This window comes from Candidatus Polarisedimenticolaceae bacterium (assembly GCA_036275915.1).
GTDB lineage: Bacteria > Acidobacteriota > Polarisedimenticolia > Polarisedimenticolales > DASRJG01 > DASRJG01.
This window is the reverse complement of sequence record DASUCV010000017.1, coordinates 56,817-114,487: the sequence shown is the minus strand read 5'-3', so window position 1 is coordinate 114,487 and position 57,671 is coordinate 56,817. Positions and strand designations below refer to the sequence as shown.

Annotated in this window: 46 protein-coding genes, 1 tRNA gene and 1 pseudogene (2 of these 48 cut by a window edge); 24 read left to right on the top strand and 24 right to left on the bottom strand. The window is 67.2% G+C overall.

Translation table 11 applies throughout. The features are described from left to right. On the top strand, positions 1-452 hold the 3' portion of the coding sequence (locus tag VFV19_13325) for a hypothetical protein (protein ID HEX4825281.1). Its footprint begins 34 nt before the window's first position; the window shows 452 of its 486 coding nt (coding positions 35-486); its start codon lies beyond the left edge, outside the window; it ends in the stop codon at positions 450-452. Here VFV19_13325 and VFV19_13320 read toward each other — a convergent pair. After that, a complete protein-coding gene (locus VFV19_13320) occupies positions 430-3,048 on the bottom strand; it encodes an amidohydrolase family protein (GenBank protein HEX4825280.1) in 2,619 nt (872 codons plus the stop codon). The genes VFV19_13325 and VFV19_13320 overlap by 23 nt on opposite strands. After that, positions 3,045-4,724: an amidohydrolase family protein gene (locus VFV19_13315; protein HEX4825279.1), complete on the bottom strand. Its 1,680-nt coding sequence runs from the start codon at positions 4,722-4,724 to the stop codon at positions 3,045-3,047. Before VFV19_13315 ends, VFV19_13320 begins: the two co-directional genes overlap by 4 nt. Before the next feature lie 55 nt (positions 4,725-4,779). Between VFV19_13315 and VFV19_13310 the strand changes: the two genes are divergently transcribed. Beyond that, positions 4,780-5,274, top strand: coding sequence for a hypothetical protein (locus tag VFV19_13310; GenBank protein HEX4825278.1), 495 nt, complete (start codon positions 4,780-4,782; stop codon positions 5,272-5,274). Here the strand turns inward: VFV19_13310 and VFV19_13305 are convergent. Genes VFV19_13305 through VFV19_13265 form a run of 9 tightly spaced genes read right to left on the bottom strand, consistent with a single transcriptional unit; the run spans position 5,271 to position 13,044 of the window. Then, a complete protein-coding gene (locus VFV19_13305) occupies positions 5,271-6,044 on the bottom strand; it encodes a 3'(2'),5'-bisphosphate nucleotidase CysQ (protein ID HEX4825277.1) in 774 nt (257 codons plus the stop codon). The genes VFV19_13310 and VFV19_13305 overlap by 4 nt on opposite strands. Continuing rightward, positions 6,041-7,150, bottom strand: coding sequence for a PP2C family protein-serine/threonine phosphatase (locus tag VFV19_13300; protein ID HEX4825276.1), 1,110 nt, complete (start codon positions 7,148-7,150; stop codon positions 6,041-6,043). The genes VFV19_13305 and VFV19_13300 overlap by 4 nt, the downstream gene beginning before the upstream one ends. Before the next feature lie 23 nt (positions 7,151-7,173). Further along, positions 7,174-7,491 (bottom strand): iron-sulfur cluster assembly protein, encoded by a 318-nt coding sequence (locus VFV19_13295; protein ID HEX4825275.1) that lies wholly within the window; start codon positions 7,489-7,491, stop codon positions 7,174-7,176. Between the two features lie 2 nt (positions 7,492-7,493). Then, positions 7,494-7,946, bottom strand: coding sequence for an SUF system NifU family Fe-S cluster assembly protein (locus VFV19_13290; GenBank protein ID HEX4825274.1), 453 nt, complete (start codon positions 7,944-7,946; stop codon positions 7,494-7,496). Then, positions 7,943-9,184 (bottom strand): cysteine desulfurase, encoded by a 1,242-nt coding sequence (locus tag VFV19_13285; GenBank protein ID HEX4825273.1) that lies wholly within the window; start codon positions 9,182-9,184, stop codon positions 7,943-7,945. The genes VFV19_13290 and VFV19_13285 overlap by 4 nt, the downstream gene beginning before the upstream one ends. After that, entirely contained in the window at positions 9,181-10,386 is a 1,206-nt protein-coding gene (gene sufD, locus VFV19_13280; GenBank protein HEX4825272.1) for a Fe-S cluster assembly protein SufD, read from the bottom strand. The genes VFV19_13285 and sufD overlap by 4 nt, the downstream gene beginning before the upstream one ends. Beyond that, complete coding sequence (gene sufC, locus VFV19_13275; protein ID HEX4825271.1) at positions 10,383-11,135, bottom strand: Fe-S cluster assembly ATPase SufC; 753 nt, start codon at positions 11,133-11,135, stop codon at positions 10,383-10,385. Before sufC ends, sufD begins: the two co-directional genes overlap by 4 nt. Before the next feature lie 2 nt (positions 11,136-11,137). Beyond that, positions 11,138-12,583 (bottom strand): Fe-S cluster assembly protein SufB, encoded by a 1,446-nt coding sequence (sufB, locus tag VFV19_13270; GenBank protein HEX4825270.1) that lies wholly within the window; start codon positions 12,581-12,583, stop codon positions 11,138-11,140. Next, positions 12,580-13,044 (bottom strand): SUF system Fe-S cluster assembly regulator, encoded by a 465-nt coding sequence (locus VFV19_13265; protein HEX4825269.1) that lies wholly within the window; start codon positions 13,042-13,044, stop codon positions 12,580-12,582. The genes sufB and VFV19_13265 overlap by 4 nt, the downstream gene beginning before the upstream one ends. A gap of 86 nt (positions 13,045-13,130) precedes the next feature. On the opposite strand from VFV19_13265, the gene VFV19_13260 reads away from it, so the two are divergent. Further along, entirely contained in the window at positions 13,131-16,367 is a 3,237-nt protein-coding gene (locus VFV19_13260) for a hypothetical protein (GenBank protein ID HEX4825268.1), read from the top strand. On the opposite strand, the gene VFV19_13255 is transcribed toward VFV19_13260, so the two are convergent. Continuing rightward, a complete protein-coding gene (locus VFV19_13255; GenBank protein HEX4825267.1) occupies positions 16,351-16,971 on the bottom strand; it encodes a DUF2238 domain-containing protein in 621 nt (206 codons plus the stop codon). The genes VFV19_13260 and VFV19_13255 overlap by 17 nt on opposite strands. Before the next feature lie 46 nt (positions 16,972-17,017). Between VFV19_13255 and VFV19_13250 the strand changes: the two genes are divergently transcribed. Beyond that, a complete protein-coding gene (locus tag VFV19_13250) occupies positions 17,018-17,506 on the top strand; it encodes a peptidylprolyl isomerase (GenBank protein HEX4825266.1) in 489 nt (162 codons plus the stop codon). Further along, the gene (locus tag VFV19_13245) at positions 17,503-18,108 is read left to right on the top strand and encodes a hypothetical protein (protein ID HEX4825265.1); all 606 of its coding nucleotides are present in this window, start codon (positions 17,503-17,505) and stop codon (positions 18,106-18,108) included. Before VFV19_13250 ends, VFV19_13245 begins: the two co-directional genes overlap by 4 nt. Before the next feature lies 1 nt (position 18,109). Here the strand turns inward: VFV19_13245 and VFV19_13240 are convergent, their stop codons facing one another. The 3 genes from VFV19_13240 to VFV19_13230 form a co-directional block, all read right to left on the bottom strand. Next, a complete protein-coding gene (locus VFV19_13240) occupies positions 18,110-19,375 on the bottom strand; it encodes an arginine deiminase family protein (protein HEX4825264.1) in 1,266 nt (421 codons plus the stop codon). A 198-nt stretch (positions 19,376-19,573) separates the two neighbouring features. Further along, positions 19,574-20,605, bottom strand: coding sequence for an ABC transporter permease (locus tag VFV19_13235; GenBank protein HEX4825263.1), 1,032 nt, complete (start codon positions 20,603-20,605; stop codon positions 19,574-19,576). 1 nt (position 20,606) lies between these two features. Further along, complete coding sequence (locus VFV19_13230) at positions 20,607-21,530, bottom strand: ABC transporter ATP-binding protein (GenBank protein HEX4825262.1); 924 nt, start codon at positions 21,528-21,530, stop codon at positions 20,607-20,609. A gap of 21 nt (positions 21,531-21,551) precedes the next feature. Here VFV19_13230 and VFV19_13225 point away from each other — a divergent pair, with 21 nt between their 5' ends. The 3 genes from VFV19_13225 (at position 21,552) to arfB (ending at position 25,488) form a co-directional block, all read left to right on the top strand. After that, on the top strand, positions 21,552-22,898 hold the full coding sequence (locus VFV19_13225; protein ID HEX4825261.1) for a hypothetical protein: 1,347 nt from the start codon (positions 21,552-21,554) through the stop codon (positions 22,896-22,898). A 72-nt stretch (positions 22,899-22,970) separates the two neighbouring features. Further along, positions 22,971-24,998: a M13 family metallopeptidase gene (locus VFV19_13220; protein HEX4825260.1), complete on the top strand. Its 2,028-nt coding sequence runs from the start codon at positions 22,971-22,973 to the stop codon at positions 24,996-24,998. A gap of 67 nt (positions 24,999-25,065) precedes the next feature. Then, positions 25,066-25,488: an alternative ribosome rescue aminoacyl-tRNA hydrolase ArfB gene (gene arfB, locus VFV19_13215; GenBank protein HEX4825259.1), complete on the top strand. Its 423-nt coding sequence runs from the start codon at positions 25,066-25,068 to the stop codon at positions 25,486-25,488. On the opposite strand, the gene pxpA is transcribed toward arfB, so the two are convergent. Genes pxpA through pxpB form a run of 3 tightly spaced genes read right to left on the bottom strand, consistent with a single transcriptional unit; the run spans position 25,475 to position 27,698 of the window. Further along, positions 25,475-26,176: a 5-oxoprolinase subunit PxpA gene (pxpA, locus tag VFV19_13210; protein ID HEX4825258.1), complete on the bottom strand. Its 702-nt coding sequence runs from the start codon at positions 26,174-26,176 to the stop codon at positions 25,475-25,477. The two genes, arfB and pxpA, sit on opposite strands and share 14 nt — an antisense overlap. Next, positions 26,173-27,084 (bottom strand): biotin-dependent carboxyltransferase family protein, encoded by a 912-nt coding sequence (locus tag VFV19_13205; GenBank protein ID HEX4825257.1) that lies wholly within the window; start codon positions 27,082-27,084, stop codon positions 26,173-26,175. Before VFV19_13205 ends, pxpA begins: the two co-directional genes overlap by 4 nt. Next, complete coding sequence (gene pxpB, locus VFV19_13200; protein HEX4825256.1) at positions 27,081-27,698, bottom strand: 5-oxoprolinase subunit PxpB; 618 nt, start codon at positions 27,696-27,698, stop codon at positions 27,081-27,083. The genes VFV19_13205 and pxpB overlap by 4 nt, the downstream gene beginning before the upstream one ends. Before the next feature lie 79 nt (positions 27,699-27,777). On the opposite strand from pxpB, the gene VFV19_13195 reads away from it, so the two are divergent. The 4 genes from VFV19_13195 to VFV19_13180 are packed head-to-tail and all read left to right on the top strand — an operon-like array spanning position 27,778 to position 34,351. Continuing rightward, complete coding sequence (locus VFV19_13195; protein ID HEX4825255.1) at positions 27,778-29,067, top strand: hypothetical protein; 1,290 nt, start codon at positions 27,778-27,780, stop codon at positions 29,065-29,067. Positions 29,068-29,116: 49 nt separating this feature from the next. Next, positions 29,117-29,956, top strand: coding sequence for a cyanophycinase (locus VFV19_13190; GenBank protein HEX4825254.1), 840 nt, complete (start codon positions 29,117-29,119; stop codon positions 29,954-29,956). Between the two features lie 4 nt (positions 29,957-29,960). Beyond that, positions 29,961-32,744 carry a cyanophycin synthetase gene (gene cphA, locus VFV19_13185; protein ID HEX4825253.1) on the top strand — a complete coding sequence of 928 codons (2,784 nt, stop codon included), beginning with the start codon at positions 29,961-29,963 and terminating at the stop codon, positions 32,742-32,744. A gap of 8 nt (positions 32,745-32,752) precedes the next feature. Next, on the top strand, positions 32,753-34,351 hold the full coding sequence (locus VFV19_13180; GenBank protein HEX4825252.1) for a Mur ligase family protein: 1,599 nt from the start codon (positions 32,753-32,755) through the stop codon (positions 34,349-34,351). Here VFV19_13180 and VFV19_13175 read toward each other — a convergent pair. From VFV19_13175 to VFV19_13165, 3 genes are read right to left on the bottom strand one after another with little or no spacing between them, the layout of a single operon-like run. Next, positions 34,340-36,829 (bottom strand): lantibiotic dehydratase, encoded by a 2,490-nt coding sequence (locus VFV19_13175; GenBank protein HEX4825251.1) that lies wholly within the window; start codon positions 36,827-36,829, stop codon positions 34,340-34,342. The genes VFV19_13180 and VFV19_13175 overlap by 12 nt on opposite strands. Next, on the bottom strand, positions 36,826-37,704 hold the full coding sequence (locus VFV19_13170; protein ID HEX4825250.1) for a thiopeptide-type bacteriocin biosynthesis protein: 879 nt from the start codon (positions 37,702-37,704) through the stop codon (positions 36,826-36,828). The genes VFV19_13175 and VFV19_13170 overlap by 4 nt, the downstream gene beginning before the upstream one ends. An 18-nt stretch (positions 37,705-37,722) precedes the next feature. Continuing rightward, a complete protein-coding gene (locus VFV19_13165) occupies positions 37,723-37,878 on the bottom strand; it encodes a hypothetical protein (GenBank protein HEX4825249.1) in 156 nt (51 codons plus the stop codon). Positions 37,879-38,352: 474 nt separating this feature from the next. Here VFV19_13165 and VFV19_13160 point away from each other — a divergent pair, with 474 nt between their 5' ends. The 9 genes and pseudogenes from VFV19_13160 to VFV19_13120 all read left to right on the top strand — a co-directional run bounded on the left by VFV19_13160 (position 38,353) and on the right by VFV19_13120 (position 52,180). Beyond that, complete coding sequence (locus tag VFV19_13160; protein ID HEX4825248.1) at positions 38,353-39,696, top strand: tyrosine-type recombinase/integrase; 1,344 nt, start codon at positions 38,353-38,355, stop codon at positions 39,694-39,696. 68 nt (positions 39,697-39,764) lie between these two features. After that, on the top strand, positions 39,765-40,436 hold the full coding sequence (locus VFV19_13155) for a hypothetical protein (GenBank protein ID HEX4825247.1): 672 nt from the start codon (positions 39,765-39,767) through the stop codon (positions 40,434-40,436). Positions 40,437-40,750: 314 nt separating this feature from the next. Next, a complete protein-coding gene (locus VFV19_13150) occupies positions 40,751-40,933 on the top strand; it encodes a hypothetical protein (protein ID HEX4825246.1) in 183 nt (60 codons plus the stop codon). 2,044 nt (positions 40,934-42,977) lie between these two features. Next, positions 42,978-43,817, top strand: a complete 840-nt coding sequence (locus VFV19_13145) for a vWA domain-containing protein (GenBank protein HEX4825245.1) — start codon at positions 42,978-42,980, stop codon at positions 43,815-43,817. Between the two features lie 1,136 nt (positions 43,818-44,953). After that, positions 44,954-46,786 (top strand): hypothetical protein, encoded by a 1,833-nt coding sequence (locus VFV19_13140; GenBank protein HEX4825244.1) that lies wholly within the window; start codon positions 44,954-44,956, stop codon positions 46,784-46,786. A gap of 131 nt (positions 46,787-46,917) precedes the next feature. Beyond that, positions 46,918-47,022 (top strand): annotated as a pseudogene (locus VFV19_13135) (integrase core domain-containing protein). A gap of 319 nt (positions 47,023-47,341) precedes the next feature. Beyond that, a complete protein-coding gene (locus tag VFV19_13130; GenBank protein ID HEX4825243.1) occupies positions 47,342-48,274 on the top strand; it encodes a hypothetical protein in 933 nt (310 codons plus the stop codon). A gap of 213 nt (positions 48,275-48,487) precedes the next feature. Next, complete coding sequence (locus tag VFV19_13125; protein ID HEX4825242.1) at positions 48,488-50,326, top strand: AAA family ATPase; 1,839 nt, start codon at positions 48,488-48,490, stop codon at positions 50,324-50,326. A gap of 3 nt (positions 50,327-50,329) precedes the next feature. Further along, positions 50,330-52,180 (top strand): ATP-dependent helicase, encoded by a 1,851-nt coding sequence (locus VFV19_13120; protein ID HEX4825241.1) that lies wholly within the window; start codon positions 50,330-50,332, stop codon positions 52,178-52,180. A 234-nt stretch (positions 52,181-52,414) separates the two neighbouring features. Here the strand turns inward: VFV19_13120 and VFV19_13115 are convergent. Beyond that, positions 52,415-52,490: transfer RNA gene (locus VFV19_13115), tRNA-Thr, on the bottom strand. Between the two features lie 99 nt (positions 52,491-52,589). Here VFV19_13115 and VFV19_13110 point away from each other — a divergent pair. The 3 genes from VFV19_13110 to VFV19_13100 all read left to right on the top strand — a co-directional run bounded on the left by VFV19_13110 (position 52,590) and on the right by VFV19_13100 (position 55,407). Further along, a complete protein-coding gene (locus tag VFV19_13110; GenBank protein ID HEX4825240.1) occupies positions 52,590-53,567 on the top strand; it encodes an aldo/keto reductase in 978 nt (325 codons plus the stop codon). A 69-nt stretch (positions 53,568-53,636) separates the two neighbouring features. Beyond that, positions 53,637-54,296, top strand: a complete 660-nt coding sequence (locus tag VFV19_13105) for a DUF1579 domain-containing protein (GenBank protein ID HEX4825239.1) — start codon at positions 53,637-53,639, stop codon at positions 54,294-54,296. Between the two features lie 4 nt (positions 54,297-54,300). Next, complete coding sequence (locus VFV19_13100; GenBank protein HEX4825238.1) at positions 54,301-55,407, top strand: PA0069 family radical SAM protein; 1,107 nt, start codon at positions 54,301-54,303, stop codon at positions 55,405-55,407. On the opposite strand, the gene VFV19_13095 is transcribed toward VFV19_13100, so the two are convergent. Both VFV19_13095 and mprF read right to left on the bottom strand, forming a co-directional pair. Then, the gene (locus VFV19_13095) at positions 55,350-56,861 is read right to left on the bottom strand and encodes an AcvB/VirJ family lysyl-phosphatidylglycerol hydrolase (protein ID HEX4825237.1); all 1,512 of its coding nucleotides are present in this window, start codon (positions 56,859-56,861) and stop codon (positions 55,350-55,352) included. The genes VFV19_13100 and VFV19_13095 overlap by 58 nt on opposite strands. After that, a protein-coding gene (gene mprF / locus VFV19_13090) for a bifunctional lysylphosphatidylglycerol flippase/synthetase MprF (GenBank protein ID HEX4825236.1) crosses the window boundary here: on the bottom strand, positions 56,858-57,671 show its 3' portion. It continues 1,742 nt past the right edge of the window; 814 of the gene's 2,556 nt are visible here — the last part of the coding sequence; its start codon lies beyond the right edge, outside the window; the stop codon is at positions 56,858-56,860. The genes VFV19_13095 and mprF overlap by 4 nt, the downstream gene beginning before the upstream one ends.

Sequence of the window (57,671 nt, the reverse complement as noted above, 5' to 3'; positions counted from 1 at the left end):
CCGAAGAAGTCCTCGAGTCGGAGATCCGGGAGCTCGAGAAGCGCACGCTGAACTCCGGCTGGCTGTGGGGGGCGGCGGCGCTCTCCCTCGTCCTCCTCGCGGCGGCGGCGTTCCTGATCACGTTCTGGGACTCGCGCCAGGCGATCGCCCACCGCGGGCCCGGCGCTCCGGAGGCGATGACGCTGAGCGGCCCGCGGGGCGCCGTCGATCGCAACGTCGTTTTCCGTTGGGCGCGGGTGGAGGGTGCGGACTCCTACATCGTGTGGGTCAAGGGCGACGGCGACGAGGACGAGTTCATCCGCCCCGTCCACGACACCTTTCTCCAACCGTCGGACACGGAGGTGTCGAACCTGAACCCCGGCACCTACACGTGGTCGGTCGAGGCGCGGTCGCCCCAGGGCCAGCCGATCGGTTACGGCGAGGCGAAGTTCACGATCCCGCCCGGGCAGTGACCGCGGGCCGCGAGCGGTACTTCTCGTACAGCCGGACGTGCTTGGTGTCCTTCACGTCGACCGGCTGTCCGTCGATCCACTCCTGCAGCACGTGCGTCGCGATCTCGAGCGGATCTCCGTCGGTGACGACGAGGGACGCCGACTTGCCGGTCTCGATCGATCCGAGCGCGTGGTCCACGCCGAGGATCTTTGCCGGTGAGAGCGTGATCGCCTTCAGCGCGTCGTCCTTCGCGAGGCCGAACGCCGCCGCCATCGCGGCGTGGTACGGCAGGTTGCGCGTGTTCCAGGCGCCGAAGCCGCCTCCGCCGCCGGTGATGCAGAACTCGACGCCCGCGGCCGCGAGCCGCGCCGGAACGGTGTAGGCGGCGTCGTAGGGCTCATCCTCTCGTCGCGGCAGCGCGAGCACGCCGTCGACGATGACCGGCACGTGCTTGTCGTGCAGGAGCGTCGCGACGCGCGCGACGTCGCCGGCTCCGAGGAGAATCATGCGGACGCCCTCGGACTCGGCCCACGCGATCGCGCTCTTGATCTGACGGATCTCGCTCGCCTGCACGATGACCGGCGCCCGCCCGTCGAGGACCGGAAGCACCGCCTCGAGGGCGGGATCGGGCTCGAGCGCGCGGCCGCCGGCCCCCTTCGCGTCCTTCGCCTTCGCGTAAGCGCGCGCGTCGTCGAACAGCCCGTGGATCTTCTTGATCGCCTCGTCGCGCTCCTTCTTCTGGTCTTCCTCCGAGGGCGGCGGCGTGCCGCCGAACCGCTCGCGCCGGGGCGTGAACGAGGGCCACTGAATGTGGAGCGCGACGGGGGACGCGGCCTGGAGGTCTTCCCAGGTCCAGCCGGAGAGGCGGATGAGGGCGGAGGTGCCTGAGACGAGCCCTCCGTCGGGAGCGGCGAGGACGTGAGTGACGCCGTTCACGCGCGTGACCGGGATCAGCTCGGAATCGGGATTGACGGCGATCGCCGTGTTCGCCTGCGGATTCAAGCTTCCGGTCTCCGCGATGTCGACGCTGCCGGCGACCGAGCCGATCTCGGTGAGACCGAGGGCGGTGTTCGCGTCGATGAAGCCGGGGTAGACGTGGCGTCCGGTCGCATCGACGACCCTGGCACCGGCGAGCGGCGCAAGCTTGGCGCCGACCTCGACGATCTTGCCCGCGCGGAACGAGACGGTGCCGTCCTCGATCGTCGGGCCGGAGACGGTGTGGATCGTCGCGTGGACGATCGACACCGTGGACGTCGTGGGCCCGAGGCGGTCCTTCCACGCCGGCGGCACAGCGGCCGGGACTTGCTTCGGCGGTTCGGCCGCCGTCTCCTTCGCGGCGGCCGGCGACGCGTTCCCGCGGATCGTCGCGATCGCGTCGGCGCGCCGCTTCTCGCGCGCCTCGCGATCGACGAGGTCCTGCGCGCGATCGAACTCCTTGACGCCGTCGACCCACGTCTGCTCGGCGACCGAATAGACCGAGAGGGGAGGGCCCGACCAGACGACGAAGTCGCCGTCCTTCCCCGGTTCGAGCGACCCCGTCCGGTCGTCGATGCCGAGCTGCTTCGCGGGGTTCAGGGTCACGAAGTCGAGCGCGTCGATCTCGGGAACGCCGCCGTACTTCATCGCCTTCGCGGCCTCGAGGTTGAGGCGCCGCGCCAGCTCGTCGGAGTCCGAGTTGAACGAGACGACGATGCCGTGCTCCCGCATGAGCGCGCCGTTGTACGGGATGGCGTCCCACGCCTCGAGCTTGTACGCCCACCAGTCCGAGAACGTCGACCCGCCGGCGCCGTGCGCCGCGATCTCGTCGGCCACCTTGTACCCTTCGAGGACGTGCTGGAAGGTGCCGACCTTCACCCCGAACGCCTCGCAGGTCCTGATCAGGGCGAGGATCTCGTCCTGGCGATAGCAGTGGCTGTGGATCTTCCGCTTGCCGTCCAGGATCTCCGCGATCGCCTCGAGCTGGAGGTCGCGGCGCGGCGGCTCGCGGCGCTCCTTGTCCTTGGCTGCGAGCTTGTCGTAGGCCTGCCATTCCTCGCGGTAGTGGCGCGCGGCGGTGAACGCCGCCGCGATCGAGTCCATGACGCCCATGCGCGTCTGGGGGTAGCGCACGGGACGCGCGCTGTCGCGGAAGTTCGACTGCTTGGGGTTCTCGCCGAGGGCGAACTTGATCCCCTTCGGGGCGCCGGGCACGAGGAGGCGATCGCGGCTCGAGTTGTAGTGGAGCTTGATGATCGCGTCCTGGCCGCCGATCGAGTTCGCCGAGCCGTGGAGGCTGTGCGCCGCCGTGAGCCCGCCGGCCAGCTCGCGGTAGAGCGCGACGTCGCGCGGATCGAGGACGTCGTCGATGCGGACCTCCGCGGTCACGTTGTTCGACCCTTCGTTGACCCCGCCGCGGATCGCCGTGTGGCTGTGGCAGTCGATGAGGCCCGGCGTGACGTGCTTGCCCTTGCCGTCGACGACGACGGCCCCGGAGGGTGCGGTGAGTCCCGCCCCGACCTTCACGACCTTCCCGTCCTGGACGAGAAGGTCGGCGTGCTCGAGCTTGCCCTGAGGACCTTGCGTCCAGATCGTCGCGTCGCGGACGAGGACAGCGGCGGCGAGAAGAGCCGGAATCATGACGCACCTCCCTCGGGCCCGTGCGTTCGTGTCCCCTTGAGCTGCGCCGATCGTGGACCCATCTCCATCGTGCCCTCGAAGGCGTCGCCGTTCACGATCACCGTGACCTCGTTGGCCCCGCGGCCTTCCGACGCCGGGAACGTGACGGTGAGCGCATTGCCCGCGAGCTCGACCTTGTCGAACGTCACGACCCCCGCGCGCGTCTCGGCGGTCCCCGTGTAATGCCCCTTCTCGCCGGCGATCGTCCAGGTCCTCTGCAACGGGTTGCTTCCGATCTCGATGACGACCGACCACGTGCCCCGGGGATCGACGACGGCGTTCGGATCTCCCTTGGGCTTCGCCTTCTCGTCGATCGCGTAGTCGTACCCGTCGACGAAGACCCGGCGCACCTTCGAGTCCTTCTTGAAGACCGGACCGTCGGTCAGAATGAGATCGGCCACCTTGCCCGCCTCGATCGTGCCCATCGTCCGATCGACGCCGAGGAGCTTCGCCGGCGTCACGGTCAGCGCCGCGAGCGCGGCGTCCTCCGGGAATCCCGCGTCGAGCACCTTCCGCAAGTTCGCAGCGAAGTCGGCATTGTTCTTCAAGCCGTGCGCCGAGAAGGCGAGCTTGATGCCGGCGTCCGCGAGCGTCTTCGGCGCCGCTCCTGCCTTCACGTAGCGCTCGAGCTGCTTGAGCGTGACGTCGAGCGCGTCGTCGGGATCGTCGACCTTCGGCTTGTCGGGAAACCGCAGGGGATAGACCAGCACCCGCCCCGTCTTCGCCACCTGATCCGCGATCTCCGCCTCGGTCCCGGATGCGACGGCGACGAGGTCGAGATCGAACTCGCGCGCGATACGATCGGCGAGCAGGATGTCGTCGGCCGAGGCCGCCTCGAAGAAGACCGGCTGATGGCGGGAGAGGAGCGGCCGGAGCGCCTCGAGCGCGGGCAGCCGCTCGGGGCGGGGCATCCCGGCGGGGTTCTTCTCGTACCGCTCGCTCCACGTCACGTAGCGCTGCGTATCGAGGAGCGCCTGGCGCACCGCCGCGGCCGCGCCCATCAGGCTGTTCGGGTACGTGTCGCCGAAACCGCCAGTCTCGAACGCGAGGTGCTGGGCCACGCCGTCGCGCACGATGAGATCGGCGACCGGCGCCTCGTCGCGAAGGAGCACGAGCGCGCTCGTCCCGCGGAAGATCCCCTTTCCGGGAGCGGCGAGGAGCGCGGTGAAGCCGAGACGCCGCCACGAGTCGGCGTCGCGCTTGCGGTCGCCCTCGAACGTGGGGAGCGTGTCGGCGATCCGGCGCTCGGGCCGGATGGCCGCGACCGGGTAGACGGGCCCGGTCTCGGGCTCGCGGGCGGTCCTCGCCCGGCCGCGCTCCGCGGGGGCGGCGGCCGGCGCGTCGGCGCCCGGCGTCCAGCCGCCCGCGTCGATGAAGCCGGCGTACACGAATTTGCCCTTGCCGTCGATCACGACCGCGTCGGCAGGCGCCGCGAGGTCGTGCCCCACCGCATCGATGAGCCCGTCGCGGATCACGACGGTTCCCGACTCGATTTTCTGCCCCGGCGCGGTGACGACCGTCGCCCCGGTGATCGCGTAGATCCTCGGCCGTGCCGCCCGCGCCGTGAGCCAGCCCGCGGCGACGACGGCGCCCAGCACGAGAATCCCCGCGCGTATCCCTGACCGCTTCGAGATCATGAGGCCCCCCCGCCAGAGGGCGCGAGTCTAACGCGGTGCGCTACACTCCGGCGTCATGAAAGACGGCCCGGCGGGACGGATCGACGCCGCCGCTTCGACCGTCCTCATTCTCGGCGTCGTCAGCGTGGCTCTGGGCGCGTTCCAGGCGATCGTCCCGATTCTCCTCGACAAGCTCGCCGGCTCCCTCGACACCGGGGACGATCCGACACGGCCGCTGCGTGAGGCGCTCGCCGGCGGTTCCGGCTGGAGCGCCGGGGTCAACCTCGCGTTCGGCGCCGCCGCGATCGTCGCCGCTGTCGCCGTCTACCGGCGCGCTCCCTTCGCCCATCGTGCGATCACGGCGCTCGCGTGGGGCTCGATCGCGATGCTCGTGGCGATCGCGAAGCCTTCGCTCGCACCGCTGGTCGTGCTCACGGGAGGAGGCGTCGCCGCCCGCGCCGCCGTCGCGGCGCTCGCCTTGCTTCTCTTCGTCGCCCAGGTCGGCGCCGTCCTCTGGTTCCTGCGGTTCTGGCGGAAGGACGAGGTGCGCGCCGCGTTTCGTTCCGGCTAGCGCCGCCTCAGACGATCGGCGAGCGCCTCCGCCAGGCCGGCCGGCCCCGCGACGGCTCCGGAGGGAATCACGGGAACCGCCTGGTTGAATCGCACGGGACGGTCGTCGAGCCGGACGTAGACACCGCCCGCCGCTTCGACGAGCGCGATGCCCGCGCAGACGTCCCACTCGGACTTGGGACGCAGCGAGAACGTCACGGCGTCGGCACGTGCCGCGACCCGCAGCAGCTTGTACGCGACGCTTCCCACCGGGCGGAACGAGCGCACGACGCCGCGAACCCGGGCGAGCTCGCCCGACTCCGACTCGGTGCGGCTGACGATCGCCTCGATGGCGTCGAGCGAGTCTCCGGCGGAAGACGGCGTGAGGCCGCGAAACGCCGGCGGCTCGCCCTCGGTCCAGATCCCTTCCTCGCCGCTCATCGGGTTCAGCACCGCCGCCGCCACCGGCTCGCCGTCGCGGACGAGGGCGACGGAGATCGAGAGCTCGGGGATACCGCGAAGGAGCTGACTCGTGCCATCGATCGGATCGACGATCCAGCAGGTCGGGAGCGAGAGGCGCCGCGCATCGTCGGCTGTCTCCTCGGAGAGCCATCCGGCGTCCGGGAGCAAACCCGAGAGCTTCTCGTGGAGAAACGCGTCGACCGAGCGGTCGACCTCGGTGACCGGGGAGCCGTCGCTCTTGCACGCGCTCGCGAGCGGTCCGCCGAACGCGGCGCGCACGGTCGCCCCGGCCTCGCGTACGATCGCCGCGAACGCGCTCCGGTCGATCAACCCGTTCGTCTCAGGACCATGAGCGACTGGTCGTCGTGCGGCTTCTCTCCATGGAGGAACGCGCCGACGTCGTCGAGCACGCGGCGCGCCATCGCTTCGGCCGAGCCGGCACCCGAGGAGAGGAGCACGCGGCGCAATCGCTCCGGTCCGTATTCCTCGCCGGCGACGTTCGTCGCCTCGGTGATGCCGTCCGAGTAGAGGACGATCGCCTCGCCAGGCGCCAATGCCTCACGCCCCTGAGCGTACGTCACGCCCGGGAGCATCCCCAGCGGGAGCGACGATGCCGCGAGCGTCTCGATCCCGCCGTTCCGGAGAACGAACGCGGGATTGTGTCCCGCGTTCAGATACCGGATCTCCGGATCGCCCGGTGCGATCTCGCAGTAGAAGAGCGTCGCGTAACGGTTGTCGAGCCCCGACCGCTCGAGAACGCCGTTCAAGCGATCGCCGAGCGCCGCGAGCTCGGGCGCCTCGGGTGCCAGCGCGCGCAGCGTCGCCTGGAGCTTCGCGCACAGGAGCGCCGCGCCCATGCCCTTGCCCGCAACGTCTCCGAGCGCGAGCCCCGTACGCCCGCCGCCGGCCTCGAGGTAATCGATGAGATCCCCTCCGACGTCGTTCGCGGGCGTCGTCGCGCTCCAGACCTCCCATCCCGCGAGCGTGGGATGCGTCTTCGGCAGGAGCGAGATCTGCACTTGCCGCGCGACCTCGATCTCGTCGCGCGCGAGCAGCTTGTCCTTCAGCTCGAGCATGAGCACGATGAGGACCGGCAGGAACGACCACGCGGCCAAGCGAACGGAGACGTGGACCTTCCCCCACTGGAACTCATTATCGAGAATCAGGAGGAACGGCACGAGCAGCAGGAGGAGGCGCCGGCTCGGGGACAGTCGGAAGAGCAAATTGCGGATGAGCCAACGGACGACCCAGAAGAAACGCTTCAGGCTCCCCATCCCGACGAGTTGCTCGCGCTGCTCCTCGGTGAGATAGAACCGGTAGATGTCGGCGAGGTCGCGCTTGTACGCCTGCCCGAGCTTGCCGCGCCTCATGTCGTCCATCAGGAGGCGGCCGAGGCGTACGTCGTCGCCGAGAACCTTCTTGTCGGTCGAGGGCATGGGCGGGGGATTGTAGTGCGTTGCTAGAAGAAGCCCAGCCGGAGCTTCGCGCTCTCGCTCATCATGTCCTTGTTCCAGATCGGCTCCCACACGATCTCGGCGCGCGCGCGGGTCACGCCGTCGACGGCCGCGACCTTCTGCTCGACCTCGGGAGGGATCATCTCGGCGGCGGGGCAGGAGGGGGAGGTGAGCGTCATGCGGACGGTGACCTCGCCTTCGGGCGTGACGTCGATGCCGTAGACGAGACCGAGCTCGTAGATGTCGACGGGGATCTCGGGGTCGTAGACGGTCTTGAGCGCTTCGACGACTCCGGCTTCGATCGTCTTGGGGTCGGCGCTCATGCTCACTCCGTCGTCACGGCCTTGGCGTCGCGGTCGAGGGCGGCCTTGAGCGTGTGCCAGGCAAGGGTCGCGCACTTCACGCGCACGGGGAACTCACGCACGCCGGAGAAGACCGCGAGCTTGCCGAGTGGGCCCGAAGGCGTGCCGATGTCCGGGGGCGTGGTCAGCAGGCGGTGGAACCACTCGAAGAGGTTCTTCCCGTCCTCGAGCGATTTCCCTTTGAGGCTCTCGGTCATCATCGACGCCGACGCGGTCGAGATCGCGCAGCCGTGGCCCTGGAAGCCGATGTCCTTGATCGTACCGTTCTCGACGTCGACGAAGATCGTGAAGGTGTCGCCGCAGAGCGGGTTGCGGCCGTGCGCCTCGTGCGTGACCTCGACGGGGACCTTGAAGTTCCTCGGCGTCTTGCTGTGGTCGAGGATCAGCTCCTGGTAGAGGTCGCGCAGCTCGCTCATCCCTTGAAGACCTCGGCGCACTTCGCGAGGCCGGCGAGGAACGCGTCGACCTCCGCTTCGGTGTTGTAGAAGGCGAGCGAGACGCGGATCGAGGCGGGGACACCGAAGCGCGCCATGAGCGGCTGCACGCAGTGGTGGCCGGCGCGGATGGCGATGCCTTCGAGGTCGAGCACGGTGCCGGCGTCGTGCGGGTGCACGCCGTCGAGCACGAGCGAGACGACGCCGATCCGTTCTTTCGGCGCGCCGAGCACGCGAACCTGCGGAATCCGTTTCAGTCCCGCGAGGAGGCGCTCGAGGAGGCGATGCTCGTGGCTCCCGATCGCGTCGTAGCCGATCGCATCGACGTAGTCGATCGCGGCGGCGAGGCCGATCGTGCCGGCGATGTTCGTCGTGCCGGCCTCGAACTTGAACGGGAGCGGGGCGTAGGTGGTCTTCTCGAAGGTGACCTGGTGGATCATGTTGCCGCCGCCGTGGTACGGCGGCATGGCGTCGAGGAGATCTTCTCTCGCCCAGAGGACGCCGATTCCGGTCGGGCCGAACAGCTTGTGGCCGGAGAAGCAGTAGAAGTCGCAGCCGAGCGCCTGGACGTCGACCGCCTTGTGCGAGATCGTCTGCGCGCCGTCGAGCAGCACCGGCACATCGCGACGCTTCGCCATCGCGACCAGGGCGGCGACCGGATTGACGGTACCGAGCGCGTTCGAGATGTGGATGAGCGAGAGGATCTTCGTCTTCGGAGTGAAGAGCCTCTCGGCCGCTTCGAGGTCCAGCTCGCCGGCGTCGGTCACGGGGATGACGCGGAGCTTCGCCCCCGCGGCCTCGCACGCGAGCTGCCACGGAACGATCCCCGAGTGGTGCTCCATCTCCGAGATCAGGACCTCGTCGCCGGACTTCAGGTTCTTCCGACCCCAGCTCGACGCGACGAGGTTGATCGCCTCGGTCGTGCCGCGGACGAAGACGATCTCGCGCGTGCTCCTCGCATTGACGAAGCGCGCGACGCGCTCGCGCGCGCGGTCGTACGCCGCGGTCGCTTCCTGGCTCAGGAGGTACACCCCGCGATGGATGTTGGCGTACTGTTCAGTGTAGAAGCGCGCCTCCGTCTCGATCACCGTGCGCGGCTTCTGCGTCGAGTTCGCGTTGTCGAGGTAGACGAGCGGCCGTCCGCGCATCGTGCGCTCGAGGATCGGGAAATCCTTGCGGACCCGCGCGAGGTCGAACGCGGTGACGGGTGCTCGGCTCACGGCCGGCCTCCGAGGCGCTCCGCGAGCCCGGCGGAGAGGCGTTCGGCGAGGGCGGGAACCGGGATCTTCTGCAGCACGTCGCCGGCGAACGCGTGGACGAGCATGTCGCGCGCCTCGTCGGCGCCGATCCCGCGGGTCCGCAGGTAGAAGAGCGAGGTCTCGTCGAGGCGGCCGATCGTCGCGCCGTGCGTGCACTTCACGTCGTTCGCGAAGATCTCGAGCTGCGGCCGGGTGTGGACCACCGCCGCGTCGGAAAGGAGGAGGTTCTTGTTCGACTGCTTCGCGTCGGTTTTCTGAGCGTTGGGGCGGACGATGATCCGGCCGTTGAAGACCGCGCGGGCCGACCCCGCGAGGACGCCCTTGTACATCTCCCAGCTCGGGCAGTGGGGGACCGCGTGGTCGAGCGCGGTGTGATTGTCGACGTGCTGCGTGCCGTCGGCGACGTACAGGCCGTAGAGGTGGCACTCGGCACCCTGGCCGAGGAGGCGCGACCCGATGTCGTTCCTCGCGAGCTTCGCGCCCAGCGTGACGTTGTGCGAGTGGAGCCGGGCATCGCGTCCCTGACGGCCGGCGATGGTCGCCACGTGCCATGCGCCCTCGCCCTCCGACTGCACCTTGACGTGCTCGACGTGCGCGTCGTCGGCCACGAGGATCTCGGTGACCGCGTTCGTGAGGTAGGGGCCGTTCCCCACGGTGACGTAAGTCTCGACGACGACGCCGCGCCCACCGGCGCCGGCGACGACGAGGACGCGCGGATGGATCGATCGCGGCTCGTCCGAGGGAACCGCGACATGGAGGACGTGCACCGGCTCCTTCAGTTCCACGCCGTCGGGAATGGAGATGAGGACGCCGTCTTGAAAGAGCGCGGTGTTGAGGGCCACGAAGGCGCGATCGTCGAACGCCGCGGCGCTCGCGAGGCGATCGTGATCCGTCATGCTCTCGACGCGCACGTTCGACTGGAGACGCGTAAGACGCGAGAGCGAGCGGTCGAAGCGCCCGTTCACCAGGACGACGCGGACGGGAAGGAGGCTCGCAAGAGGCGAGGCCGCCTCGAGGGTCGCGGCGTCGAGCCGGACCGCCGGTGCGACGGCGGTCGCGAACGGCGCCACCGGCTGCACGTTCGTCTGCCGCCAGTCCTCCTCGGTCGGCTTCGGGATGCCGAGCGTCTCGAACCGCGCCCGCGCGTCGGCCCTCAGGCTCATCGAGAGACCCCCTCCTCGAGCCACCCGTAGCCCTTCTTTTCGAGGTCGAGGGCGAGGGTCTTGTCGCCCGAGCGCACGATCCGGCCCTCGGCCAGGACGTGGACGCGGTCGGGGACGATGTAGTCGAGCAGGCGCTGGTAGTGCGTGACGACGACGATGCCGCGATCCGGCGAGCGCATCGCGTTGACGCCGGCGGCGACGATCTTCAGCGCGTCGATGTCGAGGCCCGAGTCGGTCTCGTCGAGGATCGCGAGCTTGGGATCGAGCACCGCCATCTGGAAGATCTCGTTCCGCTTCTTCTCGCCGCCCGAGAACCCTTCGTTCACCGAGCGCTGGAGGAAGCTCTCGTCCATGTCGACGACCTTGAGCTTCGCGCGGACGTAGGCGAGGAAATCGATCGCGTCGAGCTCCGGCTCGCCGCGTTGCTTGCGCACCGAGTTGAGCGCCGCCTTGAGGAAGTAGACGTTGCTCACGCCGGGGATCTCGACCGGATACTGGAAGGCGAGGAAGATGCCGGCGCGCGCGCGGTCCTCCGGCTGCAGCGCCAGGAGGTCCTGACCGAGGAAGGTGACGCCGCCCGCGGTGACGGAGTAAGCCTCGCGACCGGCAAGCACCTGGGCGAGCGTGCTCTTCCCGGAGCCGTTCGGGCCCATGATCGCGTGGACCTCTCCCGCGCGAACGTCGAGGTCGACGCCCTTCAGGATTTCGGCTCCGCCGACCGACGCGTGCAGATTCTCGATCTTCAGCATGCTCAACCGACGCTCCCTTCGAGACTCACCCCGAGAAGCTTCTGCGCCTCGACCGCGAACTCCATCGGGAGCTCACGGAAGACCTCCTTGCAGAAGCCGTTCACGATCATGTTCACGGCGTCTTCCTTCGAGATGCCGCGCTGCTGGAAGTAGAAGATCTGGTCCTCGCCGATCTTGGAGGTCGATGCCTCGTGCTCGACCGTCGCCGTCGCGTTGGCGACGTCGATGTACGGGAAGGTGTGCGCCCCGCACGTGTCGCCCAGGAGCATCGAGTCGCACTGCGAGTAGTTGCGCGCGCCTTCCGCCCCCTTGAGGATCTTGACCGCGCCGCGGTAGGTGTTCTGCCCGTGCCCCGCCGAGATCCCCTTCGACACGATCGTCGACTTCGTGCGCTTGCCGATGTGGATCATCTTCGTGCCGGTGTCGGCCTGCTGGCGGTTGTTCGTCAGCGCGACCGAGTAGAACTCGCCGACCGACTCGTCGCCCTGGAGGATGCAGCTCGGATACTTCCAGGTGATCGAGGAGCCGGTCTCGACCTGCGTCCAGGAGATCTTCGACCGCGCGCCCGCGCACTTGCCGCGCTTGGTCACGAAGTTGAAGATCCCTCCCTTGCCGTCCTTGTCCCCCGGATACCAGTTCTGCACCGTCGAGTACTTGATCGTCGCGTTCTCGAGCGCGACGAGCTCGACGACCGCCGCGTGGAGCTGGTTCTCGTCCCGCATCGGCGCCGTGCAGCCTTCGAGGTAGCTCACCGTGGCGCCCTCGTCCGCGATGATGAGCGTCCGCTCGAACTGGCCGGTCTTGGCGGCGTTGATGCGGAAGTAGGTCGAGAGCTCCATCGGGCAGCGCACGCCCTTGGGCACGTAGCAGAAGGACCCGTCGGAGAAGACCGCAGAATTCAACGTGGCGAAGAAGTTGTCGGTGACCGGAACGACCGAGCCGAGATACTTCTCGACGAGAGCCGGATGTTCGCGGACCGCCTCCGAGAACGAGCAGAAGATGATGCCGAGCGAGGCGAGCTTCTCGCGGAACGTCGTCGCCACCGAGACGCTGTCGAAAACCGCATCGACCGCGACACCGGCGAGCAGAGCTCGCTCCTTTAGGGGGATGCCGAGCTTCTCGTACGTGGCGAGGAGCTGCGGATCGATCTCCTCGACGCTCTTCGGGCCCGTCTGCGACTTCGGCGCGGAGTAGTAGACGATGTCCTGGTAGTCGATCGGCGGGTAGTGAACGTTCGCCCAGGTCGGCTCCTTCATCGTGACCCAGTGCCGGTACGCCGCGAGGCGCCAGGCGAGCATGAACTGCGGCTCGCCCTTCTTCGTGGAGATCGTGCGGATGACGTCCTCGTCGAGCCCCGGGGGTACCGCGTCCGACTCGATCTCGGTGATGAACCCGTACTTGTACTCGCGCTTGGCGAGGGCCTCGACGGACGACGATTCGGTCTTCATAAGGTTCTCGGCGCCTCCATCGAGATCGTCCGGAGCGTGACGTCGAGCTGGGGCGAGTGCGGCACCGACATCTCCGAGAGCGGGATGCGATCGAGTGCGTGGCGCACGGCTTCGCTGATGCGCTGCCAGTTCGTTCTCACCGGGCAGCAAGATTCCTGCTCGCAGCCGCCGGGATTGAAGGAGCACTCGGTGATCCCGAATCGGCCCTCGAGCGCCTGGATGATGTCCGCGATGCTGATCCGGCTCGCCGGGCCGGAGAGGCTGTAGCCCCCTTTGACCCCGCGGTGCGAGACGAGCAGCCCGGCGCGCGCGAGCGCCTTCAGGATCTTGCTCGCCATCGGAACGGGGATCCCCGAGCGCTTGGCGACGTCCTTCGCCGCGTGGATCGCCTCCTGGGGCTCGCTCGCGAGCTGGGACAGGATCAGGATGCCGTAGTCGGTTTGTCGCGTGATTCGGATCATGACGGTGACTCCCAGACAAACAGTACTACAGAGGTCCCATTTCGCCAAGGCCAGTCCGATCGACGTATGGAAGTAGGATGCGCCGCGTGCCCCGCATCGTCGCCTTCGCCCTGCTCGTCCTGGCGGCGGCGCTTCCCGGACCGCCACCCGCGTCGAAAGAGGCGTCCGCCCGTTGGGTCGTCGTCGACTACGGCCCGCTCGTCGACCGCCGCAAGCTCACCCACTCCGGAGACAGCGTCGGGACGCTCCTCGATCAGCTCGGGGGGAGGCCGCGGCCGCCGCTGACCGACCATACGGAGGACGCGCTCGCGCACCGGCTCCTCGACCCGATCCTGGAGCCCTACGCGTTCGTCCTCCCCGACGCGCTCGATTCGCTGTCTCCTCCGCCCGACCCGCCGCTCGTCGAGGTCGGGCCGCTCTGGGATACCGGCGATCCGCAGCCCGCTTGGGTGGAATTGGCGCGCGCGCGGCGGCTCCTGCTCGAAAGCGACGGCGAGGGCCATCTGCGGGCGATCCTCCCGTCTCCCGGTCTCGAGGCGCTGCCTTTCTCCGAGGCGCCCCCCGCGGCGACCGACCCGGTCGCCGCCGCTCGCGAGGCGTGGCAGGACGCGTGGCCGGTGCTGCGCCACGCGCTGGCGGGGGAGCGGAAGCGGCGGCAAGGGGACGTCGAGGTCTCGGTCTATGCCTACCGGCATGCTCCCGAGCGCTCGAAGTTCCTCCTCGGGACCGAGCCGTGGAAGACGACGGTGCGCGACACCGCGGCTCCCCGCGGGACGGTGCCTCTCGATCTCGCGGCGCTCTCATCGATGCTCGAGAAGGGCCGCCGGATCGAAGGAGGCAAGATCGAGGACGGCCGCGTGCGCTGGTTCACGAGCGAGCCGGATTCCGCCCCCGTGATCCTCGGCCGCCCGACGTCGCTCGCGGATCTCGCCGTCGCTTACCGCTCGATCGCGCACGGGGGATACGGCGAGCCGTACATGAGCCTCGAGCGCGCGGTCGTTCCGCAGATCGCGGTCGTCAACTACGGCGGCCGCCTGCGCGACACGGCGCTCGGCATGGTGAGCTTGCTCGCGGACGTCCGGTTCAAGACGTTCAGCGTCGGCATCGACCTGCTCGGTCCCGGGGACGTGAGGGACAGCGTCCGCAAGACCCTCCCCGGGTTCCGCACGCACCTCGAGCGGTTCGCCGCCGACCCGACCGCCGGCGCGGTCATGAACCAGCAGACGCGTCTCTGGTTCCGCCCCGACGACGTCGACCTCACCCTCTCGCCGGAGCAGGACGTCTGCGCCTTCCGACGCGCGCGCATGACCGCGATCTCCGAGCGCGTCCGCGATGCGGCCGACGAGACGACGGCCGCCGAGCCTGCATGGACGAAGGCGACGACGGCGTTCATCAACGCCCACTACGACGAGATGTCGCAGATCTTCCCGGAGATGTCCGAGCTCAACGAGACGGTGCGATGGCTGTCGGTCTTCGCATGGCTCGAGAGCGCGCGCGCCCACGGCGTGGCCGTCCCGGACCTCGACATGCTCATGGGCGTGGAGCTGCCGGCGCTTCCGACGCCGCGCCGCTTCCCGCAGCTCCTGAGCTACGACGTCCTGCCCCGCGCCGGAGGCGAGGGTGTCGTCGACGTGCTCGATCGCACCGCGGTCGGTACGGCGCTCGACCGGCTCGAGCCGGTCGACGGGCGCGCGCTGCCCCCGGCGGTGCGCTTCCGCCGCGACCGCGCGCTCCTCGATCCGTCGGTCCCCGACCAGGCGGCGCTGGCGGCGCGCATGGATGCTCTCGGTTCGGAGACCGACGCCGTCACGCTCGATCTCTACTCGTTCCGCGCCGAGCGCCTCCTCATGCACGCCCGGATCCTCGCGAGCCTGTCGGCGCCCGAGGCGAAGGCGGTCGCGGCGCGCCGCTCCTCCGATCCCGACGCCCGCATCTTCAGTATCGGGATCGGCGGCGTCGATCTCGGCACGAACGCGATCCTGGCGCGCGCGATCGGGAGGAGCTCGAAGATGGGCCTCGGCTCGATCGAAGCGGCGCCGCCGTCCAGGGCGACCGCGCCGCCGTCGGCCGCAACGGCGCCGCAGGCGGAAGCCGTCGCCTCGGCGTGGCCGGACCACGGTCTCGGCGCCGAAGCCGAGCGCACCACAACCGCGCTCCCCGGTGGCCGCGGGTCGATCGTGGCGCGGAGCCGGCCCGGCTCGATCGTCCGGAAAGGATCGTGGAAGCTCGGCGAAGGACGCACGGTGGCGTGGGAAGAATGGATCCTCGGCATGGAGGGCACCGAAGCGCGATTCCGCCGCCGGACCCCGGACGTCGAGGGACGCGCGCCTGTCTTCGAGCGTCTCGAGGACGGCCGGCTCCTCTCCTATCGGTTCGATCGCTCCGGCGCCGCGATGAAGGCGGCGACGGTGCTCGCCCAGCTCCCCGAGGAGGCGTTCGGCGCGATTCCGGCCGAGAGCGCGGATCCTGCTCCGGTCCCGGCGGGGCTCGCCTTGCTCGACGTCGCTCCGTCCGCATCGGCCCCGACGCCCGGGCGCCTCACGGCGATCACGCTCCGTCTGCGCGACGCGGAGCGCGACCGCACCGCCGACGTGCCCGGCACGCTCCTCCAGCGGCTCGTGCTCGGCCGCGCCTTCGATCCCACGCCGGACCGACCCCTCGCGGCGTTCACCCCCGCGAAAGCGCTCCTCGGGTCCGCGCGCACGCTCATGGTCATGGCGACCGCCGCCGAAGGGCGTCCGCCGTGGTCTGTCGCCGCCGCCCCCGAGCCCGGCGAGACCGACGCCGCCCGGATCGCGACCGCGCTCACCGCGTGGTGGCGTCAGGAGGCGCCGCCGGAGGAGGCGCGTGCCGTCGTCGGCGTGCACGGAGCCGGCTCGCTCGCGCGATTCGCCGCCGCACCGCGCTTCGACGGGAAGCTCGCCGTCGACGCGGGAGCCGATGCCTTCCCTGCGCTCCCCGCGGCGTCGCGCTCCGGAATCAGCGCGCTTCCCCCGGGAACCCCCGGCGCTCGCGTCGTCCTCGTCGTGAGCGGCGAAGGGCCCGGGGTCCTCGGCCGGCACCTGCGCCGCGTAGCGGCCGATCCGTCGAACGCCGGCAAGGCGCTCGCCGTCGTCGCGCTCGCCGGGGCCCCGCGCGACGACCTGCCCGCGTCGCTCCTCGGCGAGGGGAAGCTCGCCGCGATCGGAATCTACTCCGCGGGGCCGGTCGGAATTCCGGAAGCGGTCGATCGCGTCTCGAGCTGGGCACGCGCCGCCGCCGACGCGAAGTCCACGGGGCTCCGTCTCGAGGAGCTACCCGGGCCGTTCACCTGGTACTACTGAGCAGGCGATCGATCTGCCGGTCGTGCCAGCGCGTGATGGTGAGCAGCGCGGTCAGCGCCCCGATCCCCGCGAAGAGCATGTCCTTCTGCGTGTCCCAAGGGTCGCCCTGGGTCCCGAGGAAAGCGTCGGCCGCCGAACCGGTCGCCTCCGCGGCGCTCCACTCGACGAGCTCGTACGTCGCGCTGATCGCCATGCAGATCGACAGCACCAGGAAGAAGAGCCAGCCGCCGCGGCGCAGCGGGGTCTTTCGCAAGAGGACCTCGCGCGCGATGACCGCGGGGACGAACCCCTGGGCGAAGTGGCCGAGGCGGTCGTAATCGTTGCGCGCCGCGTGGAGGGCGTCCCGGATCGCGTTGAACAACGGGACTTCCGCGTACGTATATTTGCCGCCGACCATGAGGATCGTCGCGTGGAGCGCGACGAGGACGTAGGCGAGGTTCGTCAGCGGAAAGCTGGGGCGGGTGGCGGCGAGGATGGGCACCGCGATGATGACCGGGAACACCTCGAGCACCCACGTGAGGCGATCGTGCGGATGCCATCCCGACCACGCGAAGACGGCGGCGACGTACACGAAGAGAAACAATGGAAGACGTGAGCGCTCCATGGAGCCATGCTAGCGTGAGGAACCACGATCTCGGGGGATCGCCGTGATGAAGATCGAGCCCGGCCGCGTCGTCCGCATGCATTACACCCTCACCGGCGCCGACGGCGCGACGATCGAGACGAGCGTCGGAGACGATCCGATGGTCTATCTCCACGGCGCGGGCCAGATCATCCCGGGCCTCGAGAACGCGCTCGCGGGATCGGCCGCCGGCACGAAGCGGCGGATCGTCGTTCCGCCGGAAGACGCCTACGGAGTCTCCGATCCCGGCGCGCGGATCCGCGTCCCCGTCTCGGAGTTCCCTCCGAAGATGGGCCTCGCACCCGGGATCGAGGTTCAGGCCTCGACCCCCGACGGACCGGTGACCTTCCTCGTCGTCGCGATCGAAGGCGACGAGGTCGTCCTCGACGGCAACCATCCGCTGGCCGGAAAGACGCTCACGTTCGACGTGGAGGTCCTCGAGGTCCGCGAGGCGACGCCGGACGAGATCGCGCACCGCCACGCGCACGGCACGGGCGGCGCGCACGGTCACGCGTGAGCGTCCGCGGCCGGAGAACGAGCGTCGTCCTGACGGCGCTCGCCGCGCTCGCGCTCGCGGCCAGCACACCGGCCGCCGCGCGTTACCACGGAAACGTGAACCTCTTCGTCGGCGAGAAGCTCATGGACAAGCAGGACTGGGACCCGGTCGAGGACCAGCCCGAGTTCGGCGTGATGTTCGCCTTCGGCCTCGAGCACTCTCCCGTGCACTTCGCGATGGACATCCTCTATTCCCAGAAGGACAGCGTCGTCGACTCGCCGTTCCTCGGGCCCGTCGACGTGAAGTCCAGCTCGGCCGAGTACGCGATCGGCGTACGCAAGGTGTGGGACCTGGGTGCGTTCCATCCGCTGGTCGGCGCCGGCGGATGTCTGGTCGCGGTCAATCTCGACTACGACGCGCCGGGCTTCCATCCGCACTACGCCGACAACGCCTACGGTCTCTGGATCGAGGGCGGCCTCTCCTGGCGCCTCGCCGGGCACATGAATCTCGGCCTCGACGCGCGCTATACCCACGCCGACGCGCGGTTCATGCGCAACGGCCTCCCGGTCGACATCGCGGCGGGCGGCCTGCACGCCGGCGTGCTCCTCGGCTACGGCTGGTAGCTCAAGGATCCCGCACGAGCGGGTGGGTGAGGCAGTGCGGTCCGCCCCGCGCGCGGGACAGCTCGTGGCTCGCGAAGGCGACGCACACCTTCTCGTTCCCGTCGAGGTCGATCTCCTCACGGCCTAGGAGGAGGTCCTTCGCCGTCACGATGCGGAAGCCTCCGCGCGCGAGTGATTCGAGCGTCGCCTCGTTCCGGTCGTACATGGCGATGACCCCCGGCGCGATGGCGAGCGCGTTGGCGCCGTCGGTCCACTGCTCGCGCTGCTGCGCGATCGGATCGTCGCCGCCGCAGAGAATCGGCTCGAGTCCGCTCCCGCGCCGCGCGAGGCAGGAGAGGAGGTCCTTCCGCGGCGACCACGTGCGGTGCTCGCTCTTGAGGTCGATCTCGAAGACGCTCGCGTGCTCGGCGCCTCCCTGGAGGATCACCGGGGAGTAGATGAGCGCCAGGTCGCGGTCGATCGGCGTGAAGAGCGTGTCGAGGTGCATGTAGGCGCGCCGCCTGGGCAGCTCGACCACGACGAGGAAGCGCGGGCCGGCGTCGCTCACCGCGAGCGCCTCGGCGAGGTCCTCGATGCCGAGGCGGTTCGTGCGCTCGGAGAGCCCGACCGCGACGACGTCGGGCGAGACGAGGATGACATCGCCGCCTTCGAGCCGGGCGTGGCCGGCACCGGCGACGTGCGAGCGCTCGAACTCGAGGTCATGCGGCTCGTGCCACTCGGGAGTCCCCGCGAAGTCGGGGTGGAAGCGGAAGATCGCTCTCGCGAGCACCGCCTCGCGCTCGCGTGCGGCGCTCGTCATCGAAGCGAAGACCACCCCGCTCCCGATGACGACCTGCGGATCACGCTGGAAGCACCAGTTCGGGAGCGGAGGGATGGCGAACAGCTCGTCGACGTCGAGCGCGGTCCCCGGGGCGTGCGGGCGGCGAACACCGCCCGCGAGCGCGGATGCGAGATCGGCGGGTGGCATCTCACGGAGCTGATCGGCGAGGCGCCCGCCGGCGGGGAGGAGCGCGTCCAGGAGCCACGAGCGCCCCGCGGGGTCGCCGAGGACCTCTTCCAGGAGATCCGCCGCATCGATCGTCTCGATCCCGAGGACCTGAAGGGCCCGGCGCATCCGGGCGTGCTCCTCGCGCGCACGGTCGCCGTAGAGGATGTCGTCGAAGAGGAGCTCTTCCATCATCGACGGGACCATGCGGTCGATCTCGGGGCCGGGCTCGTGCATGAGCACCTTCCGCAGGCGGCCGACCTCGCTCGTGACGCTCAGCATGACGGATCCTCGTCGGGGTCCGCGGATTCTACCAACCTCGGCTCGTGGCCCTCGCACTCGAGGACCGGGAGCCGCGGGTACCGGGGGTAGCGCGGATCGTCGTCGGACCGCGCGCAGCGGGTGAAAACGGAGCCGCGGCCCGTGACGACGCGCTCCGCGAAGCGGCAGCTCGCGCAGAGTCCGGCCGGGCCTTGCACGCTACTTCCAGCGGAAGAGACGGAGTGCCAGGAGGAACGCCGCGAGGCCCCAGCCCGCGACGATCGCGACCGGCCTCGCGACCGCGAGGAGCGGCGCGCCGTCGATCATGACCGACCGGATCGCGTCGTTGAGCGCGGTCAAAGGGAGGAGGGCGATCGCCGGCTGGATCGCGTCGGGGAAGCGCGACGGCGAGAAGAACACTCCCGAGAAGATCCACATCGGGAGCATGACGAAGTTCATGAGCCCCGACACGCCTTCGATCGTCCGCGGCCGCGCGGCGACGAGCAGGCCGATTCCGGTGAAGGCGAGCGCCCCGGCGACGGTGACGGCGCCGAGCGCCAAGAGGCTGCCGCGGAGGGGCACGTCGAACGCGAGGTGCGCGAAGCCGAGGAGCAGAACGACCTCGGGGAAGAGGAACACCAGGCGGCCGAGCATCTGGCCGATGAGATAGTCGCGCTTGCGCATCGGCGTCGCGACGAGGCGCTTCAGCAGGCCGCGCGATCGTGCGGTGACGATCGAGAAGCCGATGCCCCACATCCCGGTCCCCATGAGGTTCATCCCGAGCAGGCCGGGCACGAGGAAGTCGATATAGCGCGACCCCTTCTCCTTCATCTCGTGCGTCTGGACCGCGCGCGGATCGCTCCTTCCGGCCGCGCGCTGGAGGTCGGCGTCGGCGGCGAGGCGCGCGACGCGGCTCTCGTCGCGCGCGGGATCGAACCAGTAGGTGAGGGTGACGCCGGGAACGACGACGAGCGCGACGCGTCCCGTGCGGAGGCTCTCTCGCGCCTCCGCCTCCGTGAGGATCTTCGCGCGGAGCGCGCCGTCGGACGAGAGCGCGCCGAGCGCCTCGTCGGCCCCGGGGCCGGCCTGGACGGCGATCGCGATGGGGTCGGGCGTCCTCGCGCGAAACGCGATGCCGAGCGCGAGCGAGAGGAGGATCGGGAAGACGAGCACCCAGAAGATCGCCTCGGGCTCGCGGACGAACTCCAGGAACTTGACGCGCGTGAGATGGAGCAGGGGATGCGCGCTCATCTCAGCTCTCGCGGAGGTGGCGGCCGGTCATCGCTACGAAGACGTCCTCGAGCGTCGCGTGATGCGTCGTGAGGCGCGTGAGCGGCACCCCCTGGCGTGTCAGCTCGTGGAGGAGCGCCGGGACGGCGCGATGCACCTCGCCGACCGTGAGCGAGACGATCCCCGCGTCGACGCGCACGTCGCGCACGTCGGTCAACCCTTTGAGCGACGCGAGGTCGGGAACGCTCGCGGTCTCGATCTCGAGGACGTGATCGGCGCCGAGCCGGGCGATGAGGCCGGCGGGCGTGTCCAGCGCGATGACCTTGCCGCGATCGACGATCGCGATGCGGTCGCACAGGCGCTCGGCCTCCTCCATGTAGTGAGTCGTCAAGAGCACCGTGCCGCCGCGGGAGCGCACGTCGGCGATGACGTCCCACACCTGGCGGCGCGCCTGCGGGTCGAGGCCGGTCGTCGGCTCGTCGAGGAACAAGATCTCGGGATCGCCGACGAGCGCCGTCGCGAGCGAGAGGCGCTGCTTCTGGCCTCCCGACAGCTTGCGGACCCACGACTTCTCCTTCTCCTCGAGCCGCACGATCCGCATGACCTCCCGCGGCTCGAGGCCTCGGACGTAGAAGCTGCGGAACAGCTCGATGGTCTCGAGGACGGTCAGCTTCTCGGAGAGCTGCGTCTCCTGGAGCTGGATGCCGATCCGCTGGCGCAGCGCATCGCCGCCGTTCGCCCAGCCCTGTCCGAGCACGGCGACGCGCCCCGCGTCCGGCTCGAGGAGGCCTTCGAGGATCTCGACCGTGGTCGTCTTCCCCGCACCGTTCGGACCGAGCAGACCGAAGCATTCGCCGGTCCGCACGTCGAGGTCGAGTCCGTCGACCGCCACGAGATCGCCGTAGCGCTTGACGAGGCCTTCGCAGGAGAGGGCGATCGCGGGCATGGAGCCGCGTATCATAGACCGGTGCCTCGCCGGGCCATCGCTCTCATCGTTCTCGCCTTCGCCTGCAGCGCGGCGGCGCGTGCGGCCGGCCCCGTCCTCGTTCCGTCCGGCGACCTTCCGCCTTCGGTGACCGCCCTCGGCCCGCTCGATCAGGCCTCCGGCTTCGACCTTTCGGCGGATCGCGCGGTGGCGGTGGCGGTGCTGCCGTCGTCGCGCAACCCGGGCCGCTCGGTGCTGAGGGTCGCGCGCGGCGATGCGCCCAAGGAGGTCGAGCTGCAGGGGACGGCGCGTGCCGTCGCCCTCACCGATGACGGCCAGACCGCCTACGCGATCGCCGTCGAGAGCGACAAGAAAGGGATCGTGCGGCGCACGACGCTCGTGCGCGTCGACCTCGCGGCCCCGAAGATCGCGATGACGATCACCCTCCCCGCCTCCGCCGGGGGGCTCGCTCCGGCCGCCGGCGGCCGCGCGCTCCTCGTCGCATCGCACGACGAGCTCCGCACCTTCGTCCTCCCGGCGCTGACGAGCGGACCGCTCTATCGCGTCCTGGGAGACAACGTGGCGGTGGCTCCTCTCGCGGGGACGACACGCGTGCTCGTTGCGCAGGGGGCGTCTCTCGTCCTCGTCGACCTCGCGGGCCCGCAGGATCGTGACGGGCTCAAGATCGCGGACCGGGTCGACACGGGCGCCTCGGTCCGGCAGCTCGTCGCGTCACCCGATGAAGCGGTCGCGCTCGCGCTGACCGACACCGGTCAGGCACTCGACGTGCGGCTCGACCCGCTCCAGGTCGTTCCGCGGGGCGCGGCGATCGTCGCGGCGTGGCCGGGCACGCCGGCGGAGACTCCGCCGTCGTCGCCGAGTCCGGCGCCCGTCGCGGCAGCAGTTGCACCACCTCCGGCATCGCCCGAGCCCGCAGCGGCGCCTCCGACTCCCGAGCCTGCAGCTGCCGCGACCGGAGCGGTCGCCGGCACCGCCGCCGCAACGGCCGCCGCCGAGGCAGTGCCTAAGGAGAAACCTCCGGAGCCGCCGTCTCCCGTCGAGCCGCCGCCTCCCGTTCCGGTGCCTCCTTCCGCACCCGCGCCTTCAGGCCCAGGGACCATCAGCGGCACGTTGACCGGGCCCGATCGGTCCGAAGTGGAGGCCGTCGTCGCGCTCGGCCCCGACAACGTCTTAAAGCAGGCGGCGCGGGTCGCACCGGAGGCTTCGGGCCGCTTCGTCTTCGAAGGCTTGGCGCCCGGAGCGTACCGGATCGTGGCTACGGGAAAGAACGGGCGCGTGCTAGTCTGCGATCCTCCTTTCGCAACGATTCGCCTGGGGCCGGGGGGTTCCGCCGAAGCGCCCGCCCTGAGCGTGCAGAAGGGTTATTGAAACAATCGGACCGCACCGACGTACGGAACGGCGGCCCGTAGGACCTTAGGACACGACTCAAGGAGAAGACTCATGCGTGGTACTGCACTCTTGCTCGCGGCTGCCCTGTGCGCCGCACCGGCCCTCGCCGCCGACGCCTCGGCGTCCGGCGTCGCGTCCACCGTCAAAGCGGCGATGGATACCAAGACCGAGCCCTGCCAGGACTTCTACCGGTATGCCTGCGGCGGATGGCTCGACTCCACCAAGATCCCGGCCGACCAGTCGCGCTGGGGGCGCGGGTTCAGCGAGATCGCGGAGCGTAACCGCACCGCGATGCGCGAGATCCTCGACGACGCCGTCAAGAATCCGGGCGACGATCCGGGCCGGCAGAAGCTCGGCATGTTCTACGGCGCCTGCATGGACGAGTCGGGCATCGAGGAGGCGGGCGTCAAGCCGATCGCGGACTGGATGAAGGACGCCGCGAAGACCAAGAACGACAAGAACCTCATGACGATGGTCGGCAAGCTGCACGCCGCCACGATCCCCGCGTTCTTCAACGGCGGCGTCGAGGCGGACTTCAAGGACCCGAACACGAACATCATGCAGCTCTTCCAGGGCGGTCTCGGTCTTCCCGACCGCGATTACTACCTGAGCGACGACAAGAAGGACAAGCGTGAGGCGTACGCGGCGCACATCGAGAAGATGTTCACGCTCTACGGCGATACGCCGGACGCCGCGAAGGCGACCGCGACCAAGATCCTGGCGTTCGAGACCGAGATCGCGAAGATCTCGAAGCCGCGCGCCGAGCTGCGCGACCCCGACAAGACCTACCACAAGCTCGACATCACGGGGTTGAAGAAGCTGACGCCGAACATCGACTGGGACGCCTACCTCAAGGCGGCGGGCCATCCCGAAATCGTCCCGATCAACGTCGCGGTCCCCGAGTTCTACCAGGGGCTCGAGAAGCTCCTCGGCTCGACCGACGACGCGACGATCCAGGCCTACCTCCGCTGGAAGGTCCTCCACGACGCGGCGCCCGCGCTGCCGAAGGCGTTCGACCAGGAGAACTTCGCGTTCTACGGCAAGGTCCTCTCCGGCCAGAAGGAGCAGCAGGCGCGCTGGAAGCGGTGCGTCATCGCGACCGACGGCGCCCTGGGCGAAATCCTCGGCCAGGAGTTCATCAAGAAGCAGTTCGCGGGCGACAGCAAGAGGATCGCGCGCGAGCTCGTCGAGGCGATCCAGACCGCCTTCGCGTCGGGCCTCCCGAGCCTCGACTGGATGGACGACACGACCCGGCAGCGCGCGCTCGGCAAGAAGGCGGCGATCGTCAACAAGATCGGCTACCCGGACAAGTGGCGCGACTACTCCAAGCTCAAGCTGAAGAAGGGCGACTACTTCGCCAACGTCGTCGCGTCGTCCCGCTTCGAGTTCGAGCGCGAGGCCAACAAGATCGGCAAGCCGGTCGACAAGACCGAGTGGGGCATGACGCCGCCGACGGTGAACGCCTACTACAACCCGCTCAACAACGAGATGGTGTTCCCCGCCGGCATCCTCCAGCCGCCGTTCTTCTCCAAGGACTTCCCGATGGCGATGAACTTCGGCGGCATGGGGATGGTCATGGGCCACGAGCTGACCCACGGCTTCGACGATCAGGGCCGCAAGTTCGACGCGACCGGCAAGCTCACCGAGTGGTGGGAGCCCGCCGTGTCCGACAAGTTCGAGGAGCGCGCCGCGTGCATCGAGAAGCAGTACACGGGCTACGAGGTTCAGCCCGGCCTGCACCTCAACGGCAAGCTCACGCTCGGCGAGAACATCGCCGACAACGGCGGCATCAAGGAGACCTACACGGCGTTCAAGGCCTGGGAGGCGAAGAACCCCGGCTCCGAGAAGCCGATCGTCGACGGCCTGACGAACGACCAGCTCATGTTCGTCGCGTTCGCGCAGACCTGGTGCTCGCTCGCGACGCCGCAGATCGAGCAGATGCTCGTCACGGTCGATCCGCACTCGCCGCCGCGGTTCCGCGTCAACGGGCCGCTGTCGAACTCGCAGGCGTTCGCCGAGGCGTTCAGCTGCGCCGAGGGAACGCCGATGCACCCGACGAACCGCTGCACCGTCTGGTAGGCTTCTGATTCACGGATTCGAACGAGGGGCGCCCGGCGACGGGCGCCCCTTTTTGTTGAGAGACACGATGCCGATCTTCGTGAACGACGAGCTGACGATTCCGGACGAGGCGCTCACCTTCACCGCGTCGAGGAGCGGCGGTCCGGGCGGACAGCATGTGAACAAGACGTCGAGCCGCGTCACGCTGCGTGTCGATCTCGCCCACGGCACGTTCGTGAGCGAGGAGCAGCGCGCGCGGCTCCTGGAGAAGCTCAGGACGCGCATCGCAGCGGACGGCACGCTGCGGGTCGTCGCGCAGACCTCGCGAAGCCAGTTCGCGAACCGCCGCGCCGCCGAGGCGCGCCTCGCCGTCCTCTTCGCCGAAGCGCTCGCGCCCGAGATTCCTCGCGTCGAGACGAAGGTCCCGAGGCGCTCGAAGGCGAATCGCCTCGACGTGAAGCGGAAGCGCTCGGTCGTGAAGCGGCTTCGCGGAAAGGCTACGGAGGAGTGATCCCGAAGCCGGCGGCGGTCAGCTCCTTGCGCACGACCGCGAGGATCGCCGCCGCGCCCGGCGTGTCCGAGTGGACGCACAAGGTCCGGCAGCGACCTTCCGACGCGAGACGCACCGCCTGCGCCGACGCGTCGCCGGGGTCGGTGAGCAGGGCCCCCGGCTTCGAGCGCGCCACGAGGCTGCCGTCCCTCTCGTAGCCGCGGTCGCAGAACCCTTCCTCGGCGCAGCGCCAGCCGAGATCGCGCCAGACGGCGATGGCGGTCGAGCCGGCCAGACCGAAGAGAAGTAGAGAGTGATCCACGCGCGCGACGCCGTCGGCGATCGCCGCCGCGATCGCCGGATCGCGCGCGGCGTCGTTGTAGAGAGCGCCGTGGGGCTTCACGTGGCGGAGCGGTGCGCCCCGCGCCTCGGCGATCTCGGCGAGGGCGGCGAGCTGGCTCGCGATCACGTCGGCCAGAGCGTCGTGGGCCATCGCGATCGAGACGCGCCCGAAGCGATCCGTGTCGGGATAGCTCGGGTGCGCGCCGAGCGCCAAACCGTGGGTCAGCGCACTCTCGACCGCGGCCGTCATCGACCTCTCGTCGCCCGCATGCCCCCCGCACGCGACGTTGATCGACGAAAGGAGCGGGTAGAGCGCGTCGTCGTCCGCGCCTTCACCCACGTCGGCGTTCAGGTCGATCGTCGTCACGCGAGGAGCTCGTCGAGAGCATGCGCCTGTTTCCGCAGGAGCGCGACCGCCTCGTCGAACGAGACCGGTGCGAAGCGCAGCGTATCGCGCGGACGCAGCTGGCCGAGGCGCGACGCGTCCACCCCCGCAACCGTCGCGATCTTGGGATAGCCGCCGGAGGTCTGGTGCTCGACGAACAGGACGATCGGCTGCCCGCCCGCGGGGACCTGGATGGCGCCGAGAACGACCCCTTCGGTGATCAGCTCGCGACTTGCGGCCTGGACGAGCGGCGCGCCGTCGAGCCGGATTCCCATCCGGTCGCACGCCTCGCTCACGACGTACGGCTTCGCGTAGAGATGCATCCGCGCCTCCTCCGTGAACCACGCCGCTTGCGGACCGTCGGTGGCGCGGAACGGGTCACCACGACGGTAACCCGGCAGGTCGCGTGGATCGAGCTTTCCCGCGCGAGGCTCGCCCGCCGGCGCTCCGAGCGCGAGGTGATCACCTGCGGCGACCGCACGTCCGCCGAGACCGCCGAGCGCCGTGGCGAGGTGGGTCGAGGCGCTGCCCAGCACGCGATCGATGGCGATGCCCCCGCCGACGGCGAGGTACGCGCGCGCGCCGTTCGCGAGCGGGCCGCACGCCAGCGTCTCGCCTGAAGCGACGCGACGGGCGCGCCACCCCTCGATGCCCGCGGCGTCGGCGCCGGTGACGGCGACGATCGCGTCGCGCTCGAAGCGGAGCGTGGGGCCGAGCAGGGTCATCTCGAGCGCGGCGGCACCCGGCGAGTTCCCGACGAGACGGTTCGCGACCCGGAGAGCGATCGGGTCGGCGGCGCCCGACGCGGAGACGCCGATCGACGCCCACCCCGGCCGCCCGAGGTCCTGGACGGTCGTGAGGAAGCCGGGAGCGACGACGACGGCGCTCATGGCGCGGGAACGAACCGCACGCGATCGCCCGCGCGGAGTGTCGCGGGCTCACTCGCGGCGGCGTCGAAGAGCGACACGTCGGTCCGCCCGATGAGGTTCCACCCGCCCGCCGTCGCCACCGGGTAAATGCCGGCCTGAACTCCGGCGATCGCCACGCTGCCCGCAGGGACGCGGCGGCGCGGCGAGGGGAGACGCGGCGTCGTCAGCGAGGACGGCAAGCCGACGAGATAGGGGAAGCCGGGCGAGAAGCCGAGGAACGCGACCTCGTACGTCGCGCCGGCGTGGAGGCGGACGACCTCGGCGGCACTGAGCCCGCAGATCTCCGCCACGCGCTCGAGATCGGGACCGTCGTAGACGACCGTCACGGTGAACGTGCGCGGCTCGTCTGCGGGAGCCCCGGGGTTCCCGTCTCGTCCCGCGAGCGACGACGCGACGTCGTCCGGGTCGGTGCGAACGGCGTCGAACCGCACGAGAACGCTGCCGTAGGCGGGATGGAGATCGACCTGTCCCGGCACCGGCCGCTCGCGGAGCGACGCGAGGAGACGGTGAACGGCGCCGATCCCGTCGTCGATCTCGACGAGGAACGCCTGGTCGCTCGCCCGCACGATCCGCATCGCCGGCTCTTCTAGCACAAACCTTCCGTCGAATCGGATCGTGCGTTGTACTTCCTCCTACAAATGGGGGGCTCCGTCCATGTCGATGAGGTCCGCGTTCGCCATCTCCATGTCCGTTTTCTGTCTTTGGTTTGCATTCACGGGCGCCCGCGCTTCCGACTTCGACGGTGACGGGGTCGACGACGCGGTCGACTGCCGGCCCGTCGACGCGACGACGTGGGCAGTGCCCGGCGACGCGACGTCCTTCGTGCTCTCGGGCAAGGCGCCGACCTCTTTCCAGTGGGCCGCGCCGACCAGTCCCGGCGGAACCCAGATCGTTTACGACGTGATCCGAGCGACGAGTCCGTTCGGCTTCACCGCGGGATCCTGCGTCGACTCGAACGACACGGCGACGTCGTCGGTCGTCACCGACTCCGACCTGCCCGCGCCGGGAACCGGCTTCTATTACCTCGTGCGCTCCAAGTCGGCGTGCGGCGGCGACCTCGGCACCGATTCCCACAACGTCCAGAGGACTGGTCTGTCGTGCTCGTCATCGGCCGGTGCCGCGTGCTCCATCAGCGCGTCATGCGAAGGCGGCTACTGCTGCGGCACGACGTGCGCCGACGTCACGAGCGACGCGAACAACTGCGGCGCGTGCGGCCAACCCTGCCTGACGAATGCAGGTACCGCCTCCAACGTTTGTCTCGGCGGCGCGTGCTCGGCGACGTGCAACCAGGGTTTCTGCGACGTGGACGCGAACCAGAGCGATGGCTGCGAGCTTCCCTCCATCGTGACGAGCTGCGGCGCGTGCGGCTTCGTCTGTCCCGGCTACGGTCAGCCCGCGGACAACGTGACGTGCGACGCGTCTCTGAGCTGCACGTTCTCCTGCCAGGGCGAGAACTACGACGTGGACGTCAATCCGTCGGACGGTTGCGAGGCCCTCGATTCGCCCACGGGAAACCACATCCAGGGCAACGCCGTGAGCCAAGGCTCGAAGTCTTGCAACGACGGCGACACGTTCAGCTTCGGCGGCAAGATCATCAACGACACGCGGAATCACCTGACTCCGGCCGTGACCGGTTTTGACCCCGTCTCCGGTTCGGCTCCCGACTGGATGTCGCTCTCGGCGACCGGTGGGTTCACCTGCATCGACGACCTGAGCATCACGCTCACGATGACCGGAGCGAACCAGCCGGCGTGTTACAAGCTGACGGTGATCACCAACAGTCACACGTATTCGTGCCAGACGAACGTCGCGGGCACGTGCATCATCACGCAGGGATCGGGCTCCTACAGCGACAACACGACCGTGCTGTTCCAGGTTTCACGGACGTGCGCCGCGGCGACGGGTCAGCAGTCGCTGCCCTACACGATCAGCGGCCACCTCTGATCGCTCAGGCGGGGCGTGGCATCATGTGCCTTCCTGAGGGGAGGACCGCGTGAGCCCGTCCCGAGTCGAAGAAGGACGCCGCCGGGGGTCGATCGTGGCCATCGGCGGCGCCGAAGATCACCTTCGCGACCCTGAGATTCTCAGACGCTTCGTCGATCTCTGCGGCGGACGGCGCGCCAAGATCGCCGTCGTGCCTACCGCCTCGGAGCGCGAGGATACGGGCCGGCGCTACGAGGAGGTCTTCAAGGGCCTGGGCGCGCGCGGCGTCCGGATCTTCTATTTCGAGACGCGGGCCGACGGCGAGCGCGAGTCCTGGATCGAGGCGATCGGCGAGGCGCAGGGGATCTTCTTCACCGGCGGGAACCAGCTCCGCCTCTCGACCGTCCTCGGCGGCACGCCGGCGGCGAAGGCGTTCCGGCGGCTCAACGCGGCAGGCGTCCACATCGCGGGCACGTCGGCGGGCGCGGCGTTCATCTCCGAGCACATGATCGCCTTCGGCGACGAGGGCTCGACCCCGCGGGCGGGGATGGTCACGCTCGTGCCGGGCCTCGGCCTCACGAACCGGATCATCGTCGACCAGCACTTCCGGCAGCGCGACCGCCTCGGGCGGCTTCTCACCGCGCTCGCGTACAACCCGTTCGCGGTCGGCATCGGCCTCGACGAGGACACGGCGGCGTTCCTCGACGGCGACAACGTGATCGAGGTCGCCGGGAGCGGTGCCGTCACGATCGTCGACCCCGGCGCGATCCAGCACACCTCGATCGACGCCATCAAGAAGGGGGAGGCGGTCTCGATTCTCGGCGTCCAGCTCCACGTGCTCGCCGCGGGCGGGCAGTTCGATCTCGACAACCGCCGGGCGCGCGCCGCGTCGAGCGTGCGCAGCGAGTAGCGCCGTGAAGGTCGTCCAGCGCTCCGTCTATCTCGGGCCGAGCCTTTACGCGCGCTTCCCCGTCATCCGTCTCGTCGTCGACCTGGGTCCGCTCGAGGCGTGGCCGACCGGCCGGCTCGGCGACGGCTTCCAGTCGAAGCTCGTCGAGGCGTTGCCGGGGCTCGCGGAGCACGGCTGCTCGTACGGCGAGCCCGGCGGCTTCCTCCGGCGCATGCGCGAGGACGAGGGGACGTGGCTCGGCCACGTCCTCGAGCACGCGGCGATCGAGCTGCAGAACGTCGCTGGAACGCCGGTCACGTTCGGCAAGACGCGGAGCGCGGACGCCGCCGGCCAGTACGAGATCGTCTATGAGTACGATCAGGCCGAGGTCGGCACGGAGGCCGGCCGACTCGCGCTGACGCTGCTCGCCTCGCTCCTGCCCGAGGATCTTCGCCCTCCGCACGCGGTTCCCGCCGCGTTCGATTTCGCCGAGGAGCGCGATGCGTTCATCCGCTTCGCGCAGCGCCGCGCGCTCGGGCCGTCGACGGCGTCGCTCGTCCGGGCGGCGGAGAAGCGCGAGATCCCGTGGATCCGGCTCAATGAGTATTCGCTCGTGCAGCTCGGCCACGGCCGGCTCCAGAAGCGCCTCCAGGCGACGGTGACGAGCGAGACCCGGCACATCGCCGTCGAGATCGCGTCCGACAAGGAAGAGACGAACCGCCTCCTCGGCGATCTCGGCCTCCCGGTCCCCAAGCAGAAGCTCGTGACCGGCGAGGAGGAAGCGGTAAGGGCCGCCGAGAGCATCGGCTATCCGGTGGTGCTCAAGCCTTACAACGCGAACCACGGACGCGGCGTCTCGATCGGGATGGCCGACGCGGAGCAGGTTCGCGCCGCCTTCCAGCAGGCGCGCCAGCACGCGCGCAGCGTCATCGTCGAAGGGTTCATCACCGGCGAGGACCATCGCATGCTCGTCGTCGACGGGGCGCTCGTCGCGGTGAGCAAGCGCGTCCCGGGGCACGTGGTCGGCGACGGCGTCCACACGGTGGAGGAGCTGGTCGAGCTCGTCAACGCCGATCCGCGGCGCGGCATCGGGCACGAGAAGGTCCTGACGAAGCTGATCTTCGACCAGCAGGCCGAGCGCCTGCTCGCGCGGGCGGGACATGACCGCGCCTCGGTTCCTCCCGAGGGCGAGGTCGTCTACCTCCGCGCGACCGGCAACCTGTCGACGGGCGGCACGGCGGTCGACGTGACCGACATCGTGCACCCGGACAATCGCGAGATGGCGGTGCGCGCGGCGAAGTCGATCGGTCTCGACGTCTGCGGCGTCGACTTCCTCACGCACGACATCAGCAAGTCGTACCGCGAGTCCGGCGGCGCCATCTGCGAGGTCAACGCCGCGCCGGGGTTCCGGATGCACGTCGCCCCTTCCGAGGGCACGCCGCGCGATGTTGCCGGGCCGGTCATCGACATGCTCTTCCCGCCGGGGACGCCGTCGCGCATTCCGATCGCCGCGATCACCGGCACCAACGGCAAAACGACGACGGCGCGGATGGTGGCGCACGTCTTCAAGCTCAACGGGAACGTGGTCGGGCTCGCCACGACCGACGGCGTCTACATCGACGGGCACCGCACCGTCGACGGCGACATGACGGGGCCGATCGCGTCGCGGATGGTCCTGCGCGATCCGTCGGTCGACGTCGCCGTCCTCGAACAGGCGCGCGGCGGTCTGCTGCGCGCGGGGATGGGCTACCGCTGGTGCAACGTCGCGGCGTGCCTCAACGTGTCCGCCGACCACCTCGGGCTGCGGGGCATCGGCACGCTCGAGGACCTCGCCAAGGTCAAGAGGATCATCATCGAGGTCGCGCGCGACACCGCGGTCCTGAACGCCGACGACCCGCTCTGCCTCAAGATGGCCGGGCACACCGACGCCGCGTCGATCTGCTACGCGACGATGAATCCGGGGCACGGCCTCGTGAAGGAGCACATCCGCGCCGGCGGCCGTGCCGTCGTGCTCGAGGAGGGGATCAACGGGCAGATGATCACCCTCTACGACAAGGGCGCGCACATGCCGCTCCTCTGGACGCATCTCATCCCCGCGACGATCGAGGGGAAGGCGATGCACAACGTCCAGAACGCGATGTTCGCCGCGGCGATCTCCTACGCGATGGGGGTCAAGCTCGAGAACATCCGCCACGGCCTCCGGACCTTCGACACCTCGTTCTTCCAGGCGCCGGGCCGCATGAACATCTTCGACGAACACGGCTTCAAGGTCATTCTCGACTACGCCCACAATCCCGCCGCGGTCGAGGCGATGTGCCGCATGGTGCGCCGCCTCGAAACGAAGGGGCGGAAGACCTGCGTCCTCGCCGCTCCGGGAGACCGTCGCGACGAGGACGTCCGCGAGATCGCGCGGCACGCCGCCGGCGTCTTCGACCGGTACGTCTGTCGCCGTGACGACGGCCTGAGGGGCCGCGGCGCCGACGAGATCCCACGGATGCTGCGCGACGCGCTCCTCGAGCACGGCGTGCCGGACCAGGCGATCGCCGTCATTCCGAGCGAGGCCGACGCCGTCGACGCGGCGCTCCGCGCCTGCGCCCCGGGCGATCTCCTCCTCGTGTTCGGCGACGCGATCAACCGCTGCTGGAAGCAGATCATCTACTTCCGCCCGGAGGCGGCGGCGGTTCCCGAACGTGCCGCGGCCCCGCCGGTTGCGCTGCCCTCGGACGACGAGGTCCCGGTCTACGACGCGGCGGCGCCGCTCATGCGCGACGAGCGCGGCGTCTGGCTTCCCCTGGACGCGGACGACTAGGCCCGGCGATGGCGGTCCGCGTCGATTCGCGGCGTCTGACGGGCGCGAGCCTGTTCGGCGACGCGCCCGGGGCGATCCTCGACGTGCGCCTCGAAGGCGAAGAGCCCGAGACGGTCGCTCGCGTCTGGAACGGGGCGGCGCGCCGGCTCCTTGCGGCCGTGGGGTGGGAGGGCGAGCGTACGTCGTGGCGTGCCTCGGGCGGCGATCTCAGCCTCTTCCTGACCGCACCCCCCGACGCACTCTACGCCGCGACCGAGGTCAACGAGGCCGCGTGGGATGCCGCGGGCGACGGTGCGCTCGAAGATCTAGGCCGCAGCATCGCTGAGGAGAGGAATCCCGCGCTGATCGAGCTTCGCGACGAAGCGGCCCGGCGAGGCGTCGCGTTCGTCGCCGACGGCCACGAGGTCAGCCTCGGGATGGGAGGGGGCCACGTCTCCTTTCCGATCGAGTCTTTGCCGCCGCCGCGAGACGTGCCGTGGGAGCGCGTGCACGACGTTCCGGTGGCGATGGTGACCGGGACCAACGGCAAGAGCACGACCGTGCGGATGCTCGGGGCCATCGCGGCGGCCGCGGGACGGTGCGCCGGCCTCAGCACCACCGACGGCCTCGCGGTCGGCGGCGAGGCGATCGGCTCGGGCGACTATTCGGGCCCCGAGGGCGCGCGACGAATTCTGCGCGACGCACGCGTCGACGTCGCCGTGCTCGAGACCGCGCGCGGCGGGATCCAGAGGCGCGGCCTCGTCGTCCCGCGCATCGACGCGGCGGCGATCACGAACGTCGCGGAGGACCATCTCGGCGAGTTCGGGATCCATGGATTGAACGACATCGCCGACGTGAAGATGGTCGTCGCGCGCGCGGTCAAGCCCGAGGGAACGGTCGTCCTCAACGCCGACGATCCGATCCTGAAGGCCCGCGCTGCGGAGGTCGGAGCACCGGTCGCATGGTTCGCGCTCGCGGATGCGGGACGCCTCCTGGACGTCGAGCGCATCCCGTCCGCGTTCGGCGGTGCGGCGAGGCACAACGTGGCGAATGCGATGGCCGCCGCGCTGCTCGCGCGGGCGCTCGGGTTCCCGGACTCCGCCGTCGCCTCGGGCCTGGCCTCATTCCGGAGCCGGCGCGAGGACAACCCGGGCCGTCTCAACGTGATCCCGCTCGGCGGGGCGACGGTGCTCATCGACTACGCGCACAACCCGCACGGCATGGAGGCGCTCGTCGACGTCGCCAAGACGCTCGGCGCGGCGCGGCGCTTGCTCGTCGTCGGACAGGCGGGGGACCGGGACGATGAGGCGATCCGGGCGCTCGTGCGCGCCGCGTTCCGTCTCCGGCCCGACGCGGTCGTCGTCAAGGAGATGAGCAGCTACCTGCGCGGCCGCGCCGTGGGGGAGATCCCGCGCGTCATCACGGACGAGCTGACGCGGCTCGGTGCAGACCCGGGCAGCATCCTCCACGCCGCAAGCGAGGTCGAGGCGGCGGAGCTGGCTCTCGCGTGGGCGCGTCCCGGCGACCTCCTCGTGCTGACGACGCACGCGAGCCGCGGCGAGGTCTTCGACCTCATCGACCGGCTCGATCGCGCGCGCTGGCGGGCGGGCTCGCCGCTACCCTCGTAGCTCGCCGCTCATCTGGCAGAGGAACTCGGAGGCGTGCCCGCCGGCCCACAGCTCGTCGGGCCCCGGGAGCATCTCGCTCACGTGGAGGCGGCCTTCGGGCTCGCTTCCGAGCGCTTGGAGGTCGCGCCGCAGGAGATCGAGGAACGGCGGCGACGCGAGGTCGACGTAGCGCGGCTTCGGCTCCCTCGTCGTGAACGCGAAGACGTGACGCGGAAGGCCGTGGCGCCGCCGCCAGGAGAGGACCCCGCGTGCGAACGAGCGGAGGTCGTCGCCGCGCGCGGCCAAGGGCGGGCGGTCGGCAGGACCGAACGTCCACCGCTCACGGAAGAGAATCACGCGTCCGCTCATCACACGGGGCCAATGCGTGACGCCGTCGGCTTCGAAACCGGGGAAGTACGAGACCGGCTGCAGCCCCTGCTCGCCGATCGCGACGAGGAACGAGACGAAGCCGACCGGGTTCACGCCGCTGTTGATGACCGGGATCACCTCGACCCCGTCCGCGACCCGGAAGAGGACGAACCGATCGCCTTCCGGATCCCAGCGCACGGCCAGATCGCGGAGCGCGATCGTCCGCGCTCCGGGGGAGGCGCAATCCCCCGGCAGCTCGATCTCGTGCTCGAAGATCGCCGGCCTGAGACCGGCGTTCGCCGTGCGTCCGCCGTGGTTGTACGTGAGCTCGGCGACGATCGCGCCGGGTCGCTCGACGACCGACCACGCGCGCTTCAGCTCGGTGACGACGTCGTCGCCGAGCAGGTGCGCGAAGCGGGAGAGCGAGAGGCCCGCGCCGTGGAAGACTCCGTTCAGGACGATCCGGTAGTCGCCGGATGAAAGGCTCGCGAGATCGCGAGCCGCGATCTGGAACAGGATGCCGGCCGCCCACCGGAACGCCGGCCCCGTTCCGACGACACGGTCGAGGTCGGCGTCGTCGAGCGTGACGGGACCGCCGGCGCGTGCGCGCTCGATGACGAGGTTGCGGACGGCGGCGAGCGCGCGGCGCGACGGATCCTCGGGATCGTTCGCGGCAGGCTCGGGGAACGCAGCGGGGCGGTACGAATCGTCCTGCTCGGTGATCGCCTGGTAAACGTCGAGCATCGGAACGTCGTGGCCCGCGGGAAACGTCGAGAGAAATCGGTCGACCCACCCCTGGAGGTAGCGGCGCGCCGGGTAGAGTGCCGTGAACAGGCGGAGGTACGGACGGATCCCGCGCTCGAGATCCAGCGCGACGGCGATCGGCAGGCGCAGCGACAGCGCCGACGCCGCGTCGATCCGGAACAACTCGTCGGAGCGTAACGGCCGGACGTGAGGAAGGGACTCGAGGGCGTACGCGATCCCGCTCATCGCGGCCGCGCGCTCGTCGCTCTCGAACGGGAGGTCTTGGGCGCGATCGACCTCTTCCTCGATGGCCAAGGCCGACGCGACCCACGCGGGCGGGGGACGGACGGCCCGCGCCGCGAGCGCGACGTAGCGGAGCGGACGGCGCTCGGTGAACGGGATCTCGACCTCTCCGACGAGGACGCCGCGCTCGATCATCTGGCCGATGAAGCGCGCGACCGACGCCTCATCGATCCCCGAGGCTTGGGCGACGGCACGGACGAGATCGGTGAGCGTGGGGTGCGACGCCGCGGCCGTGAGCGCCGTCCGCAGCACGGGATGATCTTTCACACGCGACAGCGTCTCATCGTCGTCGGCGCGCCTGAGGGACGCGAAGCGCCAGAACGAGAGCCCGCCTTCCGCCTCGCGCAGCGTGGGGTTCGGCCGTGGATGCACGATCGGTTCGAGGGCGGGATCGCCCGCCGCGACGACGGCGATCTTCCGCGCTTCCGCGACGCTCAAGCTCAGGTCCATCCGCGCGATCGACGGCGTGCCGGAGAGGGCGGCGGGCCCGTCGTCGGCGAACGCGAGCCCGACGGCGCAGAAGACCGAGTTCGGGCTCGTCTTGGTGGCGAACCGCGCGAGGTACGCCGCCGCTTTCGCCGCAACGTGCCGCTCGCCGTGTCCCCAGCGCTCGGCTGCGACCGCTTGGAGCCGCGCGAGCTTCCCTGCGAGCGGCCCGCTCGCCGACGCGAGGCCGGCGAGGACGAGCGGATCGCGGACGGCTCCCGTCAAGGCACGTCGCGCGCGATCCTCGCCGTCGTCGAACGCGCGCGCCCATTCCGCCTCCGCCGCCGCGAGATCGGCGAGAGAGCTTCGGTATCCTTCGCATGGGAGGCCGCTGGTCTCGAGATCCTCGGATCGAAGCGGACGCCGGTTGTGCGCGTCGCGTTTGAGCGCGAGGATCGCGTTCCTCCGTGGCGCACCACCTTCCGAACTCGGCCCGGCTTCACGGTGGAGGAGCGCCACGAGCGCATCGGCCTCGTCGTCGAGGCGTGCTTCAGCGCCGGTGAGTACATCGGCCGCGCGCCCGTCCGAAGCACCGGCGATGTCGTGGAGCGAAGAGAACGGACGCGTCGCGTGCCTGAGTAAGAGAAGACGCCTCATGCGGCGAGATCGACCTCGTCGTGGAGCCGCCACATGAAGTAGCGGAGGATCGCTTCGGGCATCGCGTCGATCCCGAGGCGGTTGCAGTGCATGTGCATGTAGCTCCAGACGAGGTTGATCGGATCCGCGGTGATCGATCGGTCGGCGAGGCCGGCGCGCACCTGCGAGGCGACCGGGGCCATGGCCGAGAGCGCTCCGGTCGCGATCGCCGCCGCGCGCGGTCCGCCCCAGACGTCATCGGACCCGGTGAGCAGCTCGACGAGGCCGGGCTTCAGCGCCTCGTACTTCGCCGAAAGCGTTTCCATGTCCAAGGGGGTCCAATCTCCGTCCCGGATCGGCCACGAATGCCCGAACTCGTAGAAGGCGAGGCGCGCCGGGCGATCGAACCCTACGAGATCGAGGAATCGCTCGACGAAGAGGAGGCTGTACTCGCGACGGCTCTTCACGAGCTCGCCGCGGCCTTCCGCCTCGATGAGGTCGAGGCTGGCGAGCGAGTCGTGGAGGAAGATCTGCTCGGCGAGCATCATTCCGTGCTCGCCGCCGTAGCGGTCCCACTCACGCTCGTAGCGGGCGAAATCCACGTGGGTCGCGAGGCCGGCATCGATCACCTGGGGCAGCGATGACTGGATGCGGCGCTTGACCGGACCGTCGACCCACGCCGGACGCCCGAGGACCCGGAAGCGGAGCTGCCAATCCGGCTCGGAGTAGCGCGCGAAGAAGATGCAGTCGAGGTCGCCCGCATCGCGCAGCTCGCGCACGATCGGGATGACGAAGCGCGCGAGGATCGCTTCGTGGTGCTCCCTCGGCGCGTGGAAGAGGGTGTAGAGGCAGGATTCGTCGGGGCGCATGGCGCGCGGCGACCGGAGAACCCCCATCCTCCGGTCGCGCGTTCCTCAGCTCTTGGCGTGCGTGAGGATCGTCGTCGTTTCCCTGCAGGGGCACGTGCACAGACGCGACGTGCTCGACGAGGTCGAGCATCCGCCGCTGCGCTCGCGGCGCTCGATCTCTTCCACCTCGAGATCCAGGACGAACGGGGTCTGATCCTTCATCGGTATCCTCCGCGACGCTCAGCTTTTCGCTTGCGCCGAAATCGTGGTGGTGTAGCGACAGGCACAGGTGCACAGCCGGGAGGTGCTCGACGAGGTCAAGCATCCGCCTGAGCGCTCGCGTCTCTCGATCTCCTCCACTTCCAGATCCAAGACCATCGGGGCTCGTTCGTTCATTTCTACCTCCTTCTCGTGCGGGGCGCACGCCTGCCTTAGCTACGCGCCTCGCGGGTCGAAGTCAAGGATCAAGGTGTTTTGGAGCCGGCACCCAGACTTGAACTGGGGACCTGCTGATTACGAAACGCCGTTCGCGTCTTGCCGGCTGTTTCCGCAAGTTTCCTCTAGTCTCTTTTTTTCAATGAGTTGACCTCTTCCCTTGTATCCGCGTGTACCCCCTCGTACCTTCGCGAACGGTTGCCGCAGGGTTACTACAGGGTGACTGCGGAACCTACTGACTCCGACTCAGTGGGACGTCGAGTGAAGGGAACGAAGCTCACTAAGAGAACGATCGACGCGCTCCGGCCCGCCCTGCGCGACACATTTTGCTGGGACTCCGAGCTGCCGGGATTCGGACTCAAAGTCACCCCTGCCGGAACGCGGTCCTACGTCTTCCAGTACTCCAAGGGGAGGCGGAAGAGGCGGGTGACCATCGGGCGCCACGGAGCGCCCTGGACGCCGGATGCCGCGCGCAAAGAGGCATTCCAGCTCAAAGTCGAGGTCGCCAAGGGCGGAGACCCCGCAGAGGTCCGTCAGTCGGAGAGGCGCGCGCTAACGGTGAAGGAATTGGCAGAGCGCTACATCCGCGACCACGCGGAGCGGAAGAAGAAACCGAACAGCGTCCGCGACGACAAACGACTCCTTGAGAGGCACATCAAGCCGCGGCTCGGCAATCTCAAGGTCATGGCCGTCACGCGAGTGGACGCGACGCGCCTTCACCTCGAATTGGGGCCGACACCAATCCAGGCGAATCGGGTTCTAGCGCTCCTCTCGAAAATGATGAACCTCGCCGAGAAGTGGGGGATACGGGCGGACGGTACGAATCCCTGCCGGCATGTCGAGAGATTTCGAGAGAAGCGGCGAGAACGGTTCCTATCCGATACCGAGCTAGCAAGGCTGGGGGAGGCGCTGAGCGTCGCGGAGGAGGAAGGACTGCTGACCCGCGATAAACCCCGGGGGCGGCGTCCTCTCCACGCGATCCCGGTCTCCCCGTTTGCGACGGCGGCAATTCGAATGTTGTTGTTCACAGGTTGTCGACTCTCCGAGATCGTGACCCTCAAGTGGGAGCATGTCGATAGCACCCGCAATTGCCTTCGACTCACAGAATCGAAGACGGGACCAAGAATCGTTCCTCTTGGCGCTTGCGCGGTCCAGCTCCTGGATGGATTGCCGCGTGTCGCCGGCAACCCCTACGTATTCCCAGGCCGAAGCATGGAGCCGAGTCACTTCGTCGGACTTCCGCACGTTTGGCATCGCATCCGACGGCATGCCGGCATGGTCGACGTCCGCCTTCACGATTTGCGACACACCTTTGCCAGCGTTGCTGCAATCGGAGGGTCGAGCCTCCTTGTTATCGGCGCGCTGCTCGGCCACAAGCAGGCGACGACGACAGCTCGTTACGCACACCTTGGGGATCACCCACATCAGACCGCGGCCGAAAGCGTGTCCGCACGCATCGCTGCGGCGCTGACCGCTACCGGGAAACAGGTAGTAATCGTCCCTCTTCGGCCTCTGGCTGCGAATAGGGCTGTGCGGACGATGCCGGAAGTCGAAACTCAGGCCACCCCGGAAGCGCTTCTTTCCGTCGGAGCGCGCCAGATATAGGAGATAACACTGTGGAACTTCCGCGAAAGACGACATCCCGAGAGCAGCGCCCGGTGACAAACCCGCGCATGCAGCGCCGCGACGTCGCCGGCGCGTTGCGGCGACGAAGCTACCCGTATGAAGAGGCACTTGGGATCTTCTGCCCGAGTGAGGCTGCTGCGCTGAACGGCGCGAGCAATGAATGCACTCGCGAGTGGGAGCTCGCGGAAGAGCTGGCGGAGTGTAGCGGTGCGACCCTTCCAAGCGGAGGCCCGAGCGAAGTGCAATCGGATCCCCGCAATATCGCGCACCTGGACTTCCTATCGAAACGCGCGACGGCACAAGACGCACTCCTCCGCCTACTGCGCAGCGGGACGCTGGTTGCTACGGGTTTCGACAACCGCACTCCCGCTTCTGCTGGACCGGTGGAAGTCCACCGGATGCGCTGGCAGAGCTTGAGCGTCAACCTTCGACATGGAATTGCGGCAGGACCAGGATTCGAGTTGACCGATCTTCGGTACGCGCTCGCGGGGACACCGCGAGCACAGGCAAAGCGGCGAACGACGGAATGGGTCCAGCGATTGGTCGCGGTGGGGGTTCAACCTTCGCGCAAAGAGAAGGCGATGGCCGACGCCAACCGAGAACTCGGAACAAACTACTCGCGCGTGGCGTTCATCGATGCTTGGCGCAAGTTCGTTCCCAAGTCGTGGAAGCGGAGCGGCCCAAAGAGTTCCATCACAAACGTTCCGGCTGCGAATTGAAATCGTGACGGAATCGCCAACGTAATCACGCGGTAGGTTTCTCTCGCCCGGCGATGCGCCCCGGTGATAGAGGGACCGATGACCGCGAAGCGAATTCTCCGGACCCCGGAAGCGGCGACATACATCGGTCTGGCCGCGTCAACACTTGAGAAGCGCCGCCTAACGGGCAACGGGCCGGAGTTCGTTCAGCTTGGCCCGCGCGCCGTTGGCTACGACATCGACACGCTCGACGAATGGTTGAAGCGTCGTCGACGCGCAAGCACTTCAGAGCCCCCCATGACACTCCCGACGCATTCGGACGTGAGGAATCGTGCATGACGAAACGAGAGCTGCAGCGGGAAAACGGTCAGCTTCGCGACGCCTTGGAGCAGGCGCGTTTCCGAGTCGAAGAGCTCGATGAAATCGTCGCCGATGCCCTCGGTCTAGACGACGAGGATGACGACGAAGAAGGCGACGTCGAGGAAGAGGGTGACGCTTCGGAAGCGCTCGACGATTAGATCAAGGCGCGCAAGCGGAGTTGGCGTCACCGACGAGGAGCCAGAAAAAAAGCCTGAACGCGAAGTGCGGTCAGGCTTCGTCAGCGCGACACCGGCACGACCTTGGAGGGAATTGCCGGGCCGCGAACAGGAGACAGCTTGCACGAGTCACTATCGCAGCGTGACGCCGTCGGGTCAAGACGCTTGCCTGCCCAAAGCGCCGATCCCGTCGACTCCAACGAACGACCACGGCGACTCCACCCAGTTTCCACGGGTTGTCCACAGGTTTTCCAAGAGGCGAACAAGGAAGAGGTGTTGCCGGCAGTTGCCGACAGACGGCTCCAATCAAGTTCGCTGAAGGACGCTTGGGTTGCGTTTCTCCTGAAACACCCCTGGGAGTGGATCGGCACGTTTACGTTTCGGAACGGAATCGTTCACCCCGAGACAGCGAACAAGCGTTTCATGCTGTTCGTCTCCCTAATCAATCGGGAGCTTCACGGCCCGCGTTGGGCGAAGAGAGGCTTTGGTGTCAGTTGGGTCCGTGGATGCGAGCTCCAACGCCGAGGGACCATTCACTTTCATGCGCTCTTTGGCGACGTCGGCAATCTTCGACGCCTCACCTGGATGGACCGCTGGACGAAGCTAGCGGGGTTCGCGCGCATCGAAGCGCCGCGGAACCGGGAGCAGGTCCTTGGCTACGTCTCAAAGTACGTCGTGAAGGGCGGAGAAATCGACTTCGGTGGCCCATGGTTCAGAGAGACGCGGTCGCGGGGGCGCCACTTGCAGCGGAGGTGGCGATTGCTGCCCCTTGCGAGGGGACTAGCCGAGAGCTGCCACCGGCGCGGCGTCGATCCCGAGGTGCTTCGGTTCTTTCGTGACGAGGTCTCAAAGGGACGATGGCGCTGCCGATTCTGAGTGGCGCGCCACCATCAAGGGTTCGGCCAGGTTGACCACTCCTGAGCCGGATGGGGCAGACGGAAGCGTCTGCGCGGGGCTCCGGGGGCACATCGCTTCCGGAGCCCCAATCTAAAAGTGGTCGTCGAGAGCGAAGCGAGTCTCCTCTCGATCGATATGGGACGGCCGCCGAGAGGCGGGTCCCGTTGCTTGACCGGAAGAGTGTGTCGACTTCGACAATCGGAGGTTCAAATGATTCCTGACGGGGTGAGAGTCGATATCGCGCTCCTAGAGCGCGGTCAGCTAAGAGCGACAGCAACCGTGTCGTTCTCCACGTCCATTGGCGAGATCGCAATCCCAAGGTTTCGGGTAGTCGCAAAGGACGGTGAGTCGCCTTGGGTTGGGCTACCAGAGACTTCATACATGAAGGACGGCCGGCCGGTCTCTCGCCCGCTTCTGGATGTCTCGCCAGGCGTGAAAGCTCGACTGAAATCTCTCGTGCTAGCCGCCTACGACGCGGTCACGAGACGCGATACCACGCGGGAGGAAGCATCGCGCTCCAGCGCGACCACTTTGGAGCCAAACGCATCCTAGGTGCGATTCCTCCACCATTGAGAATTGGTGGACTGAGTACGTTGGGGTTGCTGCCCGGAGGTCGGGGTCGATTGCTGGGGTGGCTGCCCTGACGTCGGGGTCGGAGCAGTTGGATTCGGACCAGCAGGAAGTCGCCGACCTCCGAAGTACTTCACCCAGTAAAGCCCGAGCCCAGGAACCCCGATAGAGACGTACCTCTGGCCGGTCGCTGAAATTCCCACCCGAAAGCCAGGAATGCCGACACTCCAGCCCACCCCGCTCCGGGAAAGCGTACCGCGCACCGGTCCGCTACTGAAGACTTTCCTGAATCGCCAGCCCACGATGCCTCTTGTTAGTTTCGCTCGATCTTACTCCCATCGTGTCCCGGCACTCGCGCAGGCGAGCAAGGAAGAGTCGCTTGCTGTCGACTGTCCGACGAGGACCCGTCAATCAGGGTTCGACGGGGCACGCTTGGCGCCGCCCGGAGAACGGCCTCCCGCATCGGCAGTTTTGATGGGGCTTTGCGACACCTAGCTCCGAAAGTACACTTGGCCCCATTTTTCAGCGGAGTGCGAGGCTGTCTACTTGGGGGAGAGGAATGAGCTATAGCGCGGCGATCGACAGGTCCAATCCGACGGCGTTTCTTTTCATCGTCGACCAGTCTGGTTCGATGCAGGATCCCGTCGGTGGAGGTGAATCGGCGCATCGCAAGTCCGAAGTCGTTGCGGATTCTCTTAACAGGCTTCTCGCGGAGCTCACTCTGCGGTGTGCCCGCGAAGAAGGCGTCCGTGACTATTTCAACGTTGGAGTCCTTGGTTACGGAGCGACTGTGGGTCCAATTCTCGGCGGCAGCCTTGCTGGGCGAGACGTGATTCCAATCAGCGAGATCGCGTCGTCGCCGATGCGGGTTGAGGAGCGGGAGAAGAAAATCCCCGATGGTGCCGGCGGCCTCGTGGCGCAGAAGGTCAAATTCCCAGTGTGGGTGTCGCCTACCGCGAATGGCGGAACGCCGATGTGCCAGGTTCTCGATCGAGCGCGGTCAGTGGTGGACGGATGGCTCACAGCGCATCCGACATGCTTCCCTCCTATTGTCCTGCACCTCACTGACGGGGAGTCCACCGACGGCGATCCAACCCAGGCTGCCGACGCGCTAACGACACTACTGAGCGCGGATGGCAATGTCCTGCTCTTCAACCTGCATATTTCTTCCGACCGCAGTCATCCGGTCCTGTTTCCGGATTCTGACAGTGGACTTCCAAACGAGCATGCGAAGCTGCTGTTCAGAATTTCGAGCGTACTCCCTCCTGGCCTCTCGGGTTATGCACGCCAGCAGGGTATGAATCCTACCGACGGAACTAGAGGGTTCGTGTTTAACGCGGATGCCACGGCCATCGTACAGTTCTTGGATATCGGCACGCGGGCATCCGACCTCCGATAGGTCCGAAGGTGCTCAAACTGCATCTGGACACCTTCCGGGTGCCGAAAGTGGGGGCGCGTCCCGACGAGTGCGACGACGCCGGGTATCCGGACGAAGCTGAACGCGCGCTCGACAGCGAGACCTTTTCCCTCGCACTCTGCGACGGAGCGACTGAGAGCTATCTGTCCGGACGATGGGCGCAGACCCTTTCAAGAGTCCTTGCCACCCCACCTCGCCTTCCACTTCGCAGGCGGATCGAGAACGCTAGAGCGGTTTGGGCATCAGAGCTCTTGGAGTACGTCCGTCAGCGGAGCGAATCTGGGCGACCCATTCAATGGTACGAAGAACCAGTGATGGATCGTGGAGCAGAGTCAACACTCATCGTTGGCAGGATCTCAAAGCGGGCGCGTAACGGGGAGTCGCGCACATACCTGTTCGAGGCGATTGGGGACACAAATCTGTTTGTAGTCCGCGACGGGCAACTCATCAAGAAATTTCCTCTAACGCAGCATTCCGAGTTCGGATCCACACCCAACCTCATTTCGAGCCGAATGGGCGAACCGATTCGTCCGGCGGAGCGTGTCCAAGGAACCTGGAGGAGTGGGGATCAATTTCTCCTAGCAACGGACGCACTAGCGGCATGGCTTCTGCGACAGCTCGAGTGCGGAGACGATCCTTGGCCGAAGATTCAGGAGCTTGGGGCGCACGATACCCGTTCCTTCACGGACTGGATTGACGAACTGCGACGGGACCGCGGACTCCGAAACGACGACACCACGCTGATGCGACTCGACATGATTGACTGAGGCTTGGAGAAAGTGAAACCTCGCCTACCGACGCCAGGCGAATACCGAGAAGCGATCTCCCAGCCGCAACTCTGCTTTCGAGACGCGGAGTTGAAATCGTCATTGCCAGATTTGGACGCGTTGCAGATGCCTCGACCAGTCGTTGGCAATTTCGCAGCGGTCTTTCGGGTGACCACTCCGTCCAAGAAGAGATACGCAATCAAGTGCTTCACACGTTCAGTCGAACACCAGGCGCGAAGATATGCGGCGGTCTCCAGCGTGCTTCAATCCGAGAAACCACCGTGGGCGGTCCGGTTCGAGTACATCGAGACCGGAATCCTCGTAGCTGGAGTGTGGCTTCCGATACTCAAGATGGAATGGATCGATGCAATCGGTCTACTTCAATACGTTGAACAGAATCTTGGCGATCAGCAGGCAATTGCATCGGTAGCGAAGAGTTTCGCCCAAGTGGTGCTTGACATGCAACAACGTGGCATCGCTCACGGTGACCTTCAGCATGGCAACATTCTTGTCACGAAAGATGCATCAATACGACTCGTTGATTACGACGGAATGTTTGTTCCGGAACTTGCGGCTGTCGGGCCGAGCGGTGAGCGAGGGCACAGAAACTACCAATCTCCCAAACGAGGAGTACAACAGTTTGACGCGACGCTCGATCGGTTCTCGGCATGGGTTATATACGGCTCGTTGGCCGTGATTGCCGCGGCCCCATCAATGTGGCTTCTAAATCGCCACAGCGGTTCCGAGTCGTTGATGTTCGCTGAGGGGGACTTTGAGGACCCGACTCATTCGCCGCTCGTTGCGCAGCTGCGTGGGTCGAGCGAGGCAACGCTGTCAGCGGCCGGCGATCTAATCAAGCGAATTGCGCAACTGTCACCAACCCAACTTCCGGCGTTTGACCCAGAACAGATCGGGCTTGACCTGGAAACCATCAAGAGACTGCCGAACCTAGATGCGTCGGCACGACGAAACATTCCTGACTGGATGAGAACGCAGGCGCCACTGAGCGGTGCGGCCGGTAGTCAGTACACAGAAGGGGACGGATGGATTCAAACGCATCTGCCTCCACTACCGGCTGCCGCCTTCCAGGACGGGGCGTTGATTCGAATCTGGAATGCGGTCTGCCTAGCCGGTGTGCTCGCGCTCTCCGCACTCTTTCGCTTCGGCACATTGCCGGGCCGCAGCGCCGCAGTAGGTGTGGCGGGGTTGCTCGCTTTGGGTGGAAGCGTGACCTGGGCTGTCTTTCGTCGCCATCCTCTCGTCGTGGCCAAGCGTGGACTAGCATCGAAAGCGAGAGCGTTGCGTGCAGACAAAACCAAGACAGAGCAGCGCATCGCTAGCATACAGGCGGAGGTGTCGAAGCGTCAGGCGGCATTCGCGGAGCGCAGGAGCACCTTAGAACGAGAGTCCGGAGCGGCGGAACGTCGCATCAGGGAGCAACTACAGCAACAAACGACTGGGCTGGAGACGAGACTCAAACAGCTTCGTGATCAAGCTGCGAATCTCGCTGGGGCTCTTCGGACGGAGATTGCGCAGGCGACGGCAGCTGCCGACCAGGCTGCGGTGGACCGTGAGCTACAGGCACACTGGATCGCCGGTGCAAACATCCACGGGCTAGGGAACGAGCTGAAATCTCGTCTTGCGGCTTCGGGAATCCGGACTGCAGGCGATTTTCGGAGTGTGTCTATCCGGGCTGCCGGCCGAGCGCACCGCACACCCATCTCCGACCTAGTCCTACCGAACGGCCGGCGCATTCACGTTTACGGCTTGGGACCGCAGAAGCTTCAGGCGCTCTCCCAGTGGCGCGGCGCACTCGAAGCTGCCGTGCGACACAAGGTGGTGCTCGGGCTTCCGCAGCATCAACGCATGGCGATCGAACAGGCCCACGCAGCGAAGCAACGTCCGATCGGCGAAGAAATCACACGGATCGAAACGCAACGGGTCAGTCTAGAGCGGGCGGCGAGAAGCGCATCTGTCGATCAGAAGGCTCAAATCGGGACTCAAATCGTCGCTGCCCAACAGGAGTGTGAGCTCGCAGTTCGTCAGCTAGAAAGCAGTCGCGACGCCCTGGTTCCTCTGCTTCAGCAGAGTTCGAGCCAGCTGGTTCGGCTTACACGCGACTTGGACACGTATAGCGCAGTCACCGCGGGAAGGTTTCTAAGGTTCGTGGTCATGGGCAAGTAGGTTTGCGCGTCAGTCAGTCTGGTGGGGCACTCCAAGATCCATCGGGGCCCAGGGCGACTTGAATTCGGCCGCGCGTCGATTGCAGCGGATCACCCGGAGGAGGCCGTATACCCGAGAAACTATTTCGTGTACTCAGCCTCCACGACGCCCGGGCCAAGATCGAGGTGTGGCGACGGGACTACAATCAAGTCCGGCCTCACAGCTCGTTGGACAACATGACGCCGGAGGAGTTCGCGCCGCGCGCAGCAGAAGCTCGACGGGCGGCTACTACACCGCCCATCGACCTCCCGCTACGATGTCTGCATGGGACGCATGGGACCGGACTCTCGCGAACTCCGGTCCAGCGAATGGGAGCAGGTCGCTCGCCAGCCTCGCGAGCCCTTGGGCATCGTGACGGGCATCCATGCGAAAGCCACTCAGAATGGCCCATCGTTTCCACCCCAGAGGCGTAGAATTCGCGACACACGCTGAAGGAGGGGTCTAGTCCGATCTTGGACGACGCATTTCGCACAGCGCCCCTCCATCAGCCCGCAAGAGAAACCACCGAGGCTAACCGTGACGGGTCTGCAGTTGGCGTCATTCTGGGAAGGCAACCGCGCGCAGCTCTTCGCGACCTACGTACTGTCAAGCGTCGCGGCCGTCGTCCCCGTCCCGGTGCCTATGGACTTCGGGTACGACCTGTTGTGCACCCTCACGCGACGCGAACGGCACGCGCTCTTCGCCGGTCGGGCTTTTGGCGTTCAAGTGAAGTCCAGGAGTGACCCGGAGATCCGATACGGCGGTATGAACGACCGGGGCGATTGGAAGCGCTACGAACTGGAGTGGCTGTACGAGCAGCAGCAGTCATTCGTTGTATGCGTTGTCGATCTCAAGGAATGGAGAGTCAATCTCTACAGCACTCAATTCATGTGGTGGGTGCCGTGGCAAAAGGGAATGCCTGGTGAAGTCGTCTTGGTCCCTGATCTTTCGCTCGGTGATTTCACTGAAGCGGAAGGCCGATCGATGCAGAATCGCTATCGCGCATCCCCGTTGCCAAATGCCTCGGATGGTTCCCGGCCGGGTGATGGGTTTAGCTATCGCGTGCCCCTGGGCAATCCGATCGTGTCGGTCTCAGTCAAAGAGCATGAGGCGGCAGCGTTTCGCGATCAGGTTCGTCGCTGCCTCGAACGCTGGGTCGGCCTGGACTACCGCAACCTAACCCATTGGCGGCTCAAGGTACCCTACGTGGAAGAGTGGATTACCTGGGTCACGAACGAGGCTCCGGAGCCACCCGCGAAACTTTGGCACTTCTTCAACGACAATCCAGATCAGAACATCCCGGAGATCCTCTCTTCGATTTCGCCAGCAATCGCGTCGCTGATGCACAACCTCAACCACCAGAAGCAATACGGGAAGCTCGACGTAGTGAGGCCGTTAGCCGCACTCATCCACACGTACGGGTTGCTTGACCCTACAGCGATAGCTTTTGTCGCAGATGAAAAGCGCTGAAATCGTGTGGGCGAGAATCGTCGCCAAGCCAACTGTTGGACGCTTCGCCAGGGGTGAAGCGACGCCTTCAGGCGGCGATTCTCGCGTCGTTCGAATCGTCCCGAAACGGTGCTTGAACCAGATCAACGTCCGACCGCTCGGACTACCGAGCCCTGGGGCGGATGATCAGCCCCGCCAGGCGGCGAGAAACTTCCGGATGATGGCGAGTGCGGAATGACGGGCGTTTCAAGCGGGATATCGGTTCTCGAGCTCCGCATTAGCAACTTTCGATCATTCCGAAACGTGTCGGTACGGCTTGGCGATCTCACATTGCTTGTGGGCGCCAACAATGCTGGCAAGACTAACCTCCTAGATGCGATAAACGTTGCGCTCGGCGCCGGCCGCAAGTTGATAGGCGTCGACGATATCCACACCACTTTCGGCGAGCCCAGTCTCCCTAAGGATCGAAAGGCGGTAGTCGATGTCTTGATCAGGCCCATCGGAGAGGATGGTGCGGTGCTGGACTCGTTCCCTGCGGGTAGCTTTTGGACGGCGCTCTGGGGTCACGGCATCGCGCAGGATTCGGCGGTACACGACTTTGTCGGCATTCGAACGACATTGATGTGGGATCCGGTGAGGGGCGAGTATGCCCTTTCTAGGAAGTTCCTAAAAGATTGGAAGCCCTTCGCGGATTGGCTTGGCACGGAGGAGGCGCATGCGGTTGTCAGCACACAGATTGAGCCAATGGCCGTTTCGTACATCGACGCTCAACGAGACTTGGAGAATGACCTCCGGGCAAGGGGCTCGTTCTGGAGGCGCTTGACGGACGACTTGGGGCTGAGCGACGCCGAGATAAAAGATTTTGAGGCCGCGCTCACCAAGCTAAACGAGGAACTGGTCTCCAAGAGCGGTGTCCTCACACACATTCACCAGAACCTCGTCAATCTCGAAGACGTAATCGCTGCGAAGAAGGCCGGGATAAATATCTCGCCCGTCCCGCGAACGCTGCGAGACTTATCGCGCGGAGTGGATGTGACACTGTCAACTCCGGGCGCCCAGCCTTTCCCCTTGGCCAAGCATGGCATGGGAACGCGAAGCCTCGCATCGCTTCTGGTGTTTCGGGCCTACGTAGAGTGGAAGAAAAAACAAGCGGAGGCAACAGGCGACGCCGTTCATGCCTTCTTAGCCTTGGAAGAACCCGAGGCTCACCTACATCCTCAAGCCCAGAGAGCCCTATATCACCAAATTGCCACGGTCTCGGCTCAACGCCTGCTCAGTACACATTCACCGTACATTTCCGGGCAAGCAGGGCTTGCCGATCTTCGCCTGATCGGGCGTACTCAAAGCGAAAGCACGGTCGCCGAGCTCGATCTTTCCAAGATCACAGATGATGAGCGACGAGCCGTGGAACGCCAAGTTGTCGCGACCAGAGGCGACCTACTCTTCTCGCGGGCCCTGATCTTGTACGAGGGCATCGTCACCGAAGAGTTGGTTTTCCCAATCTGGGCCAATGCGTATTGGGGCAAGACTGTCCACGAACTCGGTTTTAGCTTTGTTGGCGTGGCGGGCCACAACTACTTCCCCTTCGTTTGGCTTGCCGAGAGCTTTGGAATTCCGTGGTTCATCTATTCCGACGGTGAAGACGCTGCACTAAAGCAGCTCAGTTCGTCGCTAGCCAAAATCGGAATAGCAGACTACAAGACGCGTTGCGAGGTAACGGTAATCCCCGAGAAAGGGGACATCGAGGCTGAACTTGTTCGAGACGGTTACCTGCCGCAGATCGAAGAAGCGCTCGCCAGAGTATTCGAACCAGGGTTCATTGATCAGTACATCAAGGAGCACAACGGACGACCGGGGCCAAAGAAGGCTGGCGTTGAGTACACTCGGGACTACACGTCTGCCGGAGGACGTGAGAGGGCTGCCATTGACGCTCTGCGTGGCAACAAGGGGAGCGTTGCGACATCTCTCGCCGAAGTCATAGCGGCCCTCCCAGATGCTGCCCGTCGCGTACCCACAACCGTCGCACAATTCTTCGCTGAAATCTCCAAGCGCTTCGATTTGAGCAGGAGCTAGCCATTGGCACACGCTTGGCTGTCGGTAACGCAGCAACTGATCGTTGATCACGGCGACGGCCCACTGTTGGTCGTTGCAGGCCCCGGTTCTGGAAAAACCAGGGTACTGACAGAACGTGTCCGTCGACTGGCAAACGAAACCGGTCACTTTCGAGTTCTAGCTCTTACGTTCACGAATAAGGCCGCCAATGAGATGCGAGAGCGCCTCCAAGACCTAGGCTCCGTCCTAGATCGGGTGTTCATTGGGACCCTGCATGGATTTTGTCTAACCATGCTCTCGGAGCGCGGCAAACACGTTGGAGTTAGCGGCTCTCCCCAGTTGTTCGAGCACTGGGCTGACCGCAAAGGCATCCTGATGGAGGCTGTAGCGGCAGACCCGCTGCTTACTGAAGAATTGATGAGATCGGGGGACGCGAAGGCGAGAAGCGAAACTCTGGATAGGTGGTTGCGAGGCATCGCGTTGATCAAGGCACATCCAATCTCGCAGCCGTTTGCAGACTTGGAACTCAATCAACGCATCATGGAGGCTTACAACGCCGGCCTCAGGGCTTGCAATGCCTATGACTTTGAAGACCTTCTCCTGCTTAGCTACCGTTTGCTTACGGAGTATCCGAAAGTAGCCGACTTCTATCGCCGGCTCTTCAAATATGTTTGCATCGATGAGGCACAAGATCTAAACGAAGCACAGTACGCAGTCCTCACGGCGATGTGCGGCGATGAATTCAAGAACGTGATGATGGTTGGCGACCCGAAGCAGTCGATCTATGGGTTCAATACGGCCAGTCCAAAGTTTATGGATCGTTTTGCGGAAGAGTTCAACGCGGCGACGATTGAGCTGAAAGAAAACTTCAGGAGCTCGAAAGCAATTGTCCGTGCGGCATCATCGCTTCAAGAGAGCTATTCGGTAAGTGGACAATTGCCAATTGCCGGCGAGTTGGGGCTCTTGGTGGGTGAAAATGAGGAGAATGAAGCCTCCCTAGTTGTGGCGAAACTAAAGGAGCTTTCGAAGCATGGACACCGAGATGTGGAGGGGTCCATTTCCTGGAGCCGATGCGCGGTCTTAGCTCGCACCCGCTTCGCCCTTTTGCACGTCGAGAAGGCGTTGAAGAACGGGAGTATTCCTTATTACAAGCGGGTCTCAGTCATTCACGAGAATGAATCCAAAGCTGCAGACAGCTTCCAACTGGGAATGCGGCTGATCGCCAATCCGAAGGATAGATTTCACCTCGCGGCGCTGCTCAAGAAATGGGATGTCAGTACAAACAGTGAGCCACCGATTGATCACGACGGCCTCATTGAGTACCTACGGCAGGTCGTGTCCCGGGCGAAAACGTCGGACTGGGCGGTAAGCGTTGAGGCATTAGCTAAGGTTGTGTCCCCGACCCAGCGGCTAGACATCAAGGGGCCGACGCGCGTGCTTCGGGCCTTTGCTGATTCGCTGGGAGACGATGAGCGCCAGGCCATCTACGACGACACCGAGGTCTTGCTACAAGAATGGGACACCTACCTTCGCGCATCTGCGCAAAACCCTAGCGTCGCCGGTTTCCTTAGCGCGCTTGCCCTCGGAACTACTCAGCAACGCAACTCGGATGGAGTCGCATTGCTCACGGTCCATTCCGCCAAGGGCTTGGAATTCGAAGTCGTTTGTCTGGTCGGGATGGCGGAGGGCATTTTCCCCGACTATCGAGCGAAGGGATCGGAACTTGATGAGGAGCGACGCAATGCCTTTGTTGGGGTTACGAGATCCAAGCGCCTTCTGTACTGCTCGTATCCGAAGTCACGCAGGATGCCTTGGGGCGATGCTCGTGCAACCAGACCCTCTCCTTACCTAAAGGTAATTGGGCTTGTCCAGTAATCGGAATACATCGATGTCTTCAACGCCGCATGACAGCACGTCGCAGCCGACCGTCTCCGGGGGCGAGCTGCCCTATTCCATCGTTGCCGAAGTGAAGAGGTCATCTAACAACGTTCCTGCGGACGGGAGCGCAAGTCATGAGGACACGGCTTCACTACCCGACGACGCAGGGTTACTGCGAGGTTGCTTTCCCTAGTCGCAGGATTTCACGAACTGCACAAGTGTTTGATTTCATGGAGCCGGCACCCAGACTTGAACTGGGGACCTGCTGATTACGAATCAGCCGCTCTACCGACTGAGCTATACCGGCATCGACGGGAAAGGACCGGCCATTTCTAGCAGAATCGGCGAGGCCGGGCAAGGCGACGCGGCTCGACGACCGTCGGGAAAGTCTCTAGGATCGCGGGCCATGAAGCATCGCCCGCTGGGAGCGACGGGGCTGACGGTCTCCGAGATCGGATTCGGCGCGTGGGGTCTCGGCGCGACGATGTGGCGAGGCGTTCCCGACGAGGAAGGCGCCGCCGCTCTCGAGGCCGCGATCGATCACGGCGTCGATTTCGTCGACACGGCGCTGGCCTACGGCGACGGTCACAGCGAGCGCCTCATCGCGCGGACGATCGCCGGGCGATCGGGTCTCACCGTGGCGACGAAGATCCCGCCGAAGAACGGCGAGTGGCCGGCGCGCGCATCGTCGAAGATCGCGGATGTCTTTCCCGCGGATTACGTGCGGCGATCCTGCGAGACCTCGCTTCGCAACCTCGGACGCGAGGCACTCGACGTGCAGCAGTTCCACGTGTGGCACGACGCGTGGCTCGAAGAGCCGGCGTGGCCGGAGACGCGGCGGGCGATGGAAGAGCTGGTGCGTGAAGGGAAGGTGCGGCAGTGGGGGATCTCGATCAACGATCACGCCCCGGAGACCGCGCTTCGGGCCCTTCGAGATCCGATCTTCGCGACGGCCCAGGTCATCTACAACATCTTCGATCGTTCGCCGGAGCGAGCGCTGTTCTCCTTGGCGCGCGAGCGCGACCTCGGCATCGTCGTCCGCGTGCCGTTCGACGAGGGCGCGCTCACGGGCTCGATCCGCGCGGACACGGTCTTTCCGGCAGGGGACTGGCGTCACCGCTACTTTCGCGACGACCGGCGCCGGCAGGCGGCGGATCGTGTGGACGCATTGAAGCCCCTCCTGGGAGACGAGGCGCGCTCGCTTCCCGAGTTGGCGCTCCGCTTCATCCTTTCGCGCCCCGAAGTGTCGACCGTGATCCCGGGGATGCGCCGTACGGCCAACGCTCGCGCGAACGCGGCGGTCTCGGACGGCCGCGTGCTCAGCGCCGAGCTCCTCCGGAAGCTCGAGGGCCACGCGTGGGACAAGAACTGGTACGGTGACTAGATTTTCGCTTTACTTTTGCATCTCGAGGGGCTATCTCTTAGACTCCATGACCGTGAACGAGGAGGGACGATGAGCGGAATGCGGAAGACGATCGGCGGGGTGTTCGCAGCGGCGCTGCTGTGCGGAGGCGCCACAGCGATCGCGATGGCGCAGGGCACCCCGGCGCCGCCGAGGAAGGTCCCGCCGCCCAAGCAGACGAAGCCGGCGCCCGCGGCGCCCGAGGCCACGCCGCAGACGCCCGACGAGAAGTGGAAGGAGGCGGCGACGCCCGGCGAGGCGCACAAGGTCCTCGAGAACTACCTCGGCCGTTGGAAAGCGCACATCGTCTCGCGCATCGATCCCAATCGCCCGTCCGAAGAGACCGACGGTACCTCCGAGGGCACGCCGCTCATGGGCGGCCGCTTCGTGCAGGTCGTCCACAAGGCGACGCTCATGGGGCAGCCGTTCGAAGGGATGATGCTGATCGGATACGACAACATGGCGAAGAAGTACGTCGGGGAGTGGATCGACAACATGGGGACGTCGTTCATCCACTACGACGGCTCGTACGACAAGCGCATCAAGCGGATCATGATGGGAGCGCACATCGTCGATCCGATGACGCGCCAGCCGCTCAAGATCCGCAGCGTGACGGCGTTCGTCGATCCGAACAACTGGACCTACGAGGAATTCGCGACGCCGACCGGCGGGCGCGAGTGGCAAACGCTCAAGATCACGTTCTCGAGGTAGGTCGGTGCCGGGGCCTGAACCGCCGAAGGGACGCGGCGCGGTCGCGAATCCCGCCGGCCGGTTCGAGCCCCGGTCGCTCGAGCCGGTCTGGGACGATCTCGATCCGGCCGATCTGCCCCCGTCCCCGGCGACGACGACGTTCACCGATACCGCGCGCCGCATCCTGACGCGGAACGAGTCGCCCGACGTCCCGTTCGACGTCTCGATCAACCCGTACCGCGGCTGCGAGCACGGGTGCGCGTACTGCTTCGCGCGTCCGTCGCACTCGTACTTGAACCTCTCCCCCGGGCTCGACTTCGAGACGAAGATCTTCGTCAAGCCCGAGGCGGCGGCCCTGCTCGCGCGCGAGCTCGCGAAGCCGGGCTACGTCTGCGCGCCGATCGCGCTCGGAACGAACACCGACCCGTACCAGCCGGTCGAGCGCGAGCGGAAGATCACGAGGGCGATCCTCGAGGTCCTCGCGGCGCACCGGAACCCGTTCAGCATCGTGACGAAGTCGGCGCTCGTTCTCCGCGATCTCGACCTCATCGCCGCCGAGGCCGCCGAGCGGCGGGCGAGCGTCTTCCTCTCGGTCACGACGCTCGACGCCGGCCTCGCGCGGCGCCTCGAGCCGCGGGCTTCGGCGCCGCACCGGCGTCTCGAAGCGGTCAAGGCGCTCGCCGCGGCCGGTGTCCCGACCGGTGTTCTGGCGTCGCCGATGATCCCCGCGTTGAACGACCACGAGCTCGAAGCGATTCTGGACGCCGCGGCGGACGCCGGCGCGTCCTACGCAAACTACATCCTCGTGCGCCTGCCGCACGAGGTGAAGGAGGTCTTCTCGAGCTGGCTCGCCGAGCACGAGCCGTCGCGCGCGGCGAAGATCCTCGACCGGATCCGGGAGACGCGCGGCGGCAAGCTCTACGATCCGAAGTTCGGCGCGCGCATGCGCGGCCAAGGCGCCTACGCCGATCTTCTCGCGCGGCGGTTCGAGATCGCGGCGCGGCGGCACGGGTTCGATCGTGTCCGCCCAGGTCTCGATACCGGCGCCTTCCGCGTGCCGGGCGCGCGAAAGGCTCAGCGCGGGCTGTTCGCGGAGATGAACGTCGCGATGCGAGAGGCCAAGCCCTCGTAGTCGCGGTCGAAGTGGTGGCCTCCGGGAAGCTCGACGCGGTCGAGCCCCGGTTCCGCCGGGATCGCGCAGCCGCTGTCGCTCGATCCCTTCGGCTCGAGGCAGAGGATCGGGCGGCCCGAGCCCGCGAGCGCCTTGGGGACTGAATGCGCGGTGGGCGTCGCGTCGTTCCGGAACCAGTCGAGCGGGCTGATCTCGAACGAGGCGTAGGTCCCCGGCGCCAGGAGCACGAGGCCCGTGATCCGCTCGAGCGACGTGTTCTCCGTCGCCGCGAGGACGACCGAGACCGTCTCGGCGCCGAACGAGTAGCCGCCCGCGAAGATGGGAAGGTTGCCGGGAAGCGCGTCGACGAGCTTCACGAGCGCGGCCGCGAACGTCTCGGGCTTCTTCTCGAGCCAGAAGTAGCGGAGCGCGTTCCATCCGATGACGGCGACGCCGTGGCTGGCGAGCGCGTGCGCCACGGTGTCGTCGAGCTCCGCCCACCCTCCGTCGCCCGAGACGAAGATCAAGACCGCCTGCGGCGAGGCGGGCCAGATCGTCTCGAGCGGGAGGTCGAGCGTGTCGAGCTTCGCCGCGAGATCGTCGGGGGAGAGGTACGCGGCGTCGCGATGCACGAGGTGAGGCTGCGGGTCGAGGACGCTCCCCGGCTCGAGCAGATCCTCGACGGCACGGTCGAAGGCGCCTCCCCATCGGGCCGGGACGGAGAACCCATGACCGACCTTCTCGAGCGAGACGATCTCGGAGTTCGGGACACGGTGGACGAAGGCGACCGTCTGATCGGGCGCGCAGACCTGGTCGATCAACCCCTGGAGGGCGATCCACTTCGTCCCTCCGCCCTCGCGCGCGGGCATCGCGTCGGTCTCTCCGAGCCAGCTCTGATGCTTCTTCTCGTCCCAACCGGGCTTCCACGTCTTCGTCCCGCAAAACGGGCGCCGGACCTCGAGGTCGGGACAGAAGCCGAGGCTCACCGCGCCTCGGAAGGTCGTCGGCGGCGCTTGCGCGAGCGCGCCGTAGACGACCGTCGCGCCCGACGAGTAGCCCACGAGGATCGGCCGGAGGTAGCGCGGGAGGGCGTAGGACTTCTCGAGCGCCTGGGCGGCCACCTCGAGGTCGCCCGCCGGGTACCAGCACGACGAGGGCGACTGCTCCGCCCGCTTCTGCCACGCCGGCATCGAGAGCCCCGCGACGATCGCGTGCGGGGCCAGCCGGCGCGCCATGTCGACGACGCCGAGGTTCCAGCCCCCGTCACCCGAGATGAAGAGGACGACCCCGCGCGCCTTCGCGAGATCGCTCGGATGGTAGATCTTCACGTCACCGAAGCCGGGGAGCTTGCGCGTCTCCTCGGTGACGCCCGGCGGGGCGGGCGACGGCTTCGGCGGCTTCGACGGCTTCGCGGGATGGGCGGCGGCGGCGCCGAGCAGGAGCGGGAGTGCCAAGCCGAGCGCGATCGCCTTCATCCGCGCGACCCCCGCCCGGGGATGAACGCGCTCCACCGCCCCGAGATGAGCTGCGTCGTCGCGGCCACGGCGAACGGCCAATCCCACGGGCGCCGGTACGCCATGTAACGCGGCTCCCACGACGGGTGGAAGCGTTCCTTGAAGCGGCGCAGTCCCTGATAGTTGTACCAGGCCTCGCCGTGCAGGAAGAACTGGCGCGCGAGCCGTTCGATCGGCCGTGCGCGGCGCGCCTCGCCGACGGTCGCGAGCGGCGCCATCCCGAGATTGAAACGGCCGAACCCGCGCGCCTTGGCGTCCCGCATGAGGGAGAGGAGCAGGTACTCCATCCCGGTGCCGAGCGCGGGGTCGACCGTCCCGTCGTAACGCATCATGTCCACGGAGATCTCCTCGTTGATCGGTCCTTCGAGCACGTTGGCGAAGGCGACGACGCGACCGTCGCCGCTCTCGACGACCGCGCACGGAAAGCGCATCAGGTAAGTCTCGTCGAAGCGACCGAGCGAGAACGCCTTCTCGGTCGTCTTCTTCCCCGCGAGCCAGGTGTCCGACACGCGGCGGAGCGCCGGGAGGAGGTCGCGGAGTTCGGCGCCGCTCACCACGCGGAACCGCCCCCCCGCCCGCTCGACGACGTTCATCGCATGACGCTGGGCCTTCGCCTTGTTCCCCTTGAGGTCGAACGCGCGGAGGTCGATCATCGCCTCCTCGCCGAGCTTGAAGAAGACGTAACCGAGATCGTGCGCCGCCGGGAGGAGCTGCGGCGAGATCTGGTAGAGGATCGCCTCGCGGTCCCAATCGGCCGCGTGCTCGGTGAAA

Coding starts and splice junctions, on each gene's coding strand:
- VFV19_13310 (HEX4825278.1), top strand. CDS start 4,780: ATGAAAGACGGCCCGGCGGGACGGATCGACGCCGCCGCTTCGACCGTC.
- VFV19_13300 (HEX4825276.1), bottom strand. CDS start 7,150: ATGCCCTCGACCGACAAGAAGGTTCTCGGCGACGACGTACGCCTCGGC.
- VFV19_13235 (HEX4825263.1), bottom strand. CDS start 20,605: ATGAGCGCGCATCCCCTGCTCCATCTCACGCGCGTCAAGTTCCTGGAG.
- VFV19_13265 (HEX4825269.1), bottom strand. CDS start 13,044: ATGATCCGAATCACGCGACAAACCGACTACGGCATCCTGATCCTGTCC.
- VFV19_13180 (HEX4825252.1), top strand. CDS start 32,753: ATGGCGGTCCGCGTCGATTCGCGGCGTCTGACGGGCGCGAGCCTGTTC.
- VFV19_13125 (HEX4825242.1), top strand. CDS start 48,488: ATGACGGGCGTTTCAAGCGGGATATCGGTTCTCGAGCTCCGCATTAGC.
- VFV19_13315 (HEX4825279.1), bottom strand. CDS start 4,724: ATGATCTCGAAGCGGTCAGGGATACGCGCGGGGATTCTCGTGCTGGGC.
- VFV19_13220 (HEX4825260.1), top strand. CDS start 22,971: ATGCGTGGTACTGCACTCTTGCTCGCGGCTGCCCTGTGCGCCGCACCG.
- VFV19_13175 (HEX4825251.1), bottom strand. CDS start 36,829: ATGAGGCGTCTTCTCTTACTCAGGCACGCGACGCGTCCGTTCTCTTCG.
- VFV19_13255 (HEX4825267.1), bottom strand. CDS start 16,971: ATGGAGCGCTCACGTCTTCCATTGTTTCTCTTCGTGTACGTCGCCGCC.
- VFV19_13290 (HEX4825274.1), bottom strand. CDS start 7,946: ATGAGCGAGCTGCGCGACCTCTACCAGGAGCTGATCCTCGACCACAGC.
- VFV19_13250 (HEX4825266.1), top strand. CDS start 17,018: ATGAAGATCGAGCCCGGCCGCGTCGTCCGCATGCATTACACCCTCACC.
- VFV19_13165 (HEX4825249.1), bottom strand. CDS start 37,878: ATGAAGGATCAGACCCCGTTCGTCCTGGATCTCGAGGTGGAAGAGATC.
- VFV19_13150 (HEX4825246.1), top strand. CDS start 40,751: ATGACGAAACGAGAGCTGCAGCGGGAAAACGGTCAGCTTCGCGACGCC.
- VFV19_13170 (HEX4825250.1), bottom strand. CDS start 37,704: ATGGGGGTTCTCCGGTCGCCGCGCGCCATGCGCCCCGACGAATCCTGC.
- VFV19_13105 (HEX4825239.1), top strand. CDS start 53,637: ATGAGCGGAATGCGGAAGACGATCGGCGGGGTGTTCGCAGCGGCGCTG.
- VFV19_13205 (HEX4825257.1), bottom strand. CDS start 27,084: ATGAGCGCCGTCGTCGTCGCTCCCGGCTTCCTCACGACCGTCCAGGAC.
- VFV19_13195 (HEX4825255.1), top strand. CDS start 27,778: ATGTCGATGAGGTCCGCGTTCGCCATCTCCATGTCCGTTTTCTGTCTT.
- sufC (HEX4825271.1), bottom strand. CDS start 11,135: ATGCTGAAGATCGAGAATCTGCACGCGTCGGTCGGCGGAGCCGAAATC.
- VFV19_13140 (HEX4825244.1), top strand. CDS start 44,954: ATGGAATGGATCGATGCAATCGGTCTACTTCAATACGTTGAACAGAAT.
- VFV19_13110 (HEX4825240.1), top strand. CDS start 52,590: ATGAAGCATCGCCCGCTGGGAGCGACGGGGCTGACGGTCTCCGAGATC.
- VFV19_13095 (HEX4825237.1), bottom strand. CDS start 56,861: ATGAAGGCGATCGCGCTCGGCTTGGCACTCCCGCTCCTGCTCGGCGCC.
- sufD (HEX4825272.1), bottom strand. CDS start 10,386: ATGAGCCTGAGGGCCGACGCGCGGGCGCGGTTCGAGACGCTCGGCATC.
- VFV19_13145 (HEX4825245.1), top strand. CDS start 42,978: ATGAGCTATAGCGCGGCGATCGACAGGTCCAATCCGACGGCGTTTCTT.
- arfB (HEX4825259.1), top strand. CDS start 25,066: ATGCCGATCTTCGTGAACGACGAGCTGACGATTCCGGACGAGGCGCTC.
- pxpB (HEX4825256.1), bottom strand. CDS start 27,698: ATGCGGATCGTGCGGGCGAGCGACCAGGCGTTCCTCGTCGAGATCGAC.
- VFV19_13295 (HEX4825275.1), bottom strand. CDS start 7,491: ATGAGCGCCGACCCCAAGACGATCGAAGCCGGAGTCGTCGAAGCGCTC.
- sufB (HEX4825270.1), bottom strand. CDS start 12,583: ATGAAGACCGAATCGTCGTCCGTCGAGGCCCTCGCCAAGCGCGAGTAC.
- VFV19_13240 (HEX4825264.1), bottom strand. CDS start 19,375: ATGCTGAGCGTCACGAGCGAGGTCGGCCGCCTGCGGAAGGTGCTCATG.
- VFV19_13320 (HEX4825280.1), bottom strand. CDS start 3,048: ATGATTCCGGCTCTTCTCGCCGCCGCTGTCCTCGTCCGCGACGCGACG.
- VFV19_13155 (HEX4825247.1), top strand. CDS start 39,765: ATGCAGCGCCGCGACGTCGCCGGCGCGTTGCGGCGACGAAGCTACCCG.
- VFV19_13230 (HEX4825262.1), bottom strand. CDS start 21,530: ATGCCCGCGATCGCCCTCTCCTGCGAAGGCCTCGTCAAGCGCTACGGC.